The sequence below is a fragment of the Cytobacillus gottheilii genome (assembly GCF_018582665.1).
In the GTDB taxonomy this organism is placed as follows: Bacteria; Bacillota; Bacilli; order Bacillales; family Cytobacillaceae; genus Cytobacillus; species Cytobacillus gottheilii.
Genome location: NZ_CP071709.1, coordinates 866,028 through 923,698 on the forward strand (window position 1 = coordinate 866,028; position 57,671 = coordinate 923,698).

58 protein-coding genes and 2 riboswitches (2 of these 60 cut by a window edge) are annotated in these 57,671 nt (G+C 39.9%); of the genes, 42 read left to right on the forward strand and 16 right to left on the reverse strand.

Annotated features, from left to right (window positions below):
- Both J1899_RS04165 and J1899_RS04170 read right to left on the reverse strand, forming a co-directional pair.
- Positions 1–293: the 5' portion of an MFS transporter gene (locus tag J1899_RS04165; RefSeq protein WP_214478746.1), read on the reverse strand. It extends 898 nt beyond the left edge of the window; only the first 293 of its 1,191 coding nucleotides appear in the window; its start codon is at positions 291–293; its stop codon lies beyond the left edge, outside the window.
- An 11-nt stretch (positions 294–304) separates the two neighbouring features.
- The gene (locus J1899_RS04170) at positions 305–721 is read right to left on the reverse strand and encodes a MarR family winged helix-turn-helix transcriptional regulator (protein WP_214477804.1); all 417 of its coding nucleotides are present in this window, start codon (positions 719–721) and stop codon (positions 305–307) included.
- 141 nt (positions 722–862) lie between these two features.
- On the opposite strand from J1899_RS04170, the gene J1899_RS04175 reads away from it, so the two are divergent.
- Together J1899_RS04175 and J1899_RS04180 are read left to right on the forward strand one after the other, a co-directional pair.
- Entirely contained in the window at positions 863–1,960 is a 1,098-nt protein-coding gene (locus J1899_RS04175; protein WP_214477805.1) for a carbohydrate kinase, read from the forward strand.
- 15 nt (positions 1,961–1,975) lie between these two features.
- Complete coding sequence (locus tag J1899_RS04180; RefSeq protein WP_214477806.1) at positions 1,976–2,887, forward strand: pseudouridine-5'-phosphate glycosidase; 912 nt, start codon at positions 1,976–1,978, stop codon at positions 2,885–2,887.
- Positions 2,888–3,139: 252 nt separating this feature from the next.
- Here J1899_RS04180 and J1899_RS04185 read toward each other — a convergent pair whose 3' ends face one another.
- Together J1899_RS04185 and J1899_RS04190 are read right to left on the reverse strand one after the other, a co-directional pair.
- On the reverse strand, positions 3,140–3,760 hold the full coding sequence (locus tag J1899_RS04185) for a class D sortase (protein ID WP_246586579.1): 621 nt from the start codon (positions 3,758–3,760) through the stop codon (positions 3,140–3,142).
- Entirely contained in the window at positions 3,757–4,089 is a 333-nt protein-coding gene (locus tag J1899_RS04190) for a helix-turn-helix domain-containing protein (protein ID WP_214477807.1), read from the reverse strand. Before J1899_RS04190 ends, J1899_RS04185 begins: the two co-directional genes overlap by 4 nt.
- A 328-nt stretch (positions 4,090–4,417) precedes the next feature.
- Here J1899_RS04190 and J1899_RS04195 point away from each other — a divergent pair, with 328 nt between their 5' ends.
- The 8 genes from J1899_RS04195 (at position 4,418) to sinI (ending at position 9,120) form a co-directional block, all read left to right on the forward strand.
- Entirely contained in the window at positions 4,418–5,176 is a 759-nt protein-coding gene (locus tag J1899_RS04195) for a SipW-dependent-type signal peptide-containing protein (protein ID WP_214477808.1), read from the forward strand.
- The gene (sipW, locus tag J1899_RS04200) at positions 5,177–5,758 is read left to right on the forward strand and encodes a signal peptidase I SipW (protein ID WP_214477809.1); all 582 of its coding nucleotides are present in this window, start codon (positions 5,177–5,179) and stop codon (positions 5,756–5,758) included.
- Positions 5,759–5,845: 87 nt separating this feature from the next.
- Positions 5,846–6,448, forward strand: a complete 603-nt coding sequence (locus tag J1899_RS04205) for a CalY family protein (protein ID WP_214477810.1) — start codon at positions 5,846–5,848, stop codon at positions 6,446–6,448.
- Positions 6,449–6,513: 65 nt separating this feature from the next.
- Positions 6,514–7,488: a TasA family protein gene (locus tag J1899_RS04210; protein WP_214477811.1), complete on the forward strand. Its 975-nt coding sequence runs from the start codon at positions 6,514–6,516 to the stop codon at positions 7,486–7,488.
- 27 nt (positions 7,489–7,515) lie between these two features.
- Positions 7,516–8,079 (forward strand): TasA family protein, encoded by a 564-nt coding sequence (locus tag J1899_RS04215; RefSeq protein ID WP_214477812.1) that lies wholly within the window; start codon positions 7,516–7,518, stop codon positions 8,077–8,079.
- A 24-nt stretch (positions 8,080–8,103) separates the two neighbouring features.
- Positions 8,104–8,406 (forward strand): DUF5658 family protein, encoded by a 303-nt coding sequence (locus J1899_RS04220; protein WP_214477813.1) that lies wholly within the window; start codon positions 8,104–8,106, stop codon positions 8,404–8,406.
- 55 nt (positions 8,407–8,461) lie between these two features.
- Positions 8,462–8,701: a hypothetical protein gene (locus J1899_RS04225; RefSeq protein WP_214477814.1), complete on the forward strand. Its 240-nt coding sequence runs from the start codon at positions 8,462–8,464 to the stop codon at positions 8,699–8,701.
- A gap of 102 nt (positions 8,702–8,803) precedes the next feature.
- A riboswitch (cyclic di-GMP riboswitch) is annotated at positions 8,804–8,943 on the forward strand.
- 39 nt (positions 8,944–8,982) lie between these two features.
- A complete protein-coding gene (sinI, locus tag J1899_RS04230) occupies positions 8,983–9,120 on the forward strand; it encodes a DNA-binding anti-repressor SinI (RefSeq protein ID WP_156495883.1) in 138 nt (45 codons plus the stop codon).
- Positions 9,121–9,248: 128 nt separating this feature from the next.
- On the opposite strand, the gene J1899_RS04235 is transcribed toward sinI, so the two are convergent.
- Positions 9,249–9,572, reverse strand: a complete 324-nt coding sequence (locus tag J1899_RS04235) for a helix-turn-helix domain-containing protein (protein ID WP_066449553.1) — start codon at positions 9,570–9,572, stop codon at positions 9,249–9,251.
- A gap of 171 nt (positions 9,573–9,743) precedes the next feature.
- Entirely contained in the window at positions 9,744–10,811 is a 1,068-nt protein-coding gene (mnmH, locus tag J1899_RS04240) for a tRNA 2-selenouridine(34) synthase MnmH (RefSeq protein WP_214477815.1), read from the reverse strand.
- A 203-nt stretch (positions 10,812–11,014) separates the two neighbouring features.
- Here mnmH and treR point away from each other — a divergent pair, with 203 nt between their 5' ends.
- Both treR and J1899_RS04250 read left to right on the forward strand, forming a co-directional pair.
- Positions 11,015–11,734: a trehalose operon repressor gene (treR, locus tag J1899_RS04245; RefSeq protein ID WP_214477816.1), complete on the forward strand. Its 720-nt coding sequence runs from the start codon at positions 11,015–11,017 to the stop codon at positions 11,732–11,734.
- Between the two features lie 77 nt (positions 11,735–11,811).
- A complete protein-coding gene (locus J1899_RS04250; RefSeq protein ID WP_066449542.1) occupies positions 11,812–12,324 on the forward strand; it encodes a type 1 glutamine amidotransferase domain-containing protein in 513 nt (170 codons plus the stop codon).
- 27 nt (positions 12,325–12,351) lie between these two features.
- On the opposite strand, the gene J1899_RS04255 is transcribed toward J1899_RS04250, so the two are convergent.
- Positions 12,352–12,576, reverse strand: a complete 225-nt coding sequence (locus J1899_RS04255) for a DUF1128 domain-containing protein (protein WP_066449539.1) — start codon at positions 12,574–12,576, stop codon at positions 12,352–12,354.
- A gap of 189 nt (positions 12,577–12,765) precedes the next feature.
- Here J1899_RS04255 and J1899_RS04260 point away from each other — a divergent pair, with 189 nt between their 5' ends.
- Complete coding sequence (locus J1899_RS04260) at positions 12,766–13,137, forward strand: YtxH domain-containing protein (protein ID WP_214477817.1); 372 nt, start codon at positions 12,766–12,768, stop codon at positions 13,135–13,137.
- Positions 13,113–13,937: a YihY/virulence factor BrkB family protein gene (locus J1899_RS04265; protein ID WP_214477818.1), complete on the forward strand. Its 825-nt coding sequence runs from the start codon at positions 13,113–13,115 to the stop codon at positions 13,935–13,937. Before J1899_RS04260 ends, J1899_RS04265 begins: the two co-directional genes overlap by 25 nt.
- 734 nt (positions 13,938–14,671) lie before the next feature.
- On the opposite strand, the gene J1899_RS04270 is transcribed toward J1899_RS04265, so the two are convergent.
- Positions 14,672–16,594, reverse strand: coding sequence for a heavy metal translocating P-type ATPase (locus tag J1899_RS04270; RefSeq protein ID WP_214477819.1), 1,923 nt, complete (start codon positions 16,592–16,594; stop codon positions 14,672–14,674).
- A 195-nt stretch (positions 16,595–16,789) separates the two neighbouring features.
- Positions 16,790–18,013 (reverse strand): MFS transporter, encoded by a 1,224-nt coding sequence (locus J1899_RS04275; RefSeq protein WP_214478748.1) that lies wholly within the window; start codon positions 18,011–18,013, stop codon positions 16,790–16,792.
- A 322-nt stretch (positions 18,014–18,335) separates the two neighbouring features.
- Here J1899_RS04275 and cax point away from each other — a divergent pair, with 322 nt between their 5' ends.
- Positions 18,336–19,391 (forward strand): calcium/proton exchanger, encoded by a 1,056-nt coding sequence (cax, locus tag J1899_RS04280; protein ID WP_066449528.1) that lies wholly within the window; start codon positions 18,336–18,338, stop codon positions 19,389–19,391.
- 400 nt (positions 19,392–19,791) lie between these two features.
- The gene (locus J1899_RS04285) at positions 19,792–20,634 is read left to right on the forward strand and encodes a YfkD famly protein (protein WP_214477820.1); all 843 of its coding nucleotides are present in this window, start codon (positions 19,792–19,794) and stop codon (positions 20,632–20,634) included.
- Positions 20,635–20,663: 29 nt separating this feature from the next.
- On the opposite strand, the gene yfkAB is transcribed toward J1899_RS04285, so the two are convergent.
- Positions 20,664–21,803, reverse strand: a complete 1,140-nt coding sequence (yfkAB, locus tag J1899_RS04290; RefSeq protein WP_214477821.1) for a radical SAM/CxCxxxxC motif protein YfkAB — start codon at positions 21,801–21,803, stop codon at positions 20,664–20,666.
- A 154-nt stretch (positions 21,804–21,957) separates the two neighbouring features.
- Between yfkAB and J1899_RS04295 the strand changes: the two genes are divergently transcribed.
- The 3 genes from J1899_RS04295 to J1899_RS04305 all read left to right on the forward strand — a co-directional run bounded on the left by J1899_RS04295 (position 21,958) and on the right by J1899_RS04305 (position 24,543).
- Positions 21,958–22,500, forward strand: a complete 543-nt coding sequence (locus J1899_RS04295; RefSeq protein ID WP_066449523.1) for a hypothetical protein — start codon at positions 21,958–21,960, stop codon at positions 22,498–22,500.
- Between the two features lie 87 nt (positions 22,501–22,587).
- Entirely contained in the window at positions 22,588–24,273 is a 1,686-nt protein-coding gene (gene ggt, locus J1899_RS04300) for a gamma-glutamyltransferase (protein WP_214477822.1), read from the forward strand.
- Positions 24,274–24,357: 84 nt separating this feature from the next.
- The gene (locus J1899_RS04305) at positions 24,358–24,543 is read left to right on the forward strand and encodes an SE1561 family protein (RefSeq protein WP_080848407.1); all 186 of its coding nucleotides are present in this window, start codon (positions 24,358–24,360) and stop codon (positions 24,541–24,543) included.
- Between the two features lie 305 nt (positions 24,544–24,848).
- On the opposite strand, the gene J1899_RS04310 is transcribed toward J1899_RS04305, so the two are convergent.
- On the reverse strand, positions 24,849–26,069 hold the full coding sequence (locus J1899_RS04310; protein WP_214477823.1) for a TolB family protein: 1,221 nt from the start codon (positions 26,067–26,069) through the stop codon (positions 24,849–24,851).
- A 179-nt stretch (positions 26,070–26,248) separates the two neighbouring features.
- On the opposite strand from J1899_RS04310, the gene J1899_RS04315 reads away from it, so the two are divergent.
- The 5 genes from J1899_RS04315 to J1899_RS04335 all read left to right on the forward strand — a co-directional run bounded on the left by J1899_RS04315 (position 26,249) and on the right by J1899_RS04335 (position 33,584).
- Complete coding sequence (locus J1899_RS04315; protein WP_214477824.1) at positions 26,249–27,796, forward strand: fumarate hydratase; 1,548 nt, start codon at positions 26,249–26,251, stop codon at positions 27,794–27,796.
- Positions 27,797–28,383: 587 nt separating this feature from the next.
- Positions 28,384–29,175 (forward strand): delta-lactam-biosynthetic de-N-acetylase, encoded by a 792-nt coding sequence (gene pdaA, locus J1899_RS04320; RefSeq protein WP_214477825.1) that lies wholly within the window; start codon positions 28,384–28,386, stop codon positions 29,173–29,175.
- Positions 29,176–29,261: 86 nt separating this feature from the next.
- Positions 29,262–30,122 (forward strand): DNA-3-methyladenine glycosylase family protein, encoded by an 861-nt coding sequence (locus tag J1899_RS04325; protein WP_214477826.1) that lies wholly within the window; start codon positions 29,262–29,264, stop codon positions 30,120–30,122.
- Between the two features lie 15 nt (positions 30,123–30,137).
- On the forward strand, positions 30,138–31,517 hold the full coding sequence (rlmD, locus tag J1899_RS04330) for a 23S rRNA (uracil(1939)-C(5))-methyltransferase RlmD (RefSeq protein WP_214477827.1): 1,380 nt from the start codon (positions 30,138–30,140) through the stop codon (positions 31,515–31,517).
- A 537-nt stretch (positions 31,518–32,054) separates the two neighbouring features.
- Positions 32,055–33,584 carry a Na+/H+ antiporter NhaC family protein gene (locus tag J1899_RS04335; protein WP_214477828.1) on the forward strand — a complete coding sequence of 510 codons (1,530 nt, stop codon included), beginning with the start codon at positions 32,055–32,057 and terminating at the stop codon, positions 33,582–33,584.
- A gap of 186 nt (positions 33,585–33,770) precedes the next feature.
- On the opposite strand, the gene J1899_RS04340 is transcribed toward J1899_RS04335, so the two are convergent.
- A complete protein-coding gene (locus J1899_RS04340) occupies positions 33,771–35,129 on the reverse strand; it encodes an IS1182 family transposase (protein ID WP_214475360.1) in 1,359 nt (452 codons plus the stop codon).
- A gap of 294 nt (positions 35,130–35,423) precedes the next feature.
- On the opposite strand from J1899_RS04340, the gene nhaC reads away from it, so the two are divergent.
- The 3 genes from nhaC (at position 35,424) to J1899_RS04355 (ending at position 38,946) form a co-directional block, all read left to right on the forward strand.
- Entirely contained in the window at positions 35,424–36,845 is a 1,422-nt protein-coding gene (gene nhaC, locus J1899_RS04345) for a Na+/H+ antiporter NhaC (protein ID WP_214477829.1), read from the forward strand.
- Positions 36,845–37,711, forward strand: coding sequence for an MBL fold metallo-hydrolase (locus J1899_RS04350; protein WP_214477830.1), 867 nt, complete (start codon positions 36,845–36,847; stop codon positions 37,709–37,711). Before nhaC ends, J1899_RS04350 begins: the two co-directional genes overlap by 1 nt.
- Before the next feature lie 251 nt (positions 37,712–37,962).
- On the forward strand, positions 37,963–38,946 hold the full coding sequence (locus J1899_RS04355; RefSeq protein ID WP_214478749.1) for a tRNA dihydrouridine synthase: 984 nt from the start codon (positions 37,963–37,965) through the stop codon (positions 38,944–38,946).
- 105 nt (positions 38,947–39,051) lie between these two features.
- On the opposite strand, the gene J1899_RS04360 is transcribed toward J1899_RS04355, so the two are convergent.
- Both J1899_RS04360 and J1899_RS22705 read right to left on the reverse strand, forming a co-directional pair.
- Positions 39,052–39,276 carry a DUF2188 domain-containing protein gene (locus J1899_RS04360; RefSeq protein WP_214477831.1) on the reverse strand — a complete coding sequence of 75 codons (225 nt, stop codon included), beginning with the start codon at positions 39,274–39,276 and terminating at the stop codon, positions 39,052–39,054.
- Between the two features lie 128 nt (positions 39,277–39,404).
- On the reverse strand, positions 39,405–39,527 hold the full coding sequence (locus tag J1899_RS22705) for a hypothetical protein (protein ID WP_281420633.1): 123 nt from the start codon (positions 39,525–39,527) through the stop codon (positions 39,405–39,407).
- Between the two features lie 300 nt (positions 39,528–39,827).
- Here J1899_RS22705 and J1899_RS04365 point away from each other — a divergent pair, with 300 nt between their 5' ends.
- From J1899_RS04365 to J1899_RS04380, 4 genes are all read left to right on the forward strand, one after another.
- A complete protein-coding gene (locus tag J1899_RS04365) occupies positions 39,828–41,885 on the forward strand; it encodes a catalase (RefSeq protein ID WP_214477832.1) in 2,058 nt (685 codons plus the stop codon).
- 145 nt (positions 41,886–42,030) lie between these two features.
- A riboswitch (cyclic di-GMP riboswitch) is annotated at positions 42,031–42,115 on the forward strand.
- 80 nt (positions 42,116–42,195) lie between these two features.
- A complete protein-coding gene (locus J1899_RS04370; protein ID WP_214477833.1) occupies positions 42,196–43,611 on the forward strand; it encodes a DUF5667 domain-containing protein in 1,416 nt (471 codons plus the stop codon).
- 285 nt (positions 43,612–43,896) lie between these two features.
- On the forward strand, positions 43,897–44,496 hold the full coding sequence (locus J1899_RS04375; RefSeq protein ID WP_214477834.1) for a dienelactone hydrolase family protein: 600 nt from the start codon (positions 43,897–43,899) through the stop codon (positions 44,494–44,496).
- Between the two features lie 379 nt (positions 44,497–44,875).
- Entirely contained in the window at positions 44,876–45,067 is a 192-nt protein-coding gene (locus J1899_RS04380) for a hypothetical protein (protein ID WP_214477835.1), read from the forward strand.
- Positions 45,068–45,122: 55 nt separating this feature from the next.
- On the opposite strand, the gene J1899_RS04385 is transcribed toward J1899_RS04380, so the two are convergent.
- Positions 45,123–46,106, reverse strand: a complete 984-nt coding sequence (locus J1899_RS04385; protein WP_214477836.1) for an exonuclease domain-containing protein — start codon at positions 46,104–46,106, stop codon at positions 45,123–45,125.
- Positions 46,107–46,385: 279 nt separating this feature from the next.
- Between J1899_RS04385 and nirB the strand changes: the two genes are divergently transcribed.
- The 11 genes from nirB to J1899_RS04440 all read left to right on the forward strand — a co-directional run bounded on the left by nirB (position 46,386) and on the right by J1899_RS04440 (position 56,548).
- Positions 46,386–48,800, forward strand: a complete 2,415-nt coding sequence (nirB, locus tag J1899_RS04390) for a nitrite reductase large subunit NirB (RefSeq protein WP_214477837.1) — start codon at positions 46,386–46,388, stop codon at positions 48,798–48,800.
- A gap of 13 nt (positions 48,801–48,813) precedes the next feature.
- A complete protein-coding gene (gene nirD, locus J1899_RS04395) occupies positions 48,814–49,125 on the forward strand; it encodes a nitrite reductase small subunit NirD (protein WP_214477838.1) in 312 nt (103 codons plus the stop codon).
- A 15-nt stretch (positions 49,126–49,140) separates the two neighbouring features.
- Positions 49,141–50,592, forward strand: a complete 1,452-nt coding sequence (cobA, locus tag J1899_RS04400) for a uroporphyrinogen-III C-methyltransferase (RefSeq protein WP_246586581.1) — start codon at positions 49,141–49,143, stop codon at positions 50,590–50,592.
- Positions 50,593–50,597: 5 nt separating this feature from the next.
- On the forward strand, positions 50,598–51,317 hold the full coding sequence (locus J1899_RS04405) for a sirohydrochlorin chelatase (RefSeq protein ID WP_246586675.1): 720 nt from the start codon (positions 50,598–50,600) through the stop codon (positions 51,315–51,317).
- The gene (locus tag J1899_RS04410; RefSeq protein ID WP_214477840.1) at positions 51,317–51,949 is read left to right on the forward strand and encodes an NAD(P)-dependent oxidoreductase; all 633 of its coding nucleotides are present in this window, start codon (positions 51,317–51,319) and stop codon (positions 51,947–51,949) included. Before J1899_RS04405 ends, J1899_RS04410 begins: the two co-directional genes overlap by 1 nt.
- A 72-nt stretch (positions 51,950–52,021) precedes the next feature.
- The gene (locus J1899_RS04415; protein WP_214477841.1) at positions 52,022–52,471 is read left to right on the forward strand and encodes a DUF2262 domain-containing protein; all 450 of its coding nucleotides are present in this window, start codon (positions 52,022–52,024) and stop codon (positions 52,469–52,471) included.
- 21 nt (positions 52,472–52,492) lie between these two features.
- Complete coding sequence (locus tag J1899_RS04420) at positions 52,493–52,978, forward strand: DUF6985 domain-containing protein (protein ID WP_214477842.1); 486 nt, start codon at positions 52,493–52,495, stop codon at positions 52,976–52,978.
- A gap of 87 nt (positions 52,979–53,065) precedes the next feature.
- Positions 53,066–53,938 (forward strand): AraC family transcriptional regulator, encoded by an 873-nt coding sequence (locus J1899_RS04425; RefSeq protein ID WP_214477843.1) that lies wholly within the window; start codon positions 53,066–53,068, stop codon positions 53,936–53,938.
- A gap of 284 nt (positions 53,939–54,222) precedes the next feature.
- Positions 54,223–54,699: a DUF2975 domain-containing protein gene (locus J1899_RS04430; RefSeq protein ID WP_214477844.1), complete on the forward strand. Its 477-nt coding sequence runs from the start codon at positions 54,223–54,225 to the stop codon at positions 54,697–54,699.
- 244 nt (positions 54,700–54,943) lie between these two features.
- On the forward strand, positions 54,944–55,822 hold the full coding sequence (locus J1899_RS04435) for a YitT family protein (RefSeq protein ID WP_425514994.1): 879 nt from the start codon (positions 54,944–54,946) through the stop codon (positions 55,820–55,822).
- A 126-nt stretch (positions 55,823–55,948) separates the two neighbouring features.
- Positions 55,949–56,548, forward strand: coding sequence for a histidine phosphatase family protein (locus J1899_RS04440; protein ID WP_214477846.1), 600 nt, complete (start codon positions 55,949–55,951; stop codon positions 56,546–56,548).
- 170 nt (positions 56,549–56,718) lie between these two features.
- On the opposite strand, the gene J1899_RS04445 is transcribed toward J1899_RS04440, so the two are convergent.
- Positions 56,719–57,671, reverse strand: partial view of a GIY-YIG nuclease family protein gene (locus tag J1899_RS04445; RefSeq protein ID WP_214477847.1) — the 3' portion only. It continues 130 nt past the right edge of the window; the window shows 953 of its 1,083 coding nt (coding positions 131–1,083); its start codon lies beyond the right edge, outside the window — the gene reads right to left on this strand; its stop codon occupies positions 56,719–56,721.

The following is a 57,671-nucleotide window of genomic DNA, read 5'->3' on the forward strand; positions in this document are numbered from 1 at the left end:
ATGGAATCAGCTAATAAGTATAGAAAAGAACTAATAAAGAAAATACATAAAGATATCAATAACAGCTTTTTGCGGCCGATCCCATTAATCCATTTCCCAGTGAATGGTCTGCAGAGTACAGCAGAAATTAAAAAACAGGCTGTCACCAGCCCAACATCTGCCTCTGTTCCGTGCAAGTCATCTAACACATAAAGCGGCAGTGCTGTCAGCAATATATAAAATCCGATAAATAGAAAAAAACTAATAAATGAAATACCTAAAAAATCTTTTGTCCATAATGGTTTTTTCATGATTTCCTCCTTCTTTATAGTAAAGTACTGTTCATTTTATGGATGATGTTCAGTACGGTTAGAAACTCATCTTCATTTAAATGAGATAGGACCTGTTTCTCGCAGGATTTAATCTCCTCCAGCCAGATAGGAAATTTATCAACCGCCTCAGCTGAAAGCGTGATTCTTTTTTCGCGTTTATCACTTCCTTGTGTTTTTTCAATAAATCCAGCCTTTTCTAATCGTGCCACAGCTCTTGTAATAGACGGAGCCTCAATAGCTAAATAAGCTGCAATTTCTTTTTGTGTTTGGGGTCCTTTTGTGTGCAGGAGATAAATAATACTCCACTGGGAAGAATACAGACCGAGAGGAACTAGCTTTTCGTTTAGAAGCTTTGAGAAATGACGTGAAAATTGATTTATGCCATGAAAAAATTCACTGCTGTTATCCAACCTATTCACCCTTTATAAAAATAGTTACCTAGGTAACTATACACATATTGTTCACAAATGTCTATAGAGATTTGGCTTGCACTAATACTAGACATATGTTTATAATTAAGACAAAAGTTTATAAGTGTTGGAGGTGAAATCATGAATGAAAAAGAATCTCTTATTTTACAGCTTATAAAAGAAGATCCATTTATGACTCAAAATGAAATTGCCGAGAAGACTGGGTTATCGCGTTCAGCTGCAGCCGGTTATATCTCTTCTTTAGTGAAGCAGGGGAAACTGCTGGGGAGAGCATATGTCCTGCCAGAGAAAAGAAATATTCTTTGTGTCGGCGGAGCCAATGTGGACAGAAAAATACAAGTAATTGAAAATCTGCAATACGGCACATCCAATCCGGCAGAAAGTGCACAGTCATGCGGCGGGGTAGCTAGAAATATCGCTGAAAACCTGGGCAGATTAGGCTCTGACGTCTCCTTGCTGACAGTGGTAGGCGGCGATCATGAAGGAAGTTGGCTATTGGATTCATCCAAAAGTTTCGTAGATATCACCCCATCACATGTTTTCACAGATCGCACTACAGGGACGTATACAGCTGTTTTGGATGAAAGAGGAGAAATGAGTATTGCTCTGGCCGATATGTCTATTTACGATGAAATTAATTATGATTTTATTGATAAAAGATGGGGCTACTTTGCATCTGCCGAAATGGTCATCCTTGATACGAATTTTTCAAAAGAGGTATTAGAGAAAATTATCAGACGCTGTGAGGAAAAAGAAATTCGTCTTTGCATTACTCCTGTTTCGGCTCCAAAAGTGAAAAAACTGCCGGCAAACTTAAAGGGAGTAACATGGCTGATTGCCAATAAAGATGAGGCAGAAGCTTTATCTGGAATGAAGATTGAGAATGAAGGCGACTTTTTTAAATCAGCTGAGATGCTGATTAAAAAGGGCGTTGAAAAAGTGGTCATCACGCGTGGAGATAAAGGGCTAATCTTTTTTACAAATGAAGGTGATGCTGGAGTCCTGCTGCCGCCTCACGTAAAAGTGGCCGATGTAACAGGAGCTGGTGATTCATTGGTGGCAGGCATTATGTTTGCTGATTTAAAAGGGTTAAATACGGAGAATGCATGCAAGATCGGAATTGCCTGCTCCATGCTGACACTGCAATCACAAGAAACGGTAAATCCTGAATTGAATCATTCACGACTGCAAGATACATTTAAACAAAATTTTAACTAAGGAGCATCATACACTATGCTAGAAAAATACTTGGATTACTCAGCAGAAGTACTTGAAGCAAAAAAAGCGGGAAAAGCAATTGTTGCATTAGAATCTACAATTATCTCTCACGGCATGCCATATCCGCAAAACGTAGAAACAGCAAAAGAAGTTGAGGACATTATCCGCCAAGGCGGAGCTGTACCAGCAACAATTGCCATTTTAGATGGAAAAATTAAGATCGGTATTTCAGACGAAGAACTAGAATTTTTGGCAACAAGCAACGACATCGAAAAAGCAAGCCGAAGAGATCTGCCGTATCTCATCGCTACAAAGAAAAATGGTGCAACTACAGTAGCTGCGACAATGATTTGTGCGGAGCTTGCTGGCATTGAAGTGTTCGTAACAGGCGGAATTGGCGGAGTTCACCGTGAAGCAGAAACAACAATGGATATATCTGCTGACCTGCAGGAGCTTGCTAAAACAAATGTTGCGGTAGTTTGTGCAGGAGCTAAATCTATTTTAGACATCGGGCTAACAATGGAATACTTAGAAACAAACGGCGTTCCAGTAGTTGGATACGAAACAGACAAATTGCCTGCATTCTACACACGTTCAAGCGAATTTGATGTCAATTTCCGAGTGGATGATGCAAGCACAGCAGCTGACCTAATCCGCACGAAATGGGAACTAGGCTTAAACGGGGGCGTTGTAATCGCAAACCCAATTCCTGAAGAGCACGCACTAGAAGAGGCGTTCATTACAAACGTAATCGAAACGGCTTTAAAAGAAGCAAAAGAAAACAATATTGCAGGTAAAAACGTAACACCATTCCTTCTTGGAAAAGTAAAAGAGCTGACAGAAGGGACAAGCCTGACAGCTAATATTGCATTAGTAAAGCATAATGCTGTTGTTGGAGCTGGAATTGCTGTAAAACTTCAAAAGTAAGATCGGTTAGGGATCGCCATTGAGTCGTTTGGACTTGATGGCGGTTTTTTGTTTGGGGGCTGAGGAATAAGGTTTGAGGTTGCAGCTGGCGTTTAGCGGATAAAACGGTGTTTTTGGCGGATAAATAGACTTATTTTGAATAATTGCAGCGTAAAAAAGCCGGAAAAAGACACTTTTTCCCTTCAACACGCATAGATCTGAAGAAATTTTGCGAGCTTAAACACAAAAGACACGGCAAGCATTCCGTGCAAGTTACACTTGAGTTATTTCAACTAATTCTGCCTCCAGAATATACCGATAAGGCGCATCGCCAATAAAGGTGAATGGATAACAAGTAGAAATCGTTAATAGTTCCTCTGGAGCTGTAGAGCGTATAACAGTTGTGTCATCTGCGTCCACGATATAACTTTTCTTAATTTTGTAAGTAAACTCCCCATAAGGCATAGTCACATGAACAAGGTCTCCAATCTGCACATCACCAAGCCGGCGAAACACGGTATCACGGTGGCCGGAAAGCAGTATTTGATCAGCCTGCCCAGGTAAAACGGTGCTGCTAAAGTGACCCACGCCTTTTTCAAGCTCATCCTCATCTGTTCCTTCTATAATAGGAAGTTCACCATCGATGGTTGGAAGCTGAAGAATTCCGATTGATTCCCCAATTTGAAAAGAAGGAATCTCGATTGGCGTTTGTTCAGAAACAGAAGAAAAGTCACTCTCCGAACTCTTTCCGATATTCTGATACGCCTGCTCAAGAGATTCTGCTGTTTTTGCCTCAGTTTCTGCAATTGCAGAAATTCCTTTATATAATAATCCTCCTCCCACAATCATCAGAATACTGGCACTAACGAGCAACAGAATGGAACCGCCCTTCACTCCAACTCCTCCTTTTGCGAGTTCTTGAACTTCATAAAAGATAGGTAATAAGCAAAATCATCTTTTGTAATTCCATTTTCAATAGCTTCTTTAATTAAAAGAATCCATTCTTCATCCAGATTAGATAAATCTTTTTCCTTATCTAATAAGTCTTCAACAGTGGTATCAAGCGTGTCCGCCAGACGTTCTAGAATTTGCAGAGAAGGATTTTTCTGAATGCCCCGCTCAATATAGCTTAAATACGATTTTGACACTCCTGCGAGTTCCGCTAACTCATTTAAAGAATATCCCTTTTTTCCTCTTAAATATTTCACCTTTATTCCGATCATAAATGACTCCTTTTTCATAGATAAGCTTATCAGCACGTTTTTATATCTGTAAGAAACCAGAGGAAATTTATATTTAAAAAACAAATTAACATATTCATTATAACGAACAAATTGTTCTGTAAAAAATACGAAATAATGAGAAAACTGAAGATAAAGTAAGAAAACGCAGGAAAAACGTTCGTTAAAACGAAAATTTGGCGATTTTTAGTATTTTTCAAACTAGTAAAATTGAAATATACTCAGTTTGTAGGTTCGATAAAACGAACGGAAGATAGAGCAAATAATGAACAATTTCCTGTTGGGGGGGATTCCAATAAGAAAGAAACGCTTGAGAAAGTTCAAAAAGAAAAACAAGAAGTTAATCAATGGAATAAAAATAACTGCAATTTGGTATTTGTTTTTCGGAATGGCAGCCTATCTAACAGGAAATACAAATGCATATTTTACTGATGCCAGCAAGGTAAACGGCCAAATCAGTGCCGGAATATGGCTTCCTTCATTGAAAGTTACTGAAACAGGTTACTCTGATGATGGGAAAGGCATTTACGCTAAAGTTGAAAACACTGGAGCTGCAATGGAATCACCTGGTTCATATCAAATTTTAAAAGAGAATGAAGCCGTGTACGAAGGTTCAATTGACGTATTAAGTGAAGGTGGAGCAACCACCATTTCCTTTGAAGCCAGTGAAAGCGGTAGCTATCAATTTAGAATATCTGCCTCTGGGTCAGAAGATAGTTTATCAGAGATATTAGAAATAACGATAGAAGAGCAAGAAGAAGAACCTAAAGAAGTGATTGATGAAAAAGGTAAAGAGCCGCCAGCTGAACAGGGGAAAGATGAGCAGGAAAACAGTCAAGATCCTGAGCAGTCTGAACCGCCGGCGAACAAAGAAGATCCTAAACAATCCGAACCTCCGGCACCTCCAGCAGATAAGGGCGGTAAAGGGGAAGGGAAAGAGATCCCGCCTCCTGCAGATGAAACCATCGAGCAGGAAACAAAGCAGCCAAGCGAACCAGTTCAGCCACCAGTGGAAGAACCACCGAGTGAACAAAATTCTGAAAAAACAATAGAACAGGCTGGTGATTAGATGAAAAAAGCTAAAAAAATAATTAGCAATGTGATCACAGGAGTATTGTTTGTGAACTTAATACTAATGGCATTTCTCGTGATCTCCTCCAAAGCATCAGGAGGGGAACCACAGGCCTTTGGATATCAGCTGAAATCAGTACTATCAGGCTCTATGGAACCAACATTTCAAACAGGTTCTATTATAGCAGTCAAACCTGTAGATGCTGAACAAGCAAAAAAGCTTAAGAAGGATGATGTCATCACGTATGTAACTAGTGATGAAATTTTAGTCACACACAGAATTATCGGAGTCACTGAAAGCGGCGACCAGGTTATGTATGAAACAAAAGGGGATAACAACCAGACTGCAGATTTGGAATCTGTCTTATCAGACAATATCAGGGCCGTTTACTCCGGTTTTACGATTCCTTTTGTAGGTTACTTTATAGACTTTGCACAATCGAAAGAAGGAAGTGCAATCTTACTCATTGGTCCTGGAGTTCTCTTGCTTGCTTATGCAGCATTCAGCATATATCAAGGCTTAAGAGAATTAGAGCCAAAAGCAAAAAAAGAAGAAGAAACAACAGAAAAAACAGCTTAATACAATTGGTTGAACCTCTTGATATTACAAGAGTCAATATAAAACAAAATATTACATACCCAAAAAGGGTCAGGGAGGAAATTAGAAATGAGCATTAAGAAAAAATTAGGTTTAGGTATTGCATCAGCTGCACTTGGAATGTCATTAGTTGGCGGGGGGACGTTTGCATACTTTAATGATGTAGAAGAAACTAAAAGTACATTTGCTGCTGGGACATTGGATTTAGGTGTTGATCCTACAACCATCATTGATGTTACTAATATTAAGCCTGGTGATTGGATGAATCGTACATTTGAACTTCAAAATAATGGTTCACTAGATATCTCAGAAGTAATTCTTTCTACAGATTACACAGTGACAGATGTTGAAGGTGACAATACTGATGATTTTGGAAAGCATATTCGAGTGAACTTTTTAGAAAATGAGGATAAGAGCGGTCTTTTCACACCTAATGATATTATTTATTCGACAACTCTCCATGACTTAAAAGGTACTGCACCGGATGCAGTGCAGAAGAAGATTTGGTCATTCTTCGGAGAACGAAGTGGTTTAGCTGCTGGAACTTCAGACAATATGTATGTTCAATTTGAATTCGTTGACAATGATGCTGATCAAAATGAGTTCCAAGGAGATTCTTTAGAACTTAAATGGACTTTTGATGCTAAGCAAACTGAAGGCGAAAGAAGATAATAGCAACACAAAAAGGCGGGAATTTATTCCCGCCTTTTGTCAAATCAAATGAGTGAGGTAATGCCATGAATAATCAAGGTTTGCTGGCAAAACCAAAGATCGTTTTCATCCTATTTATATTTGTGCTTTCATTGGGCATTGGCGGGCTTCCTGTTCATGCAGAAGATCGAGAGGTTGATATTCAGACTAATCCTCATGGATATCTTTTTCAAGTTGACAATTTAAAACCTGGAGATTGGATGCCGCGAAATATTACTGTAAAGAATAATGGCTTAATGGACTTTAAGTATATCGCTAGAATTGGAGATAAAAAGTCTGTAAAGGGTTTATTGGAAGAGCTGGAGTTCATGGTGAAAAAGGAAAATGATCTTTTATATGATGGAAAGCTGAAAGATTTTACGGGCTTTTCTCCAAGGGAACTGACAAAGGGATCAGAAGAAACATTATTCCTTCAAGTAAAAGTGCCCGAAACGTTAGGAAACAGTTTTCAAGGCAGCTCAGCTGAAGTTGAAATTATCTTTTTAGCAGAGAGAATTGGAGATTCAACCCCAACTGATCCAGGAGAAGACCCAGATCCAACCGACCCAGGAGAGGACCCAGATCCGACTGATCCAGGAGAAGATCCAGATCCGACTGATCCAGGAGAGGACCCAGATCCAACCGACCCAGGAGAGGATCCAGATCCGACTGATCCAGGAGAAGACCCAGATCCAACCGATCCAGGAGAGGATCCAGCCCCAACTGATCCGGGAGAAAATCCAGATCCAACGAACCCTGGAGAGAACCCAGATCTGACTGATCCAGGCGAAAATCCAAATCCAACGAACCCAAATCCTGCCGATCCAGTTAACAATCCAAATCCAACAGTACCTGAAGATGAACAACCGGCGCAAGATATTGTTGTAAGTCCAGAAGTGGTAAATACACTTCCAAATACGGCAACGAATCATTACAACATACTCATAGCAGGTCTGATTGCAACTATTGGGGGAGGTTTCCTTTTACTTATTTATATTAGAAAAATTCGCAATGCAGGTTAGACGCGAAATGATAAGGGGGAAAGAGACTTGAATATAAAAAAGAAACTAGCTGCTGGTGTCTTATCATCTGCATTAGGATTTAGCCTGGTTGCAGGAGGAACATTTGCTTACTTTAGCGATCAGGAAACTGCAGAGAGCTCTTTTGCTGCCGGTACATTAGATTTAGAGATTAACAAAGAAAATATTATCAAAATTGATAATCTCAAACCAGGTGATTATGCATTTCGTGCTTTTGAATTGAAAAATGCGGGTTCATTAAACATAAAAGATATTCTTCTGCAGTCTGAATACGAAGTATACGATAAAAAGGGCGATAACAATGGGAAAGATTTTGGTGAGCATATTATCGTTCAATATTTATATAATGTATCAGGCGGAGAACAAGTGATATTTACAGAGAGCTTAGCCAACTTAACGAATAATCCAGTTCAAGTTTTGGAAAATATGCCAGCAGGTGCAAGAAACGCAACTAAATTCACAGTCCAGTTTAAATTTATTGATAATGGGCAGGATCAAAATATATACCAAGGAGATGCCCTAGAGCTTAAATGGACATTTAAGGCAAACCAAGAAGCTGGATCATCTAGGTAATTTTATAGAAATTACGGTGATTAGATGAAAGTCATACTGTATTATCTTGCGCTTTTAAATTTACTCGACGGTGCGGTAACCTATCTTGGCCTTCACCACAACATCATCACAGAAGCCAACCCTTTAATGGATGCCATTTATGAGGCAGGACCTCATTGGTTTCTTGTACTAAAGGTTGCCCTTTCGGTGATTTTGTATGGATTGAATTTCACTGGCGCTGTTCCGGATGGAAAAGGAATTAGAAGGCTGGCGCTGTTTGCTGTTATTTTGTATACAGCTGTTTGTGGATTGCATAGTTTATGGATTATTCCTTTTGTTTTAACATGAATGGTTTGCAGAATGAATAGGATGATAAAAGAATCCCCTGGAGATGAGGTGCTTTATGTATCAGAAAAATTGTGATCAATGCCAGCGTCCATCCTTCAGCAGCAGTGAACAAGGAGATTGGCTCTGTCCGGTTTGTGGAAATGCTCTGACCCACCAGCCATTTTTTAATGCTATGACACAGGAAAGAGTGAATGTTTCCTATAAGGTAAACACACAAAAAAAGCAAAAACAGATGGGCACTCTTTACCAGTCTTCTGCTTTGAAGGATGAAAAATCTATTAATCTGATCATTTAACTAGGACTATACTCTGAAAAAAATAGAAAAAAATAAAATAATGTACAAAAAGTGACAAACATTAACAAAAGGTTATAGTATGATAGATAGTGAGGAAATACTTTGAAGAAAAGGCAAACTTGCTGAAAGGCAAGGACGCAAAGTCACGGATCTAACGTATAATATTGGGCATCATTACCGATGTAAGGGAATTTTACTATCATACTGCCTAAAGAAGATACTATGATGGCCGGATTGCCTAGGATACGATTCGTATTTTGGGGGGAAAAAGAGTGATCGAGATGATGAGTAATAATCGTGAAGTCGTTGATGCTGAATGGATCCAGTTGATTACCGAAGCCAAGAATATGGGGCTGGAACAAGCGGAAATCAGAGCTTTTCTTCAATGTCATTTAGAAAAAGAAGCGGAGAAGGTTTAAAATGAGGGTAACTGTCGGAATAAATAAGGCGTGATACATAGTGTATCGCGCCTATTTTGTTGCCATTTTTACTGGCAGAGTCTGCTAGAAATATATCTCAATCAATGTTAGACCATGTCTGTAGCTGATTATTTATTTTGTGTAGTTCGCCATTTATTGAAATCGAGAAATTCACGAAACTGTTCCTTTGATACTCCTGATTCCATGGCTTCTTTTACAATTTTCATCCACTCAGAATCAAGCTCTTCTTTATTAATTTGCTCATGTATTAAATGATCAACTGGAACATCTAGTACACCAGCAACTTTTTCCAGAAACTGGATTGAAGGGTTCGTTTGGAGGTTTCTTTCCAGAGAACTCAAATAAGATTTTGCAACTCCTGCTTGTTCAGCAAGCTCAGATAAGGATAATTTTTTTTCCATTCGGAGCTGTTTGACTCGATCTCCAATCATTCAATCTCACACACCTTATCAACATTGGTAAGTTCATCATATCAGAAAATGCCTTACCAGTTCCATATTACGAACAATTTGTTCAATAATTTCTATATTATAGTATCATAAATTCCGTCAAAATTTCACAAAAATTTATTCTTTTTATTGTTGGGTTTTAGGCCTTTTATCCTAATTTGCCATTTTTTCTTTTTCTTCTTCATTTTTGTAAATATCTGCAATTTCTTGAACAGCTTTATCCATATGATCAGAGCAAATATAGAAGAATGGACCATCATATTCATTAAGTTTAAATGTATAACGAGGATCGTAATATGTTTCCAGCAGCAGCTGAATAAAGCGTCGATAATCTTTATGCAAGAGCGCTTCTTCGATAAGAACGATGGCTTCTTTGTCTCTAAGCCTTTTTTTGACTAAGATAAAGGATTCCTCTAATTTAACATTAAACCATTTTTCATGTATATATGGTTTCACATATTCGTTGAACAAACGGTTCACTCGCTGTTCCATTGAACAATCCAATTGAATGTGAATGCCTTCTTTTTTTAGATGAATTAATTCCTCAGGCTGGACAGCTTTTCCGATTCTTTTGCTTTCAGCCTCCATAATGACAAAAGGTGACTCCTGTATGGTATGCAATGTTTGAAAAAGCAATGCATCGAACATCTTTTGATTATGTGGATTTTCCTGGCCAAAACTGCCAAAGATTGAGCCTCGATGACGCGCGATAAGCTCTAAATCAATGACGGGCATGCCTTGCTCACTTAGTCTGTTTAGTACTTCTGTTTTGCCGCTGCCTGTTAAACCGTGTAAAACAATGGCTTTTTTCTGCATCATACTCGGCAGTTTTTCTAAAATATATTGACGATAAGCGCGATATCCTCCAATCAAACGAGGCATGGGGAGCCCGGCAAATTGCAGAAAAGTTGCGACTGATTTACTGCGAGTGCCGCCGCGCCAGCAGTAGATCACAGGTTCATTGCCGTTATCTTTTATGGATTTGACTTGTTTTAATAGCTCAGGAATTTTAGGAGAAACGATTTCCATTGCGCGCCAGCGTGCTGCATCACCGCTGGTCTGTTTATACAATGTGCCGATTTCTGCCCGTTCTTCATCAGTAAATAAAGGGATATTAACGGATCCTGGTATGTTAAAATCACGGAATTCAATTGGAGAGCGGACATCGACCGGAACGGCTCTGTCTAATTTCAGTAATTGTTCAACACTCATTTCTTTCATTTTCATTGCCTCCAATAGGTTTCTAGTGCACAATATGAATGTGGTGTTAGCTGTAGAAATATAAGATACTTACGGATACTATAGCAGGGAAACAGGGAGACTGAAAATAGGAAGACGTTTCGAAGCTGTGCATCTGGCTCTTATTCATAGGTTGTAGCTAACCTTTTACATTCTGATTATACTCTTTTATTGTGGTGATTCTTGTGAAAAATAAATATTTAATGATTTATGAAGATCTGGTAGAGAAAATTCATCAGGAAGAATATCCTGTTCATTCCATATTACCGTCTGAAAATGATCTGACTGATTTATATTCTACTTCAAGAGAGACGATCCGCAAGGCTTTGAATTTGCTTGCACAAAATGGCTATATCCAAAAAATTCGCGGAAAAGGCTCTATAGTACTTGATTTAAAAAAGTTGCAGTTTCCGATTTCTGGGTTAGTCAGTTTTAAAGAGCTGACAGGTACGATGGGTCAGCAGGCAGAAACCATTGTGGCTGAATTTTCTTTAAAGAAGCCGGACAGCAATATTATGAAGCAGCTTCAAATTGAAAAAGATGATAAGGTATGGAAAGTGCATCGCATTCGAAAGATTGAAGGCGAAAAGATTATTCTTGATAAAGACTACATAATTGAAAGTCAGATCCCCGGTTTAACTGAAGAGATTTGTAAGCGGTCCATTTTTGAATATATTGAAAAGGTGCTTGGCCGCAAGATTGGTTTTGCGAAGAAGGAATTCACTGTTGAGGAGCCGACTGCAGAGGATTATAAGCTGCTTGATATGGAAGGCTTTCATGCCATTGTGGTTGTGAAGAATTATATTTATCTGGATGATGCAGCACTTTTTCAATATACAGAATCAAGACATCGTCCGGATAAGTTCAGGTTTGTTGATTTTGCCCGCAGAATGGGGAATGCATAGTCTATGTTTAACGTACTTTTTTCAGGGAATTCTCTTAATGTGCAAAAAATGAGAGAACTGATAGGAGATGATCTAACATGGGTAAAAAAATTGCATGCTTAATCACAAATATGTTTGAGGACTCTGAATATACAGAGCCTGCGAAGAGCTTTAAAGAAGCTGGACATGAAGTGGTGACAATTGAAAAGGAACAAGGCAAATCCGTTAAAGGAAAGCAGGGAGAAGCTACCGTTTCTATTGATAAAGGCATTGATGACGTGAAGCCAGAAGATTTCGATGCATTATTTTTACCAGGCGGTTTTTCACCTGATCAGCTTCGTGCAGATGATCGCTTTGTTCAATTTACAAAAGCATTTATGGATGAGAAAAAGCCTGTTTTTGCGATTTGTCATGGACCGCAGCTTCTTATTACAGCAAAGGCATTAGAAGGCCGGGATGCAACTGGGTTTAAATCCATTAAAGTGGACATGGAATATGCAGGTGCAAAATACGCAGACAAAGAAGTAGTCGTTTGTCAAAATCAGCTTGTTACAAGCAGACAGCCTGATGACATTCCTGCCTTTACGCGTGAGTCATTGAATCTTTTATAATAAAAAAACAGCCTCCGGGCTGTTTTTTTACATTTTACGCAAATTTCCTAATTCTTCTGCAAGTGCCTGCATTTCATTTGGGCTGAAAGAATCCTTTTTCATAATATGGTCATAAAGGTAGCGCAAATCCTCATACATCTCTTCATCGAAATGAGATGGCTTAATAGCACCCATATTTAACACTTTGAGCTTATCCTTAATTTTTTCAATCATATATTCGACATTTTCAGTTGATTTCTCTGATAAATTCATCCGACATCCCCCTCTTATTAAGCTTGTCAATTCATCTTTCCATGTTCCCAGATAAAAGTCAAACATTATTCTTTTGCAGTCATGCTATATAAGTTGCATGAACCAGGAGAAATAGAAGAAAATGAAATAGAGGAATCTAGTTCTAAATTCCAGAATTCAATTCGTATACATGAAAAGGAGAATGATCAGATGGGGAAATCATTGTTTTGGAAAGGAATTTTTTATGGAGCCATTGCTGGAGGAGCTTTAACCATGCTTGATAAAAGCACGCGTGAGTCTACAGCAGCATTTTGTAAAAAAACGGCAAGCAGCACGGCGTATTATGTGAAAAATCCAAATGAAACATTCAACAATGTAAAAGAGTTTTCAGCAAGAGTGAAAATTGCTGCTCAGCAGGTAAGTGAAGATGTTGCTTTCATCGCAGAAACGGTAGAAGAATTACGAGAGGCTGCTCCTCAGGTGACAACGCTTGTGGAAAATACCAAAAGCGCTTTTAAAGGGGAGAAAGGTCTTCACATTGAAAACGAGGTGAATGAATGGGACAAGCTTACGGAGGTTTAATTAAAAACCTTTGGAATCGTGTGCATAACGATGATGTATTTGGTCTTGCTGCTCAATTAGCTTATTTCTTTTTGCTATCATTATTTCCTTTGCTGTTATTCCTGGTCACATTAGTGCCGTATCTGCCAATTACACTGGAAGATATTTTAAGTGTTGTCCGCGATTACGCTCCTGGAGATACGATGGCTTTAATTGAAAACAATGTGAATCAGTTATCCGAGAAAAACGGAAAGCTTCTTTCATTCGGGATTATCGCTACGATCTGGTCTGCTTCAAATGGGATTAACGCGGTTGTGAGGGCTTTTAACAAAGCATATGATGTGCAGGAAAGCAGGTCTTTTCTGGTCTCAAGGGGCATGTCCATTCTTATGACTTTTGGGATGATTTTAGTGTTTGTCGTTGCACTGCTTTTACCAGTGTTTGGCAGGCAAATCGGCGAGTTTTTATTTAATGTCTTTGGGCTGTCTGACTTTTTCTTAACTGTTTGGAATATGCTGAGGTGGCTTGTCAGTCCAGTAATCTTGTTTATTATCTTTGTCGGGCTCTACTGGTTTGCTCCGAATAAAAAACTAACATGCATCAGTGTCATTCCAGGTGCCATTTTTGCTACACTTGGCTGGATCATAACATCACTGGCATTTTCTTACTATGTAAGCAATTTTGGCAACTATTCGGCGACATACGGAAGTATTGGGGCGATCATCGTGCTGATGGTCTGGTTTTACTTATCCGGCATCATCATTCTGATCGGCGGAGAAATCAACGCCATCTATATGAAAAATAAAAAACAGGATTGTTAAAACTTCCCTAATATATAAAAGAGGACTGTTGTGTAAAATAACATGGCAAGACCACACCTAACGCCAAGGAGGACTTCACATGACAAAACATACGAAAAAAGACGGCGGCACAAAACAAAAAGGCAAAAACAAACCAAAACATAAAACATCCGGATCTGCCAACGGCCAAAACGGATATCATTAAACGAAAAGCGGAAGTGGCTTGACCAGCCCCGACAAGCATAAGGCGAGCCAGCCAGAAGGTCGTTCTTTGACCTTTTGGCTGGATTGACTTATGACCTCGAGGGGCTAGCCACTGTAGCTGGACAATAGAAAAGCGGAAGGCGCTTGCTCAGGGGCGACAAGCTTAAGGCGAGATGGCATAAAGGTTGTTCTTTAACCTTTAGGGCAGGTCGACTTAAGACCTCGAGCCCCTAGCGCCTGCAGCTAGACAATAGAAAAGCGGAAGTGGCTTGACCAGCCCCGACAAGCATAAGGCGAGCCAGCCGGAAGGTCGTACTTTGACCTTTTGGCTGGATTGACTTATGACCTCGAGGGGCTAGCCGCTGCAGCTGGACAAACGAAAAGCGGAAGGCGCTTGCTCAGGGGCGACAAGCTTAAGGCGAGATGGCATAAAGGTTTGGTCTTTAACCTTTAGGACAGGTAGACTTAAGACCTCGAGGGGTTAGCCACTGCAGCTTTATCAAAGCAAAACAAAAGTCCGAGAATAGACTTCTCGGACTTTTTTATACGCATTAAGAACGCAGCAAGCGCAAACTATTTAAAATGACAAGAATTGTTGAACCTTCATGTCCAATAACTCCATAAGGAAGATCAAGAACCTGCAAAAAGTTAGAGGATATTAAAACCATGATGACAGTGATGGAAAAGATAATATTCTGCTTCACAATCGCATTCATTCTCCGGGACAAGGAAATGGCTTCCGCTATTTTCGGCAATTCATTTTTCATTAATACCACATCTGCCGTTTCTAGAGCGACATCTGTACCTTCGCCCATGGCAATTCCAACGTTTGCTGATGCAAGTGCAGGTGCATCGTTAATTCCGTCTCCAACCATTGCAACATTACCGTACTTTTCTTTTAATGCTTTGAGCTGATCAACTTTTGTTTCCGGCAGGCACTCGGCAATGAATTCGTCGACATGGCTTTCAGCGGCAATTGCGGCAGCTGTTTCTTTGCTGTCACCTGTTAACATAATTGTATAAATGCCTTGCTTCTTCAGCAGTTCAATCGCAGCCTTTGTTTCTTGACGAACAACATCCTTCAAGGCAATAATGGCAGCCAGTTCTTCGCCGCGCGTTACATACACAACCGTTTTTCCGCTTTGAGCCAATGCTTCGGCCTTTAATTTAAATTCTTCCGTTTGATTACTTGGTGTAAAGTTCGCCTTCCCAATCGTCCACTCTTCATCTGCAATGACTGCTTTTACACCCCAGCCAGGAACATCCTCGATATAATTCGGTTCCGATAAAGGCTGATTTAATTGTTCTGTCGCATAATTCACGATCGCTTGTGCGAGCGGGTGTGTAGAATGCCGTTCGATTGAAGCGGTAATTGACAACACTTCTTCAGCGGAAACATCGGAAACCGCAACAAAATCAGTCACTTCCGGTTTTCCTTTTGTCAGCGTTCCAGTTTTGTCAAAAGCGATGGCATGCAAGTGGCTTAAATTTTCAAGATGAACGCCGCCTTTAAACAAGATGCCATGACGGGCACCGTTTGAGATTGCCGCTAATGTCGCAGGCATAATCGATGCCACCAATGCACATGGAGAAGCAACAACCAGAAGGATCATTGCTCTGTAAAATGTCTCAGTCCATGACCAGCCTAACAGAAAATGCGGCAATACCATCATCAGGGCAACAACAGACAGAACAACCTTTACATACCGCCCCTCAAATCTTTCAATAAAAAGCTGTGATGGAGATTTTTCACTTTGGGCGGATTGCACTAATTTAATAATTTTTTGAAAGAGAGTATCATTGCTTAGTTTTGTGATTTCTACAGTAATCGATCCGTTTAGGTTAACGGTTCCAGCAAAGATTTCATCCTCCGTGCCTTTAGAGACGGGCATGGACTCACCAGTAATCGCTGCTTCATCAATGGTCGTTTGACCTTTTACAATTTTGCCATCAGAAGGGACTCGTTCGCCAGGCTTTACAAGAATATGGTCACCAATGATCAGCTCTGATACATGCACCTTTTTCTCTTGTCCAGCGGAGAGAAGTAATGCTTCTTCAGGCTGCAGATCCATCAATGCAGAGATTTCTTTATGACTTTTGTTCATCGTATATGTTTCTAAGGCACCGCTTAATGCAAAAATAAAAATTAAAATAGCTCCTTCTGTCCAATAGCCGATGATTGCAGAGCCGATGGCTGCAAAGATCATCAGCATTTCTACATTCAATTCTTTGTTTTCAATAGTATCTTCAATACCTTCTTTTGCCTTGGCAAAGCCGCCGATCACAAATGCAGCCAAATACACAGCAACAGATGCAGACTGGAAGCCTTCACGATCTAAAAGCCAGCCTGCTAGAATAAGGACACCGCTAAAAAGAGCGGCAATAAGTTCTGCATGAGTTTTTATCGCTGCAAATGGGTTTCCTGTTTCAGCTACTGGCTGTGTTTGGTAAACGGGTTTGGTTTCAGTATTCATTTGGAGTTCCTCCTTGTTTAGTTAGTTTGTACACACGATCTCAAATGAGAAGAATAATCAACATCAATACCCCAATAAAACGACGAAAGCTGCCACCATAGAGGTGACAGCATTCAAGACAATTTTATATGTGGTTGCTTTGTATATTCCTATCATAACTTATCTAATAGAAGTTGCATAGCAAAAAGTTTCCAATTAGGCATGCTCTGCAACACTGCTTGGTTTCCCGCCAAATAAGGCGATACTCAAGAAGATGAGAAGCAGCATAATGCTTATGATGTGGAAGAAGCTTAAAGCCTGGAAATACTCAATGAAAATTCCTCCTAAAAATGGCCCGGACAGGCTTCCCATGCTAAAAGCAACGCCGCAGAGCAGATTGCCCGTCGGCAGCAGATTGCGCGGTACAAGATCAGTCATATAACTTATCCCAAGTGAAAAAGTCGATCCGACTGCCATGCCTGCAACAAACAAACATACCGCAAGTGCTGTTGCTGAACTCTCAAGTAAGCTTGCTGTTACAAAGGCAAGTGAACCAAAAAGAAGAACACTCAATAATATTTTTCTTCTTCCGTATTTATCGCTTAACATGCCAAGCGGCAGCTGAAAAACGATTGCTCCCACTGCAAAAGATGTTAACAGCAATGATACACTTGAAACCTCTAAGCCGATTCTTAATCCATAGACCGGAAAGCTTCCATTCAGAGAAGCTTCTAAAAATCCATAGCCTAGTGGAGGGAGAAAGGCAACCCATGCGTATTTAGATGCCGCTTTAAACCGTTTCATCGTTTCTTTGAAAGAATTCACTTGAACTGTTTGCTCAGGAAAATCATTTTTTAATGTGAATAAAAACAACCATGCTATAAAACATAATATAGATGAAATTATAAATGGCAATGCTTCATTAACCTCAACAAGCGGTGTCATCAAAGGTCCGACAGCAAAGCCTAAACCAAAAAACAATCCATATAAAGAGATGTTACGCCCTCTTTTATGATCAGGTGAAAAGCTGGTAATCCATGTCTGAGTTCCAAAATGCAAGGCATGATCGCCTATTCCAACCAATAATCGCAGAACAAACCAAAACCAAAACGTTTTCCAGAATGGGAAAAGCAGCAGTGACACGACAACGAGCAAGCCTCCCAGAATGATTACCGGTTTATAGCCATATTTACGCAGTGGATATTCCATAAACGGAGAAATCAGCAGAATTCCAATATAAAGTCCAGTTGCGTTTAAGCCATTTAAACTTGAAGAAACTCCGTCCGCTTCAAAAATAACCGCAATTAAAGGCAGCAGCATCCCCTGACTGAACCCTGAAATCGCCACAATGCTTACTAAGATCCAAAAGCGCATATTTTCTCTATTTTTCATTACCCATACCTCAGTTTGTAAAAATTTAGTCTCCCTAAAAGATGGTATATGGAATTCAGAAGATTGGCAAGGAAAAGATGTCCAATGGTCAAGGGAGAACGAGCTTAGAAAGCGAGATGTGTAAAGAAGAGTAGGAAAGATTGAAAAAATTTTTGAATTGATCGAGAAACTGTCCTTAATTAACAGAAAGAAAAAGGGAAATGATCGAAACAAACACAAACTGAATCCTTCAAAAAGGTTTTTTCGTGAATTAAAGCGGAGGACAGTTCAAAAAAATTTGGTTATACATCCACTTTTTGCACAGAATAACTTTTAGAAATGGAAGATAGATTCCTCTCTACACCAAGCTGCATAAAGGGAGTTGACCGGGATGAATAAAATATTTTTAGTGCTTGTTTTTGCGGGTGTTCCGCTTTCAGTCATTGGAACATTATTGCATTGGTCTAATATTATCCTGTTTGTGATTTATTGCTTAACGATTATAGCGCTGGCGGGTTTTATGGGAAGAGCAACGGAGAGTTTGGCGATTGTAGCAGGCCCAAGAATCGGCGGGCTGCTGAACGCAACATTTGGCAATGCGGTTGAATTGATTATCTCTGTATTTGCTCTAAAAGAAGGGCTTGTTGGGGTTGTTCTTGCCTCTTTAACAGGCTCTGTCATAGGCAATCTGCTGCTCGTGGCTGGTTTATCCTTTTTTGTGGGAGGATTAAAGTTTAAGCGGCAGACTTATAATGTTTTTGATGCAAGACATAACTCGGGTCTGCTAATGTTTGGTGTCATCGTGGCATTTGTGATTCCGGAAGTTTTCTCCATGACAATGGATGAAACGAAAACCATTAGTTTTAGCATCGGAATTTCAATTATATTAATTGTTCTTTATCTGGCGGCTCTATTTTTTAAACTTGTAACACATCGAGGTGTTTATCAAACAACTAATGAGAATGAGCAGCATGCTCATGAAGAACCAGAATGGGGAAAAGGAAAGGCTATTACTGTATTAGCCATCAGCACGGTTGCTGTTGCTTATGTTTCAGAGAATCTTGTTCACACATTTGAAACTGTTGGTGAAGTGTTTGGCTGGACTGAGCTCTTTATTGGGGTGGTCATTGTTGCAATCGTCGGAAATGCTGCCGAGCATGCATCGGCCATCATTATGGCTTATAAAAATAAAATGGACATTGCAGTCGAAATTGCGGTGGGATCAACCTTGCAGGTGGCTATGTTTGTTGCACCAGTTCTTGTGTTAATTTCATTATTTTTTGCGGAACCAATGTCGCTTGTTTTCACATTGCCAGAATTAATTTCTATGGTGACAGCGGTTCTCTTAATGATTGTGATCTCAAATGATGGCGAATCCAATTGGTTTGAAGGTGCGACGTTATTAGCCGCCTATTTGATTATGGGGATAGGATTCTATTTATTATAAAAGATGAAAACAGCTCTCAGGGGAAAGAGCCGTTTTCATCTTTACGGAAAGCAGTAGCTTTCTTCACTATAGGGTAGTCTTATAAGTATTTTTAAATCATGATTGTTTAGGTAAGCTTTATCTCTTCGCTAATCGGCATGCATCACCATCTTCCTGTTTAGGATGATTTCTCTTCCTGCTTGCAAGTCAATTATGCTCTAGCCTCCTTTATAAGCGAATGGGATTTAGCTGCCCTCCTTTGTTGTATTAATGGTATTATGACATATATTTTGATATTTGTAAATATTCTGATTTTTAAAATGGTGTTACATTTTTATTTCTTATGGATGGATAGAATGGCCTCAGGACGAAAAAACTAACAGTAAATCATAATGGCTAAATATGAAAGGAGTTCTTCAGCATGAAAAAAAGAATGCTACCCATTGTATCTGCTCTATTAATCATATTGTCCTTACAGACATCTGTTATGGCTGAAAAAACAGAAGAAAAAGCTGAAAAAGCAGAAGAAAAAATAGAAAAGGAAGAAACAAAAGCCATCAATATTCCAAGCTCGGTTCTTAATATTACAAAGGAAAATACGTATCCGAATCCAGATCAGGATATGCCCACTCTTCAGCCTAGCGAGCTTACACAGCAGCTGATCGATTCTACAAAGGTGAAAATTGAGAATCCGGATTTAATCCGGATGTTAAATGAAACAACAGTCAATAGCACGCCTTTTGCGTTTGGCTATAAAGCTATTGTGTATTTAGGGCAATGGCCGCTGAATTATGAATCAACAGAAACTGCGCCAAACTGGGAATATCAAAAAATTAATACGAACTATTTTGATAACCGCGGAGGAAAAGCTCCTTATCAGATTCACTATGTTCAAGAAGCTCAGAAAGTGGTAAAAGGCGGATTAACCGCTAAAATTCCCAATTCAGAAGATGTTAAGAAAATGATGCTCTTAAAGGCAACCGAGAAAACAGGATTGTCTCTAGCATTTGAAACGATCATTGGAGGCGGAACGAAAAAGGATAATGTGTATAATATCCCTCCTAAACGCCTTGGCTATTTATATGGCTATGCTCCTGCCATCAATGAAAAAGGAAAAGTGACATATGGCGAAGTTTTTCTAATGCTGAAAGGAAGCAAAAAGGTCATTGTCGTGAAAAATGTAACTTCGCAGGGAATTGGCGCATGGATCCCTGTACAGGATCATATGTCCTTTGGGTTTATGGTATCTGAAAGACCTCGCTAAACAAAAAAACGCCCTAGGGCGTTTTTTTATCATAATTTTTCGGCTGAAGAGAAGGAAAGGTTCGCTTTCCGGTTTTGAAAATCAACACCTGGGTAGTATTTATCCTTTACAAGTACGTTTGGACCAAGACATTTTACTTGCGGGCAATGGCAGCTTAATGATTTTGCAAGATTGGTTTGGCTCCACTTTTTAAACACATCCGGCAGGGAATCTGTCTGCACATTTCCAAGCGGAGGTGTATCGCCAAAGTCAGTTACAATGACTTCGCCAGTGAAAATATTGACGTTTAAACGGGAGCGGCCATCCGGATCATTGCGGACAGTTACCTTGTCAGTGTCGTTTAAGTGCTGCAATAAAGCAAGATCTTCAGCGTTTGTCTGGCAGGCATAAAACGGGAGTGTACCAAAAAGCATCCATACAGATGGATTTCGTATGTCTAACAAATGATGAATAGCAGAGCGAATTTCATTCAAAGAAAGAACTTCCAATGATGAAGCGAAATCGGATGGGTACATAGGATGCACCTCGTGCCGCTGACATTTCATTTCTTCCGTAATCTGCTTATGAATATTCTCTAAGTGAGGCAGTGTTCTTTTGTTAAGCATTGTTTCTGCAGATACCATCACACCAGCTTTGACAAGCTCAGCGCTATTATCGATCATGCGTTTAAACAATGCCTGGCGCTGGCTGATGGTAGGTTTTCGTTCCATCATGGCAAAGCCGCCTTCAATAAAATCCTCTTCAGTTCCCCAGTTGTGCGAAATATGAAGCACATCCAAGTAAGGCAAAATCGCATCATATTTACTAAGCTCGATTGTTAAGTTCGAGTTGATCTGTGTGCGCACTCCGCGTTCTCTTGCATAACGAAGCAATGGCACTACATAATTTTCCACTGATTTTTTTGAAAGCATCGGCTCGCCGCCGGTAATCGAAAGAGAGCGCAGATGTGGTATTTCCTCTAGGCGATTCAAGAATAATTCAATCGGCAGCGCGCTAGGATCCTTCGGCTGCAATGTATAGCCGACCGCACAATGCTCACATCTCATATTGCATAGCACTGTAGTTGTAAATTCTACGTTTGATAGCGTCATTCCGCCAAATTCTTCTATATCCATATAAGCTTCCCAAGGATCAAAATTCGGTGTAATCGGGGCTAATGGCAAAGTCATTACGTTAACTCCTTTAAAAAAAATAATACTCCCTAAATGCGGGGAGAAATCTCTAGTCATTATTAATCGAACACAGCGTTCTGTCAACTAGGCGTTTAATTCCCCTTTTATATGGGAAAAGACAAGCATCATATATTTTTGAGGAGGATCAACAATGGGTAATCAAACTTATTCAGACCAAGAACAGAACAGCAAATTATTAAAAGGCATTCTAATCGGTGGCATGATTGGCGGAGCATTGGCATTGCTTGATTCAACAACTAGAACTAAGGTGAAGAATACAGCGATGGGCATTAAAGAAACATCCAGCAAAATGATTACAGAAGTGAAGGAAAACCCTGGCGAGGTAAAAGATCAAATGGTCAGCCAATTTAAAAATGCATCTAACACATTAAAAGAAGCGATCAGTGATGCACAAAAGCTATATCAGCGTGTGAATGAAGATATCTTCAGCAACATGGATGTGGTTAAAGAGGTTTCCAACGATGCATTAGAAGTTGCAAAGGATGCTAAAGGTGATATTAAGGATATCGGTTCAAAAGTAAAACAAGCCGGTTCAGAGGTAATGGATCAGCCCGTTTCCACAGGCGGCACTCAAGAAAAATCTGAATTCTATGGCAGCCAGGCAGGTACAGCGTTTCCAGTAAACAATGAGGATCTCACAACAGATCCACAAGAAAATAAGTATTCAAAATAAACGTATGATTATGTAGTTCGCTTCATGCAAACCTCTGCTCCGGCAGAGGTTTTTATGATCAAAGAAGTGTGAAGGGAGACCCCAAAGATGAGCAGAAGAGCAAAGTCATTAACGAGAGAAATGCAGAAAACCTCCCATGAAAGGGAGACAGATACCGGCACAAAAGGAATGGTTGTGACAGCGCATCCAATCGCTAGCGATATTGGCAGAGACGTGTTGGCAAAAGGCGGAAATGCGGTGGACGCTGCTGTGGCGATTCAGTTTGCATTGAATGTCGTTGAACCGATGATGACAGGAATCGGCGGCAGCGGCTTCTTTATGGTCTATCAAAAGAAAGAGGATACAGTGCAAATTTTTAACGGCCATTCAAGAGCTCCAAAAGCAGCTTATGCGAACATGTTTTTAGATGAAAATGAAGAGGTTATTCCATTTAAAGAAAGGTCAACACATGCATCAGCAGTTGGCATTCCCGGCATCCTCAGTGCACTTGATGCTGCCTTAAAAAAATATGGATCGATGCCTCTTGCTGATTTAATTCAGCCATCTATTGATGTGGCTGAAGAAGGGGTGGAAGTCAATTGGGTGTTAAGCAATGCGCTTGAACAGCATGGCCACCGTTTAGGTGAACATGCAAAATCATTCTTCTTCCCTGAAGGAGTTGCCCTCGGTGAAGGTGATCTTCTTGTCAAAGAGAAGCTGGCAAACACTTTTCGCCTGCTCCAGGAAAAAGGCATCAAAGCCTTTTATGAAGGGGAGATTGCTGAAACGATTGTAGCTGAGCTGAAAGAGCAAGGCGGATTAATGGAGCTTGAGGATTTAAAGGAATATTCCGCTGCAGTAGATGAGCCTGTCTGGGGCGAATACAGAGGCCATAAAATTGCCAGTGCAGCACCGCCAACAGCAGGAGGCGTCACTATGCTGCAGATTTTGAAGTTTCTCGATACGTTTGATTTATCCAAATATGACATCAAATCAAAAGAAAAATATTATTTATTTTTAGAAGCCATGCGTCTGGCTTTTGCCGATAAAGTAGCTTTTTCAGGTGATCCAGAATTCGCTGAACTTCCGACAGAAGGTTTGCTGGATGATCAATATATAAAAGAACGACTGCAATATATCAATTTTAAAAGAAGGAACGATGCCATCGATTTCGGAAATCCTTGGAAGCTTGAAGATGATCAGAAGCCTCCTGTGAAACAGCCGGATGATATGGAAAAAAGCGAAACCACTCATTTTACCGTTGTCGACCAGTGGGGCAATATCGCAAGCTGTACTTCAACGGTCGAGCATCCATTTGGATCAGGAATCATGGTCAGCGATTATGGTTTTATACTAAATAACGAGCTGACTGACTTTGATGCTAATCCAGGCGGTACTAACGAACCTGGACCAGGGAAGCGTCCTGTCAGCTGTAAATGCCCAACCATTCTATTTAAGGATGGTAAACCTGTCTTGACCCTAGGTTCACCAGGTGGTCCAACCATCATTGCGTCTGTGTTCCAAACGATTGTTCATTATCTTGATTTTGGTGTGAGTATTAAAGATGCCATTGACGAGCCGCGGATTTTTGTCACCACCGGCCCATTAGTCGAATGGGAAGGAGAGATGGATCAGAATGCCAAAGGTGAGCTTGAGGCAATGGGCTTTGATTTTGGAGACGAGCCAAGCTCAATAGGCAATGTCCAGGCTATTGTGATTGATGGTGAAAATGGTCTTTTACATGGAGCCGCAGATTTCAGCCGGGAAGGAAAAGCAGCCGGCTTAAACGATTAATTGGCGGGCATAATAAAGGGGATATCCATTTGCGTCACAGCTTCTTTTCCTGTACGATTGTTCTGAGATGAAAGGAGAGAGCCCATGGGTAGCCAGATTCAAGACAAAAATTCACAAGTAGTATTTCTGAAACAGCGCCTTAATATGTTCTTAGACGTATTAGATGCCATCGAGCCTGAAAATACAGAACTAGAAGATATTGACCGCTTAATTGATATGATTGACGATTTAGAATCCAAATGCCGTGAATTTAAGCATCGCGATATGTAATGGAGAAGGGCTGACCGTGTTTCGTGCGCGGGCGGCCCTTTTTGGCTGTTTTGTTGCTGCTGGAAGTTTGTTTTAGTTTCGGCGTTTGGCGGATAAATGGCCGTTTTTGGCGGATAAATTGAAATAACGGCGGATAAAAATTTTTTACGGCGGATATATCATTTTAATGGCGGATATTTTGTATGGACGGCGGATATCTTGGTTTGAACGTGCCAATCCTTTTTAAAATTAGAGCTTTTATGGTGATAAATTGCCCTTTAAGAGGACAGGATGCCTCCTTGGACCACATTTTATGAAAAACCTTTCTAATTTCCTCGTTTCTTATAAAATACTGGCGCCTCTTCAATGTTTTTCAGCCAAACATACTCTTCTCCGTTTACTCCATCCCTTACCCACACATCACCAGGACGGTACACATCACTACTCCGCTTCCAAGTAAGCATATCTCCAACCACCTGCGGATCCAGGTCAAGTTCCCCCTTCATAGGAAAAGAAATTTGCTTTTGGATGCTTGAATGAATATCAATCACATATAAAGCAGTGTACATAGTCGGCACCGGTCCTTCGTTCCACTCCAGATTTTCTTTCGCCCGTGCCACAATTACCTCATTTTGAGAGAACCATTCTAAATCCAAATCAACAAACCCTTCTGGTGTATAAACTTTTTCACTCTTAATAGCAGGCATGTCGGCTATGGCTGTTTTTTTATCCTTTACAAAAAATCGTCCTTCGCCAGATATATAGGCTAATTGATTGGATGCTGGGGCCCATTTAATCCAATTTTTATCCCGTAACATATTACCGATCTTTTGAAATTGTTTCCCTTTACTTGAAAGAACGCATAACGCATTGCTGTCCATAGCAGAAGAAGCATTTGGAATAGCGAGCATACTAACCCAGTTACCATCTGAACTCCATTTAAAATAGTCGATATATATGGCAAAAAAATCTTTCTCATTCTTAATGGTGTGAAATGAATGAATCTTATCTTTGGAGAGATTTGCATCTGCTTCGACTTTATATAACCGGATGGGTCCCCAGCCAGTGGGAAGCAAAGCTGCCTCAGTTGAAACAATTAATTCTTTTCCATTTGGAAACCAATCGAATTTAGTCACACCTAATGAGACATTATTAAAACCACTTGGACGGCCATTTCGCACCTTAGTAATATTCAATACACCGCCATCCAAATAAGCCAGCTGATTTCGTACAGGTGACCATTTAAAGCTAAAAGTATTAACATGAGGATAATGCTGAAAACTCTCTTTTTTCTCCATATCATAAATAAAAAGCTCTGACTTCTCGCCGCTCTCATCTCCATCTGTATAAGCAATAAAGCGGCCATCATAAGACCATTTTGGGGAACGAACATAAGCATCCTTGGTCAGCTGCACTTCTTTTTCTCCCTGCTTAATCCATAACTGATGATCCCGAATAAATGCAGCTGTAAGCGGGCTCTCCGCACTAGCAATTCCCACCTGAGTGCATAAGAAAATCATTAAGAATAATAACACCCTAATTTTCATAAACAACCCTCCTTACCCAATAAGATGTCCTAAACTATCCAGGCAATGTAGTCAAAATGGCAGATATTCGTAAGCGTATTCAATCCCTTGCACACATAGGAGAACAGGGTATAATAAAAGAGAAAATATTTAGAATTGTAATGGGCAAAACAGGGGAGAAGAGAGAGGGGAAGGCAATAATGAATCTTGAAAAATTACAGCAAAGCATGTATGACTTAGTGGTCGAAACGTCAACAAAGCTGCCAAACGATGTTCGCCGTGCGATTCGAGCTGGAAAAGAAAGAGAAAGCGCTGGAACAAGATCTGCAATGAGCCTGGACACGATCACAAACAATATCAAAATGGCGGACGATAATATCTCGCCAATCTGCCAGGATACCGGACTTCCAACCTTTAAAATCAAAACACCAGTTGGCGTCAATCAGCTTGTGATTAAAGAAGCAATTACGAACGCTGTTGCACTGGCAACGAAAAACGGCAAGCTGCGTCCAAACTCTGTTGATTCCTTAACAGGTGAAAATAGCGGGGACAACCTTGGCGGAGGGACACCTGTTATTAAATTTGAACAATGGGAAAAAGACTATATTGATGCCCGCCTTATTTTAAAAGGAGGCGGCTGTGAAAATAAAAATATCCAGTACAGCCTTCCATGTGAGCTGGACGGCCTGGGCCGTGCTGGCCGTGATTTAGACGGCATCCGCAAATGCATCATGCACTCTGTGTACCAAGCACAAGGACAAGGGTGCAGCGCTGGCTTTATTGGTGTTGGCATCGGTGGAGACCGTTCATCTGGATATGATCTAGCAAAAGAACAGCTTTTTCGTTCTGTTGAAGATGTCAATCAAAACGAAGATCTGCGCAAGCTTGAGGAGTATGTACTTGAAAATGCCAACAAGCTTGGCATCGGCACAATGGGCTTTGGAGGAGAAATCACGCTGCTAGGCTGTAAAGTCGGCGTCATGAACCGTATTCCTGCCAGCTTCTTCGTGTCTGTTGCTTATAACTGCTGGGCATTCCGCCGTCTCGGAATCACAATTGATGCAGCAACTGGCGAAATCCAAGATTGGATGTATCAGGACGGAGAACAGATTGATTTTGGAAAAACGGATGCAGAGCAGGAAGTAGCTGCGACTTCAGAGGATAATGCGGTGATTGAACTGCAGGCACCGATTACTGAAGAGAAAATCCGCAGCTTAAAGGTCGGAGATGTCGTCAAAATTAACGGCATGATGTATACCGGCCGCGATGCGATTCACCATCATTTAATGGAGCATGACGCACCGGTTGATCTTAACGGACAAATCATCTACCACTGCGGACCTGTTATGATGAAAGATGAAGAAGGCAAATGGCATGTTAAGGCTGCCGGACCAACAACAAGCATCCGTGAAGAACCTTACCAAGGCGATATCATGAAAAAATTCGGCATCCGCGCTGTCATCGGAAAAGGCGGAATGGGACCAAAAACACTTGCGGCGCTTGAAGAACATGGCGGAGTTTACTTAAATGCAATCGGCGGTGCTGCACAATACTATGCAGACTGTATCAAGTCGGTCGAAGGCGTTGACATCATGAACTTTGGAATTCCAGAAGCGATGTGGCACCTAAAAGTAGAAGGCTTCACAGCCGTTGTCACAATGGACTCTCACGGCAACAGCCTTCATAAAGATGTAGACAAGTCATCCCTTGAAAAACTGGCACAGTTTAAAGAACCTGTTTTTAAATAAAGTTGTGATCCCCTGCAGGCATTGGTTTGCGGGGGATTTTTAAGTGTGAGTGGGGGAGAATAAATTAAACGATGATGTCGTGAATAGCAGAGAAATACACCACTGTAATCCAGATTGTCGTGGAAAGCCAAGAAACCCCCCCCTATAATACATAAAAAGGTAAATGGTGTCGTGAAAAGCAGAGAAACACCTCTCTATAATCCAAAAAGAGGTAAACAGTGTCGCGAAAAGCAGAGAAACACCCTTCTATAATCCAGAAAAAGGTAAACAGTGTCGCGAAAAGCAGAGAAACACCCCTCGATAATCCAGAAAAAGGTAACTAGTGTCGCGAAAAGCAGAGAAACACCCCTTTATAATCCAGAAAAAGGTAAACAATGTCGCGAAAAGCCAAGAACCCACCTCTATAATCTATATAAACTCCCTATTACAGCTAAATCCCATCACAAAGTCACAAATGCACTTAACTACTCTCTTCAACAATTACTCAAAAGCCAACCCAAAATCTACCACCCACATAAGGATACAATTGTCATTAATGTTTCCAGCATTTAAACAGAAACTAAGAAAAAATCCTGGAGGAGACAAAGATGTTAAAAAGGAGTATCATTTTCACCTTCATTCTACTATTGGGTGCAACTACAGCCAGCGCACAAACATCAAATAAAGCGATCCATTGGGGCTTCAAAAAAGCTTCAAACGAAGTGCCGGCAGAAGCGGGTAAACCGCTTGATGATCTTTTAGAGAAATACGATGCTTTTTATAAGGGTGACACAACGAAAAAGGATATATACTTAACCTTTGATAACGGGTATGAAAATGGCTATACAGCACAAGTTCTTGATGTGCTGAAAAAAGAAAAAGTGCCCGGAGCGTTTTTTATTACAGGACACTACTTAAACACGGCTCCAGATCTGGTAAAAAGAATGGCTGCTGAAGGCCATACGATTGGGAACCATTCTTGGCATCATCCTGATATGACAACTGTCGATCAAGAGCGCTTTACCCGCGAATTAGAAAAAGTCAGAGCAGAAACCGAAAGGCTTACCGGAATTAAAACAATGAACTACTTACGTCCGCCACGAGGCATTTTAAGCGAAAGAACACTAGACCTGGCCAAAAAACAGGGCTACACACATGTTTTATGGTCATTAGCTTTTATTGACTGGAAGACGGATCAGCAAAAAGGTGCGCAATACGCGTACGACAATATCATGAAACAAATCCATCCAGGCTGTATTCTCCTGCTCCATACCGTTTCAAAGGACAATGCCGAAGCACTGGAAAAAGCGATTCAAGATTTAAAGAAACGCGGCTATACATTTAAAAGTATTGACGATTTAATGTGGTCGCGAGAAATCAACAACCCAATGCTATACTGAATAATAAAAGATCGAATCCAGCTCTGCTTCTGACTGGATTCGATCTTTTTGTTATAATGCAGGTAAAAGAACAAGGACGGGGAAATATGGATATACTGACAGTAGAAGGACCATATAATTTCGATTTAGTTCTAAGCAGATTAGCGCTTGATCCGCTGCATGTTGTTGATATGGAAAAAAGATTTGTAAAAGTCCCTCTTTTAATCGACAAAACACCAGTTGTCGCAAAAGTCCAAGCGTTTGGAACAACAGATGAACCAAAATTCAAAATTTCAGGAATTGAAGAACCTTATCAAAAACAAGCCCAACAGCGAATTGCAGCTATTTTTCAATGGAATATTAAGCTTGCTCCAATCCATGATTTTTTCATCAAAACAGACTTGAAAGAGATTTTTACAGATCACCGTGGAACACCGCTGTTCCTAGAGTTCGATCCATACAGTTCACTTATGAAACTCATCATTCATCAGCAGGTTAACCTAAAATTCGCCTACACATTAACCGAAAGATTTGTACGCACATTTGGCTTTGAAAAAGATGGTGTGCCTTTTTATCCGCTCCCCGAAACGGTGGCCCAGCTTTCAATTGAAGAGCTGCGGGAACTCCAGTTTAGTGGAAGAAAAGCAGAGTATGTGATCGGTATTGGAAAGGCCGCAACCGAAGGATATTTACAATATGAAGAGTTAAAGAACATGTCTGATGAGGAAATTTATGATACACTAATCAAATTGCGGGGAGTTGGTCCGTGGACCGTTCAGAATTTCCTGATGTTTGGACTCGGCAGACCGAACCTTTTCCCCACGGCAGATATTGGCATACAAAATGCCCTCAAAAAATTATATGATTTACCAGTAAAGCCAACCCAGGAAGAAATGCAAATATACGCCCAGCATTGGGAGCCATACTTAAGCTATGCTTCACTCTATTTATGGAGAAGCATCGAATAAATTGGAGTGATATCAATGACTCAAAACCAAACAGCTCAGTTAAAATTAGGACAAACCTTTCCGCTGACAATTAAACGACTTGGCATCAATGGAGAAGGAGTCGGCTACTTTAAAAAACAAGTTGTCTTCGTTCCAGGCGCTCTTCCAGGCGAAGAAGTTGTCGTTGAAGCGACAAAGGTACATCCGAAATTTTCAGAAGGTAAAATAAAAAAAGTACGCAAAAAGTCTCAGCATCGCGTTGTGCCGCCTTGTCCGGTCTATGACCAGTGTGGAGGATGCCAGCTGCAGCATCTGGAATACACCCAGCAGCTCAAGGAAAAACGCGATATCGTCATTCAATCATTAGAACGCCATTCAAGATTGAAGGTTGAAGATTTAAATATAAAACAAACCATTGGCATGGACAATCCATGGAGCTACCGGAATAAAAGCTCATTCCAAGTAGGAACACAAAACGGCAAAGTGCTTGCAGGACTATACGGACTGAACTCCCACAAACTCATCAACATCGAGCAATGTGCCGTTCAGCATCCGCAAACAAATGCTGCAGTCGAAACAGTCAAACAAGTGCTTCAGGATCTGCAAATCCCGATTTACCATGAAAAAACAAGAAAAGGAATCGTCCGCACAATTGTCGCCCGTGTCGGCATTCAAACAGGCGAACTGCAAATCGTCCTGATCACAGCTAAAAAAGAACTGCCCAAAAAGGCATTAATAATAGAAAAAATTAAAAGCAGACTGCCAGAAGTCAAATCCATCATTCAAAACATTAACGGCCAAAAAACGTCGCTAATCTTTGGGGAAGAAACGTTCAACCTCGACGGCAGTGATTTCATTCAAGAAACATTAGGCGATCTGCAATTTGAATTATCAGCAAGAACCTTCTTCCAGCTGAACCCTGAGCAAACCGTAAAGCTTTATGATGAAGTCAAAAAAGCGGCCGCACTAACGGGTAAAGAAAAAGTCGCTGATGCATATTGTGGTGTTGGAACAATCGGTTTATGGGTTGCTGACGGAGCGTCAGAAATCCGCGGGATGGATATCATTCCAGAATCCATTCAAGATGCGAAGAAAAATGCGAAACGTCATGGCATCAAGCATGCAAAATACGTTACCGGCAAAGCGGAAGAACTGCTTCCAAAATGGGTAAAAGAAGGCTGGAAACCAGATGTCATCATCGTAGATCCGCCAAGAACAGGACTGGACCGCGCGCTAATCCAGACCATTCTTACCGTGAAACCAAAGAAAGTGGTTTATGTTTCATGTAATCCATCTACACTTGCGAAGGATATTGATGTATTAAGCAAGAAGTATAAGATTGAAATGATTCAGCCGGTGGATATGTTTCCGCAGACTTCTCATGTTGAGGTAGTGACGGAGTTAAAATTAAAATAAAAATCAGGCAAGAGTCTAGTGGCTCTTGCCTTTATCTATTTCAGGAATGCTAACTCCAAATGCAAAATTTCTCAATTCAAGTATTAAAAATCCTCACTCAATCCACATTAAATGAAATAGTTAACGATACTCCTTTTTTAGATTTAAAGGACAAAGCCATACCCCCAATCATATAAGGCCACTTTATTGAACTAATTCTACAGCCCCAAACCTCATCTTCCGATTCTTCCGCTGAATTTACTCTAGTAGTTTTTATAATTTGTTTTTTTAAAAGTTAGATTAACAAAAATGATGTATATTCTCTTGTAAGATATGAAATAAGTGATATTCAATTAGTGCATTTTATGTATGAAAATTCATTTTAATAAGATGCTGTAAGCGTATGAGAGTTGATTAAAATTTTTATATTTATTCAAAATAGCTTATTGCATTCCACCTTTATATCCCATATAATCTAACTTTAAAGTGGTTTTATAAATTTAACCATTTTATATTTATACATAAATTATGTATATTTATTAATGAGGAGGAATATTTATGGAACACATGGGCTGGATATCAATACTTCCCCCAATTATTGCAATCATTCTTGCCATCATAACAAAGAACGTTGTAGTGTCTCTGTTTTCTGGTGCTTTTATTGGGGTACTCATTCTAGTCGGAGGGAATCCTCTTGAGGCAACGACAGTGACGATCGGAAACTACTTATTTACTCTTGCCGCGGATGGCTACAATGCAGCTATTATTGTTTTATTATTTTTTATTGGCGGATTTGTAGGACTTATGGAAAAGTCGGGCGGTGGAGCCGCTCTTGCAGCGAATACGATTAAATTTATTAATACGAAGGCAAAAGCACAGATTTCGGCTTGGTTCGGAGGAATTATCATCTTCTTCTCCGATTTGGGTACGCCACTTATTGTTGGACCAGTTTTTGAAAAGATCTTTGATAAGGCAAAGATTTCTAGAGAGAAGCTAGCGTGGATTATTGATTCAACGTCTTCACCAGTCGCTGTGTTAATTCCTTTTATTGGATGGGGCGTATACATTATGGGTCTTATTCAAAAGGAATATGAAGCATTAAATATTACGACATCTGAATTTACCACTCTCGTCCAGGTTATACCTTTTCAGTTTTATGCAATATTGGCAGTAGCACTTGTGCCGTTAATTGCTCTTACGAAGTTAGATTTTGGGCCAATGGCAAAAGCTGAGCGCAGAGTTCAAACTTCGGGAGAATTGTACTGGCCAACTTCTAAGCCATTAAGAAGAGCTGAGAATGCTGAAGAAGGAACGGAACACCGGCATGCGATATTAATTTGGCTGCCATTGTTAGTGTTATTTGTTACTCTATTCGCTTTACTGATTTCATATGGGTTCCCATTTGAGCCAGTGGCTGGAAATGATTTTAGGGTTGCTTTAACTACTGCCTATTTATTTGCTGCTATTACGATTATTATCTTAATGCTTGTATATAAGTTGAAGAAATTCAGTGACATTTTTAATATCTATACAACAGGGATGCAAAAGATGGTTTATGTTGCCGTTACGTTAATCCTGGCTTGGTCGCTTGGTCAGGTAATGAAGGAAATGGGTACGGCTAACTTTATTGTTGAAGCTATGAATGGAAATGTGCCTGCATTTATTATCCCAGCCGTTCTATTTTTAGTCGGTGTTTTAATGTCACTTGCATCAGGATCTTCATGGGGGACATATGCTATTATGCTTCCAATCGCTATCCCGATGGCTGTGGCACTTGACGCACATTTATTAGTTTGCATCGGTGCTGTTCTTTCAGGCGGAATCATGGGAGACCATAGTTCACCAATATCAGATACAACGATTTTATCGTCGACTGGAGCTGGTGCAGACCATATCGATCATGTGAAAACACAATTGCCTTATGCACTTCTTAATGCTTCAATTGCGTTTGTTGGCTATATTGTTGCTGGGATCACAGGTAGTGCATTTACTTTAGTATTAGTGTTTGCCTTACTCATTTTATCTATTTTTGTTTTATCTAAGATTCATAGAAAGAAGTATGAGCAATCTGAGGGAATTGGAATATAATTATTACGATTTATTTTAAAAAATTTTGCAGCAGATAGCAGAATAGTTTAAGGATCAATCATATGATTGGTCCTTTCAGATTGTAGACAAAAGGGGTTCGGAATGGTCTCATTCCGAACCCCTTTTGAAGTTTTTTTCTATTTTTATTCCTTTAGAGGACAGAATGCAGCTATCCTATCCTCAGATTTATACTGTTTTTGGGTCCTGCCACGTCCAGTTGGCTATTTTCTTTAAATTCATGGACGCGAAAGTAAGCATCGCTTGCATCGACAATTTTTTAAGTCCCCTTAACGTTGTCCAACGCATTCCATGCTTTTCTTTTGCATCAGCGAAAACACGTTCAATCGTTTCCTTTCGCTTTGCGTATATTGGTTTTACATCTTTGTGATGGCGAAGATGTTCCGCTTCCTCCACATATTCCTGCCAAATATGCCGGGTCACCACTTTTTGGTGATTCTTACTCTGTGTACATTGGTGCAATAATGAACAAGTGGCACAAGTCTGTTTCAATGATTTGTATTCACGGTAGCCTTCCTTGGTGGTAGTTGAATAGTTCAAAATTTTGCCCGCTGGGCAAATATAACAATCAAAATGTTCATCATAAACATATTCGTGCTTTCGGAAGAATCCATCCTTTGTACGTGGTCGTGTATAAGGGAGTGCAGGTGTTATTTCATGTTCAATTAAGTACTTCGTGATGGCAGGTGTTTTATAAGCTGCGTCTGCGGCAACGGCTTCAGGTTTTCCAACTCTATCAATCACTCGTTCAACTAAAGGCTCAAGGATTCCACTATCATGAATGTTTCCTGGTGTAACTATATTTCCTAAGATAAATCCGTTGCGATCAGAGGCGGCATGAAACGAATAAGCAAACTGTTTAGTGCGTTCGTCTTTGACGTAGTAGCCACTTTCTGGGTCTGTGGTACTTTCTTTGATCTCTTTTGTTTCCTCTTTTTCAAATTTATCAGGTGGAAATGGCTTCTTCCCATGATCTTCACGGTCATCGTTGATTTCTGTTTGAAGCTGTTCTTGATATGCGCGTGTTTCCTTACGCACAACTTTCTTCGCAAATTTATGTTTATTCGCGCTTGCTTTTACGTGTGTCGAGTCAATAAAAACATGTTCAGCGCTAATTAATTTCTTTTCCGTGGCCGTTTTTAAGATTCGATAGAAGATCTGTTCAAATAGATCAGTATCTTTAAAACGACGCTCATAGTTTTTACCGAAGGTAGAGAAGTGAGGAACTTTATCATAAAATCCATATCCTAAAAACCAGCGATAAGCCATGTTTGTTTTTAGTTCCTCAATGGTTTGGCGCATGGACCGAATACCGAAGGTATATTGAATAAAAGTAAGCTTTATTAAAATTACCGGGTCAATGCTTGGACGACCTACTTCTGAATATGTATCTTTTACTAAATCATAAATGAAGGAGAAGTCAATTGCAGCCTCCATTTTTCGTACTAAATGGTTTTCAGGTACCAGTTGATCTAACGCAACCATTTCAAGCTGATCACGTTGAATTGAATTATGTTTGGAAAGCATCTTCATCACCTCTAACCTTATTCTCCTTTTATTCTAAAACAAAAAAGACTGTAGGCAAACTCGATTTTCATCGAGTTTGTCTACAGTCTGTAAGGATCAATCATATGATTGGTCCTTTTTTGTGTGAGTAAAAGTTTATCAGTCCTAAACCATATTCATTTGACTAACGAAATAAAATAACTTATGATTATCACAATCAATCACTTAAAAGCATAAAAGCTTTAAAGTGATAAAGTATTTATAAAACTATTAACGTATATAATAGTAGAGTTCATATGATTGGCGGGGGAAAAGGTGAAAAAGAATCTAACTATGTGGAAATCGATTGTTCCTTTATTAGGATTAATCATAGCTGCGGCTTGTTCCATTTTTATATGGGATGCCGGAATGAATTTTCCATTAATCATTGGGGTGATTTTAGCTTCTGCTGTTGCGATTAGCTGCGGATGGAACTGGAGTCAGGTGCAGCAGATGATGGTGAATGGAGTAACAAGGGCTCTGCCAGCTGTGTTTATTTTATTGGTCATCGGCACAATTATTGGATCCTGGATTGCAAGTGGAGTGATTCCGACTATGATTTATTACGGAATTTCTTTAATAAATCCGACCTGGTTTGTTCCGGTTGTTGCTCTCATTACGGGGATTGTTTCTATTACTCTGGGAACTTCCTTTACATCGATCGCAACGGTTGGATTAGCATTTATGGCAATTGGTGAGGGGTTAGGATTTCCGCCGGCTCTAGTTGCAGGTGCCGTTATATCAGGTGCATATTTAGGGGATAAGCTTTCTCCTTTATCAGATACAACCAATGTTGCTGCGGCATTGGTTGATACAGATTTATTCAGTCATATTAAGCACATGCTTTGGGATACGATACCTGCATTTTTAATATCGCTTATTTTGTTTGGGGTATTGGGCAGTTTGGAGTTGGCGAACAGCACAAGCATGGGATCTGAAACCATCGATACAATCATGTCAGGTCTAGAGAATGCTTTTGTGATTCATCCATTATTATTGCTGCTGCCAATTATAACAATCGTTTTGATGCTAAAGCGTGTTCCGGCATTGCCGGCCTTAATGGGTGTCGGCTTATTAGGTGCAGTAATAGCTGTTGTGGTACAAGGAACTTCAGTAAGTTCAATCGTTCAATTTATGACGAGCGGTTTTAAAATAACAACAGGTATCGGAGAGATTGATTCATTATTAAATCGCGGCGGACTATCTTCCATGCTTGGAACTGTTGGGATGCTAATGATTGCTACTGCTCTCGGGGGTATTCTAGAAGAAACGGGAACATTTGAAGTTTTAACAGGTAAGATGATGAAGAAAGTAAAGAGTGCTGGAGCGCTGATCAGTTCTACACTGTTATCCACATTTATTGTTGCATTGGCAAGCGGTGCGCAGTTTTTAGCGATTATATTGCCCGCGAGAACTTTTGTTCAAAAGTATAAAGATATGAACATTGATACGAAAAATCTCTCGAGAACAGTAGAGTCAATGGGGACTGTCGGAATTAATCTTGTGCCTTGGAGTGTTCCTGCTGTATTTGCATCGGGCGTTTTAGGAGTTAGTGCGTGGGAGTTCATTCCATATGCGTTCTTTATTTATCTTGTTCCATTAGTTAACCTGCTTTTTGGTTTTACAGGATGGACAATTGCCAGAAAAGATTACACTAAAGAAGAAGAACTGGTGCATTCAGAAAGGGAAGTTGTCTAGTGAGTGAGGTACTTTTAAGTGTGGCTGGAACTGCACAAGATGGCGGTTTGCCACAAGCGAATTGTTTCTGTAAAAATTGTAAGAGGGCATTAAAAGACTCGAAGTTTAAAAGAACGGCTGCCTCCTTGGCTATTATTTTACCAGAGGAGAAAAAATGGCATCTGATTGAGGCTACTCCTGATCTGCGGGAACAAATGGCACGCTTGCAAATGAGATATGGGCTGGAATCACAGCTGATGAGCAGTATTTTTCTATCGCATGCCCATATTGGTCACTATCCAGGCTTAATGTTCCTAGGAAAAGAAGCGATTAATTCCCGCCAATTGCCAGTAATGGCAGGAGCGAAGATGAAAAAGCTGCTTGAAAATCATGCACCGTGGAGCCAGTTAACAACGCTTGAAAACATCACTGTTCAAGAACTAAAAGACAGACAGCCTGTTTGTGTCTCTTCAGAAGTCACGGTAACTCCAGTATTAGTTCCGCATCGGAATGAGTTTTCTGAGACATTTGCTTTTTGGATTAGTGGTCCCAATAAAAAAGTTTTGTTTATTCCTGATATTGATCGCTGGTATGAATGGGATCTTGATATTCGCGAAGCGGCTAAAGAGGCGGATATTTGTTTTCTTGATGGCACGTTTTATTCTAAAGAGGAAATAGCAAACATTGGTCGCGATTATCGGCAGATCCCCCATCCGCTCATAACAGAGACGATGGAGCTGCTCGAAGATTTAGCTGGGGAAACGGACATTTATTTTACACATCTTAACCATTCAAACCCCGTATTAAATGAAGATGGTTTGCTAAGAAAGCAAATCGAAGCAAAAGGATTTTTTATTGCGGACGAAGAGATGGAAATTAGGATTTAACAGCATGGAGATGTTCAATAATTTTCTGCAGCAAATATTGAAAAATTAGGGTATGTAACCACTGAATTTTAATATCACTACTAGTTAATCTAAGACCTGGAAGATTCCTTCCGGGTCTTTTCCATGAACACATACCTTGTTTTGTTTGGCTTTTCATTGTACTTTATATATTGATGCAAAAAAAATTAAGGTGTTCTATATATATTTTACTTTTATAGTCTTTATATTTTTTGAACGAAAGGATTTTTATGATGATAGATAATTTCTGGCGTGATCTACCACGTCCATTTTTTATACTGGCACCAATGGAGGATGTAACAGATGTGGTGTTCCGCCATGTCGTGAGTGAAGCAGCCAGACCAGATGTATTCTTTACGGAGTTTGCCAATACGGAGAGTTATTGCCACCCAGAGGGGAACGCAAGTGTGCGCGGGCGTTTGACTTTTACAGAGGACGAGCAGCCGATTGTCGCTCATATATGGGGAGATAAGCCTGAGTATTTTCGCCAGATGAGTATTGGGATGGCGAAACAAGGCTTCAAAGGGATTGATATTAATATGGGCTGTCCTGTGCCGAATGTGGCTGATAATGGGAAGGGCAGCGGTCTGATTTGCCGCCCTGAAGTTGCTGCAGAGATTATAGAAGCAGCAAAAGCAGGAGGATTGCCTGTAAGTGTGAAAACAAGACTTGGTTTTACGGAGGTTGATGAGTGGCGCGATTGGCTTACACACATATTGAAACAAGACATCGCGAATCTTTCCATCCACCTGCGTACAAGAGATGAAATGAGCAAAGTGCCTGCTCATTGGGAACTGATTCCCGAAATTAAGAAACTTCGTGACGAAATCGCTCCAGACACACTTTTAACAATCAATGGAGATATCCTTGACAGACAAATGGGCATGGAACTTGTTGAGCAATATGGTGTCGATGGAGTGATGATCGGACGCGGTATTTTCAGCAATCCTTTTGCTTTTGAAAAAGAGAAAAGAGAGCATAGCAGCAAGGAATTGCTTGATCTGTTAAGACTGCATCTGGATCTTCATGATAAACATTCGGCAGAAGAACAGCGTCCATACAAGCCTCTTCCTCGCTTTTTTAAGATATATGTAAAAGGATTCAGAGGGGCAAGTGAACTGAGGAATCAGCTGATGAGTACGAAGTCAACGGATGAAGTGCGTGCTTTGTTGGATGAGTTTGAGGCGAAGAATGCTGACGAGAGTGGAGATAAATAGTATATAACAAGATATAAATAAGCTGCTTCCTGTTAATAAAGTTCATAATATAAATTTTATAAAAGGGCTAGCTCTCTTAAAAAAAGCTAGCCCTTAAATTACTTATTAACCCTTTGGTGGGAAATTATCATTTCCATAGCTATTCTTTTCGCGAATTCTACCAGCTGAATTGTGGATAAGTAGTTCTGATTTATTATTTTTTGCGATGCCTTTAGCAATCGAAATTGCTTCGGCTTGTGTGGATGTAATTCTAGTAGCCTTTAAGTTTCCTGCTCCTTTTACTTGCCATCCACCATTTTTATGTGGAGTTACATGTTGGTTTTTACCCATTATACATCTTACCTTTCAAATTTATTGAGAATATAAATTCTTTTATTTGATTAGGAAGTGCGTTATTATAACAGTACGTATAATACTTTTTGGGCTCTTATTTGTTCGGCAAAACAAATAAGAGCTTTTTATTTTAGCTTTCTTTGAAGCTCTTTTTCTAATTTTTTTACTTCTGATTTAACTTCTCGTTCAATTTTCCTCTGCGCTTGTCTTATCTGGCTTTGAATTCTAATCTTACTAACTCGACGCATTTTCTTTCCTCCTTTCTATCAGATTAATTGTTGGCCTCCCTTCTCTATTAAATTATATCTTCTAATCCCACTTTAATCAATATGTAGTTTATGTTTTTGTATAAAATACTACATATAGTGTTTTGGAGATTGTGTTTTTTGGATATATTTTGCATTTATTAACATTAAGTTAATAGGAAGTTATAAACTCTATATGTGATATATCAGATCAAATTAAACTAAATCCCCATAGTAATACCCAGGATAAATCCGCATATATATTAATGGGTTACCCCCTAAACTCCAAAAGCAGGTGAGAACATGGAGAAACCACCGGAAAACAATAGTAGAGAAGAGCAAAATAAGAAAAATGAACAGCTGGAGCAATATCTAATTAAAAATGCAGACAATCCGATTACAACAAATGAAGGTTTAAAGGTTGCCAATAATGAAAATACCTTAAAAGCGGGAGATCGCGGTCCGGTATTAATGGAGGATTTTCATTTTTTCCAAAAGCAAATGCATTTTGATACGGAACGAATTCCGGAGAGAGTCGTACATGCTCGAGGATTTGGTGTGCATGGTGAATTTGAAGCGTATAAATCGATGAAAAAGTATACTAGAGCTGGATTCCTGCAGGAGAAAGGGCTTAAGACGCCTGTATTTGTGCGGTTTTCTACTGTGCAGGGCGGCAAGGGGTCTATGGATACTGCGCGGGATATACGCGGGTTTGCTGTGAAATTTTATACAGATGAAGGAAATTATGATTTGCTGGGTCTGCAGTTTCCGATTTTTGTGATACATGATGCGTTTAAGTTTGTGGATTCACAGCATGCTCTGAAACCAGAACCGCATAATGATATGCCAACAGCTTCTGCCGCACATGATAACTTTTGGGATTTTGTCGCCAATAATCAGGAATCGGCTCATTTTGTGATGTGGGCGATGTCTGATCGGGCAGTCCCTAGAAGCTATCGAATGATGGAAGGGTTTGGGATTAATATTTTCCGTTTTGTGAATGAAGAGGGGAAGTCGCACTTTGTCCGCTTTCATTGGAAGCCTATGCTTGGTGTGCACTCGCTCCTTAATGAAGAGTCCCTGATTATTGGCGGAGTAGATCCGGATTATCATAGACGCGATCTGAGTGAAGCGATTGAGCGTGGTGCTTATCCTGTCTATGAACTTGGTGTGCAGATGATTGCTGAGGAAGATGAGTTTAAGTTTGATTTCGATGTAATTGATCCTACCAAGGTTTGGCCAGAGGAGATCATTCCTGTTGAAAAAATCGGGAAGATGACTTTGAATCGAAATGTTGATAATTTTTTCGCCGAAACAGAACAGGTTGCTTTTGATGTGACGAATCTAGTTCCTGGCATCAATTTTAGCAATGATCCTATTTTGCAGGGAAGAACCTTTACTTATAAAATAACCCAGCAGCACAGACTTGGCGGATCGAATTATCCTGATCTGCCAATCAATAAATCGATCTGTCCGTTTCATAACAATCAGCGAGACAGCTTTAACAGATATCGTATTGATGTCGATCAAGTAAACTATTTTAGAAACTCTATTGCCAATAACACGCCTGGGCCAACTCCGCCAGAGGAAGGCGGGTTTGTTCATTATCCGGAACAGGTTGAAGGGAAAAAGGTCAAAGCGAGCAGTGAGACTTTCAAGGATTTCTTCTCTCATGCGCGACTATTCTGGAATAGCATGTCAAGCGTTGAAAAGCAGCATATCATCGAGGCATTCAGTTTTGAGCTTGCGAAAGTGAAGAATGAGTCTGTTCGCCAGCAGGTTGTTGATATGTATGTGAACGTCGATAAGGAAATGGCGACAAAGATTGCCGAAAATATTGGCGCAAATCCTCCAGAAGGAGAGAATGTTCCGGTTACCTTGGCTTCGCCTGCACTTAGCCAGGAGAATACACCGCATTATCCTTATACATTAAAAGTGGGTGTCATCATTGCCAATGGCTTTGACGGGGAAGAAGTAAAAAATACGCTTGAAACACTTAATCAAAATGGAGTTTTTGTTGTTTTGATTAGTGAGAAGCTTGGCACTGTTACAGGAGCTGAAGGTACAGTTCTGAAGGTGGATCAAATCTTTGTTTCTACTCATCATACGCTATATGACTCTCTGTATATAGTTGGCGGGGAAAGTGATAATCAAACATCCTTTGATATTAATACTCTAGATTTTATAAACGGAATATACAAATATTATAAGCCAATTGGTGTGGCGACAACGGGACAGTCCTATATTCAGCCTTCTGAATACAATAATTTAGATGGTGTCGTGTTTGCTGCCGAAAATCAAGATTTTGATGAGGAGTTTGTTTCGGCGATTACAGTTAGGCGTTTTTGGGATCGAAAGTAGGATCATTAATTTAATTTTGCAATATCCCATTTCAATAAAGAGATGGGATTATTTTTATTTGGGAAAATTTTCTCTCTAGTAATTTCACCAATAATTGAATATATTTATTTTAAATGACGTGAACGAAATATTTAGTTGTTCCTCATTTGAAAAAAGGCAAATCTACTGAAAAGTAGAGACGCAAAGTCACAGATCTACGGTAGAGATACTAAGATGGCTGGGCTGCCAAATGAAGAATGGAGAAACAACTCAGTTTCATAGAGTTAATTCAAGATTCTTCCTTTACAAAATGGTGTGGAGGGATTTTTTTATGTCGAAAAATTTATTCTCAGTCAGAAATGTTCTTGCAGCGGGTGCTTTTGCTTCCGTTCTTGTTTTAGGAACGGGGCAGGCATTTGCGGAAGAAAATCAGCAGCCTGCAGAGGAAACAGTACAGCAGGATCAAACAGTCGAAACAGAAACAGTACCAACTTCAGATGAAACAACTTCAGAGGATGAAACAACTTCAGAGGATGAAACCATTAAAGATGAAACAACAGAAACTGAAAGCACAAACGAAGTAACAGAGGGCGATCCTTTGGAAGAAACACAAGCAGAAGAAACATCTGAAGAAGAAGAGCCATCTCTTTTGCCTGGTGACTTTTTCTACTTCACTAAAAAGCTAATGGAAAATGTTCAGCTGGCATTAACTTTTGATGAAGTAAAAGAGTCTGAACTGCTGGTAGAATTTGCAGAAGAGCGTATTAAAGAAGTGGAAGCATTACTTGCTGCAGGGGAAGAGGACTTGGCAAATGAGGTTCTTGAACAAGCGATTAAACAACAAGAATTAGCACTGGAAAAATACGAACAATATGCTGAAGAAACAGATGCTGCAGATGGGGAAACAGCAGAAACTCCAGAGGAAGAATCAGCAGAGTCAGGAGAAGGTGAACTGGCAGAGGAACAAGAAGTAGAAGTGGATCCAGTTCGTGCCGCTATTGAAGAAAAGTTTGCTGCCAACCTGCTAGCTTTACAATCTGTTTTAAACAAAGTTGAAAATCCAACAGCAAAAGAAGCTTTAGAGAAGAATATTGTAAAAGCTCAAGAGCACTTTGAGAAAAAGGTTAATAAAAAATTAGCGAAGCTAGAAGAAAAAGAACAAAAGGCGGATAAGAAGCGAACGAAGCTTGAGGATCAGTTAGCATCAGGTGAAATAGATGAAGAAACATACAACGAAGAGCTTGCTGAAATAAATGAAGAGTTAACAGAAGAAAAAGCTGAGACTGTGGAAGAAATCAATGAAGAGGCAGAAGAAGCAGTGAAAAAAATTAATGAAGCTGCAGTCGTAGAAACTGAAGATAAAGATCAGAACAAAGAAGACAAATCTGATTCTAAAGCGAGTAAAAAGTCTGAAGAGAAAAAGCCCGAGGCTTTAAAGAAAGAAGAAGAAGCAAAGAAAAAGGCTGAGGAAAAACAGCGTCAAAAAGAAATAAAGGCTCAACAACAAGCACAAAAGCAAGCGGAAAAACAACGTGCGGAAGCTCAAAAACAAGCTGAAAAAGAACAGGAACAATTAAAGAAACAGGAACAGAAAGCGAAAGAAGAGGCTAAAAAGGCTGAGGAAAAGCAGCGTGAACAAGCCCAAAAGCAAGCTGAAAAAGAACAAGAGAAATTAAAGAAACAAGAAGAGAAAGCAAATAAAGAGAAGAAAGCTGAAGAAAAGGCTAACGAAAATAAGAAGGAATAGTAAACAAGGTGTTTCATGAATATGGAATTTACAAGGAGAAAGAGAACAGTATAGAACAGGAGCCGTTTGGTTCCTGTTTTTCTATATAAAAAATTTAATAATAGAACAGAAGGAAAATATGGTACTTTTATATTGAACATGCAAAGAATGGCTTAATAGAAAATGACGGGCAGCTAAACTTTATGTGATTCTCCCGCTTTGTAAAAAATTGGCCACATGTTGTTTGTGAAGAACATTTCCGATTTTGTCATGTAAACTTATAAATTTTCGATAGAGGTGTCATCAGTGTTCCAGATAAAAAAACAATCTGATACGGTAGTCATTGTGCTTCATGAAATCTATGGGATCAATCAGCATATCAAGGATGTTTGTCAATCGTTATCAGAACATGGACTTGATATCATATGTCCAAATTTTCTCGAACAAGAAGTTCCTTTTAAATATGATCAAGAAGAAATGGCTTATCAAAGTTTTATTAACAAAATCGATATGCAAGCTACTTTAAAAATCGTGAAGAATATAGCAGATGAAGTGAAGGGTCAATATAGAATAATATTTTTGCTTGGTTTTAGTATTGGAGCGACAATTGCCTGGTTATGCAGTACTGAAAAACACATAGATGGAATTGTTGGATATTATGGTTCACGGATAAGAAAGTATCCGGAAGTGTCTCCGGTATGCCCTTCCATGCTCTTTTTCCCGGAAAGAGAAACTTCGTTTAATGTAGATGAATTAATTGATATTTTGAATAAAAGAGATAACGTTAAGATCCATAAAATGAATGGCCTCCATGGATTTAGTGATCCGTATTCTCAAAAATACAATAAAGAATCAGCACAGAGAGCAGAAGGAGAAATGATTCGCTTCCTTAAGAAACAGGTTTAAGGAAAGCCTAGTTTCCAATTAACTTAGAAGTTAAGGAGTGTATTTATGCAAAAAAGCAGTTCTATTAAATATTCTGTACTAGTTTCTTTTGAAAAATCTATATAACAGTTTTTTCTTCAATTGTTAAATAGCCTCACAATATAAAAGGAGTGTTGAAAAGAAAACATTTCAACGGATAAATATAACTTTTATTGTGAATAACTGAACATGATACAGTTGTATAAATTTAATGAAACAGAGTAATTTTAAGAAAATAAAAGAATTTGGAATAAAAAGAGTTATTATCAAGGATGATTAACGCTTACATGAGTGAAAATCGACTTTGAGGATTTCAGTTTTCTCCTTTAGAATAGGGTTACGAACAAAAGGAGGCTATAAAATGAAAACATTATTTAAAATGTTATCAGATTATGGGAAGTTTAACTATGAGCAAATCAAGGAAAGCATTCCAGAGCCAAACGAAGAGTCACGTTATGTTGTTTACTACGGATCACTGATGGAACCATCAACAACTACAAAGACAAATAATATAAAGCATTATCCTAAATTTGAAAAGCCGATTACGCTGTAATCGGCTTTTTCTTTTGCAGTTTCGGTATGCTTGTGAAACAAGAAAATCCGGGGCGTCACTGTGACTGCTTAAAACTCAAACTCATCCGCCCAGCTATCAGTTTTCGGAAGTGTTCTTCATTGATTATTTTAATCGGCAGACCTTCTGCCTGGAGTGCAGCCGCCTTTTTTTCCTTCGAGCTCACACCAGCACTGCCAACCAGTGCTTTATCCTGTGTGCCGACAACAAGATAACTGGTTTGTTTTGTTACACCGCTTTTAAGCAATCCGCCATGATCCACAACCTGCTGCATGGCTTCCGCACGATCCATCCCAGCTAATTCACCTGTAAATACAATATGTTTTCCGTAAAGAGGATGCTGTTCATCAAACTCTGTTTTGCTTGTTGTAATAGAAGAAATCACTGGAGCACTGGCAAACCGTTTCTTTGCTGGTACCGCTGTTTTTTTACCGAAAGTAGTTTGGTGCTTTAATTCTGAAAAGGACTTTAACGAAACAGAACGATAGGTGCTTAAAAATGTTTCCAGTGATTTACGTCTTTTTGCTTTGACACAGTTGATGACAAGCTGTGCACATGTAATTGCATCTGATAAAGCATGATGATGCTGATCTAATTGGACGCCAAAACGTTCAGCTCGATCCTTGAGAGAGCCGCTGACTCTTTCACGGCCAAGTGCACATGAGCTGATGGGAATACTGCATGCATAAGTGAATTCAGGGATATCCAGTTTGTATGTGAGCAAGCAGTTTTTCAGCACACTCATATCAAACTGAGCATTATGAGCAATTATGAGATGCTCTCCTTGAAAATATTGCTGAATCTCCTTCCACACTTCATCAAATGTAGGTGCATTTCTAACATCATCTTCAGTAATTCCATGCACCCGCACCATCCCAGGATCCATGAACAATGTTGGAGGCTGAATAAGATAATATTTTTCGTCTATAATTGAGTTGTTTTGAACAAATGCCATTCCGATTGAACAGGCGCTGTCCAGACGGTTATTGGCAATTTCAAAGTCAATCGCAATAAAATCCATCGTTTTTCTCCCTTCATACAGAGATTGTTTATTCATAGTTTAATAGAAAAAGCAGGGAAAATCCAAGTGGAGGGTTTTACCTGTGAAACAAGAAAATTCGGGGCGTCACTGTGACCGTGTCCAAATTGTGAACCAAAAACCAATAAAATTAAATATTGTGAAGTTCTTCACACAATAAATTCTAGTTATCTTGTATAATAAACCTATAAACAATATACCTAAAGAAGAAACCTATCGCATGTATATGTGAAACATTGAGCAAACTTAGGAGGTTATAAAATGAAAAAACAATTAGTAATGATCGGGAACGGCATGGCGGGCGTAAGAGCAATCGAAGAAATTCTTAAATTAAATAAAGAAGAATTTGAAATGACGATCTTTGGAAAAGAGCCATATCCTAACTATAACCGCATCCAGTTATCACATGTGCTGCAGGGTGATACAACAGTGGAAGAGATCATCATGAATGATTGGGATTGGTATAAGGAGAATCATATTCAGCTATTTACAAACGAAAGCATTGTGAAAATCAATCCTGAAAACAAAACAGTGGAGAGCAGCAATGGGCGTATCACTGCATATGACAAGTTAATTATAGCGACAGGTTCGAGTCCGTTTATTCTGCCAGTAAAGGGTGCAGAAAAACAGGGCGTAACTGGTTTTCGTGATATACATGATTGTGAAGTAATGATCAAGACGGCAGAGTCTTATAAAAAAGCGGTTGTCATTGGCGGAGGTCTGCTAGGACTTGAAGCAGCACGCGGTCTAATTGATCTTGGCATGACGGTTGATGTGGTTCACTTAATGCCGCATCTAATGGAAAGGCAGCTTGATCCAACAGCATCACAAATGCTGCAGAGAGAACTTGAAAGCCAGGGAATGAACTTCCTGATGGAAAAACAGACAGAAGAAATCCTCGGTGAGGACCGGGTAACTGGCATTCGTTTCACAGATGGAAGCGAAACGGCTGCTGATTTAGTCGTCATGGCTGTTGGAATTAAACCGAATATTGAGGTTGCAGCGGCATGTGGCCTGGAAGTGAATCGCGGAATTGTCGTCAACGACTATATTGAAACAAGTATTCCTGATATTTATGCAGTCGGCGAATGTGCAGAGCACCGGGAAGTCACATATGGTCTTGTAGCTCCATTATATGAGCAAGCAAAAGTGCTTGCAGAAACAATCGTTGGCAAACGCGAAAGTACTTATGAAGGTTCAATTACGGGCACACAATTAAAGGTCTCTGGTGTGGACTTATATTCTGCCGGAGAAATAATGGATGACCCATCTGTAAAAGCGATCAAAGTTCACAATGAATTTGATGGCATTTATAAGAAAATTCTTGTCCGTGACAACAAGATTGCAGGAATTGTTCTTTATGGTAATACAAAGGACAGCAGCAAGCTATTCCGGATGATGATGGGCAAAGAAGAAATTACCGACCTTACAGACATCTCTCTTCTGCAGAAAGCAGGAGAGGAAGGAGCCGAGGATATCGGTTCGATCCCGGCTGATGAAGTGGTTTGCGGCTGTAATGGTGTGACAAAAGGGACCATCGTTAAAGCCATCCAAACACAAGGCTTAACAACATTAAACCAAGTTTCCGGTTGCACAAATGCCGGCAGATCCTGCGGACGCTGTAAACCGCTTGTGAATGACATTTTAATGCATACACTTGGCGACAGCTTTGATGCTTCTCTTGCAAAAGATTCGCTTTGCGGCTGTACAGCACTCAGCCGGGATGAAGTCGTAGAAGAAATTCGCACAAAAGGCTTAACAGCAGTAAAAGAAGTGATGAACGTTCTCGAATGGAAGCAGGAGGAAGGCTGCAGCAAATGCCGCCCAGCGATCAATTACTTCCTGGGCATGGTTCATATGGATGCTTACGAGGATGACCGCGATTCTCGACTTGTAAATGAAAAAATGCATGCAAACATTCAAAAGGATGGCACATACTCTGTTGTACCACGGATGTATGGCGGCGTGACAAATGCAAAAGATTTAATGAAAATTGCCCAAATCGCTGAAAAATATAATGTTCCACTTGTGAAGTTAACAGGAGGACAGAGAATCGGCCTGTTTGGCGTAAAACGTGAGGACCTGACAGCTGTATGGCAGGAGCTTGATATGCCATCTGGATATGCGTACGGAAAAACATTAAGAACAGTTAAAACCTGTGTTGGCTCCCAATTCTGCCGCTTTGGCACACAGGATTCCATGTCACTCGGAATGGAGCTTGAGAAGAAATTTGAACGGCTTGATACACCTCATAAAGTGAAGATGGGCGTATCTGCCTGCCCGAGAAACTGTGCAGAATCAGGCATTAAAGACTTAGGATATGTAGGAATTGACGGCGGCTGGGAGATCTATGTTGGTGGAAACGGCGGTACAGATCTGCGTGCAGGCGATCTAGCGTGGACCGTCACAACAGAAGCAGAGGTAATGGAATACTCCAGCGCATTTTTGCAGTATTACCGTGAAACAGCAAACTATCTGGAACGGACTTCCACATGGCTTGAAAGACTTGGCTTAGATCATGTAAAAGCTCACTTGGCTGATAAAAACATACGAGAAAAGCTGAATGATCGTCTTGACCAAACATTACAGCGCTACAATGAGCCGTGGAAGCAAGCGATAGAAGATCAAAAAGTAAATGAAAAATATTACTCTACTAAAGAAGTAGAACTAGTTTAAGGAGGCTGATCAAATGAGAAGAATTGAAGTTTATCCATATTCAAAGTTATACGAACAAATGGGGCAGCCGGTAACGGTTGGCGATTCCAATATCGCATTATTCAAACTTTCAAATGGAGAAGTGCATGCAATAGAAAATAGGAGCCCCCATCCAAAAGGCGGTATTTTATCTGAGGGGCTTGTGAGCGGGCATTATGTTTTCTGTCCGCTCTATGATTGGAAAATCTCGCTGCTGGACGGACTTGTGCAAAGTCCAGATACCGGAAGCGTAAAAAAGTATGAAGTAAAAGTAGAGGGTGACAAGGTATATATTTTGCTAGATTAATGGAAAGGGTGAAGCATGATGAACAAAGGGAAGGTATTTTTAGTCGGAGCAGGACCGGGGGATCTGAAACTCATTACAGTAAAAGGGATGGAAGCCATCACCAAGGCTGATGTCATTCTCTATGATCGATTGCTGAACCCGCAATTATTAATGGAAGCTAAGGAAAATTGTGAATTTATTTATAGCGGTAAGCTGCCGGATCGCCATATTTTACGGCAGGAAACCATTAATAGCCTGCTGGTTGAAAAAGCGCTGGAAGGAAAAACAGTCGTCCGCTTAAAAGGAGGCGACCCTTCCGTCTTCGGGAGAGTTGGCGAAGAAGCGGAAGAACTTGCTATTAATGAAATAGAATATGAAATTGTTCCCGGAATCACTTCCGGGATAGCGGCAGCCGCTTATGCGGGCATCCCTGTTACACACCGTGCGTATGCAGGATCTTTCGCTGTTGTGACTGCGCATGATCAATCAGCTGACGGCAAGCCAAGCATCAATTGGGCTGGCCTGGCACAGGGGGTGGATACGATCGCCTTTTATATGGGCATTAAAAACCTTCCTTTCATTTGCGAAAATTTAACAGCATACGGGAAGTCGCCTGATACACCTGTTATCTTAATTCAGTGGGGCACGTATGGAAGACAAAAGACGCTAGAAGGCACACTTGCGACCATTGCAGAGCTTGCAAAAGAACAGCAATTCTTAAATCCAGCGATAACACTAGTTGGTGAGATTGTGAAACTAAGAGAAAAATTGAACTGGTTTGAAAAGAAACCGATGTACGGAAGACAGATTCTGCTTGCCCGCTCAGGGGTGACAGAAAGCCGAATTGCTAATAAGCTTCGCGATCTTGGTGCCGATGTAATCGAATTTCCGAAAATGAAAGCAAAAAAAGAAAGAGTGGAACTGCCAAATCTCAGCGAGTACAGTAACATTTTGTTTACCTCTCCAGAAAGTGTGGATGATTTCTTTGCCCTTTTAAAAGAGGAAAAACTGGACATTCGTTCTGTCCCAAGGAATGTGTATGGCGCCTCAAGCAAGTCGATCGCAAAGCTTGCGCAGTTCGGAATTATGGCATCAAATATGCCTGAAGATGTAAATCAAAATCAACTGTTAGTCATTGGCGAGAAAAACATAGAGCCGGTATATGAAAATGCACATTACTTTTATACACATGAAATGATCATAGACGAGAGCTATTTCCCGATATATAACCGCCTGTTTGAGGACGCAGCGATAGAAAGTGTCATCATCCCGAGCGGCAGGGCATTTACAACAATGATGACAGCGGCGAAGAAAATGAACATGGAACCAGCCTCCTTTTTAAAAGGGAAAATGCTATACTGTATGGGAAAAAAGAGCAGCAATGCAACCTCGGAATTAACGAATGAACATATTACAATTCCCGAAAAGCCGACAGCTGATGAGCTGCTCCATATGATGATTTCTCAGGGCAAGGAGCTGACACGTTGAAAGCAGTGTTGTATATCGGGCATGGCAGCCGAAACTCCAGCAGCAATGAAGAATTCCATGCCTTTATTCAGGAAGTTAAACCGCATATTAATGCAGCGATACAGGAGGTAGGATTTCTTGAAAATGCGTCACCCTCCATTTCAGAAGCAGTTGCAGCATGTGTTGAAAAAGGTGCTTCGGAACTCTTTGTTATGCCTGTTTTACTTTTAGCTGGTATTCACGGTAAAGAGGATATTCCTAAAGAAATTGCAAAAATGAAGGAACGCTACCCACATATGTTATTTCGGTATGGAAGAGAACTAGGGGCTGATCCTCTCGCTGCTAAAATTTTGGCAGAGCGTGTGCAAGAAAAGAATTTTAGTGAACATAACAGCAAAAAAGCGTTACTGCTGGTCGGACATGGAAGCAGGATAAAGGAAAGCGAAAGGCAACTATCTGAGCTTAGTAATCTATTGAAAGCAGAATTAAATAGCCAGCATGTTTTTCCCTGTTTTTTAAAAGAAAGCAGTCCAGGCTACCAGGAAGAACTGCATAATGTTGTGGAGTCAGGGTATGAAACGATATACACAATTCCGCATTTGCTTTTTACCGGTATTTTCACAAAAAGAATCAAAGAACTGGCAGAAGGCGCTTCTGCTGATGTCATTCACTGTGAGCCGCTTGGATTTCATCCAAGACTGGCAGAATTACTTGTAAAAAGAACGAAAGGGGAGTTCGGAAACTGATGCTGTATCCAATGATGATGAACTTAAAAGGAAAGAGTGCAGCCGTCATCGGCGGCGGGGGTATTGCCGAACGAAAAGCAGCAGGACTTTTAGAAGCAGGTGCAGCGGTGACAATCATCAGCCCCCGAGTGACAGCTGGTTTGGGTAAATTAATTTCCGAAGAAGAATGCATCTGGAAAGAAAAATGCTTCGAAAACGATGATGCAGCAGGTTTTTTCATAATCATTGCCGCTACAGACAATCCAATGGTGAATCGAGAGGTGAAACAGGCCGCATCTGACAATCAGCTTGTGTTAATGATAGACGACCCCTATCTGTCTGATTTCCAAGTCCCTGCAATGGTTAGACGCGGAAAATTGACCCTAACAGTTTCGACTGATGGAGCAAGTCCCAAGCTCGCAAAAAAGATAAAAAAACAGCTTTCCCAAACGTATGACGAAAGATATGAAAACTATCTCGAGTTTCTGCAACAGTCAAGGCGATTTATTCTGGAGAATGTTCGAGACCCAGCATGGAAAAACCGCTTGCTGGAGCAGATGATCAGTGAGGAATTTTTACATGAAACTGACAGAAAGGCAGCATTTCAAAAACTATATGAGAGCTATTTAAAAGAGTCTAAACAATGTGATTAGGCTCTTTTTCATTGCCAAAATGATGGAAATCAGTCCTTCACATACAATAAAATAAAAAGAAGGAGTGATAACGTGGAGAGGAAGTTAGAAATCCCAGTAATAGGTATGTTTACATACAGCCAAGAATTTAAGAGCTATGAACATCATTTGAGTCCCATCCATTGGTCCATCTCAACAGAAGCTGACATAGGTGAAAATATAAAAATAGCAGAAAAACTGTTTACTAATTTAGAAGCTTTTAACCAAAAAGCAAAGCAAAAAATCGCGGAAGAGCTCATTGATTTAAAAAACGAGCACTGGTTTGAATATGATGAAAACGATGAAAATCTGGATTGGAATGCTGTGGATGCGGGTGTATATGATACTTCAATAGTTGAGTTTGCTGAAGCCATCACTCTGCTAGATATTGAGATTAATCAGAACGGTATTTATTGCGAATATGAAGATGGTGAATTATTCGGAGGTCATCGTATTCATGCTCATTTTGATAAAAAGGGAGTATTTTTGAAGGCAGATATTTGATGAGGCTGGGAGATGATAAATGTGATTGAGAATTTGATTAAAGATGAACATGGTATCTACGGAAATATGCATTGCAAATGGTTAGAACAGCAGTTAGAGGTCATGATTGAAAAGGGTGTAAGCATTGAATATGCCAGCCTTTGTGCTGACTCCTTAAATTCTGTCGATGATAACCTTTTGAATGATGTTTGCAGAGCGGCGATTGCTTATGCTGATGATTTCTGCGAAATGGTTGGGCAGGAACCGCCAAAGGTTAATACGATCAGAGAGATCCTGCAGTACATTGAATTTGACACTCTCCAGATTGATGAACCAGAAGATGAAAGCACCCCCGTGGTCCACCTAGGTGGAGGCTGTGACTGGGAACCGGAGCATGGAATAGAATTGATTATCCGTAATGGTGAATTAATCTATTTAGGAGCTTACAATGGAGAATGGGCATGGGGTAATCCAGAACACTATGAGGAAGATTATAACTATGCATATATAATCAAGGATAAAAAATAAAGAATAAATCCGACAGAAAACGTTTCTGATCCATCGGGTATCCGATTTTAATCGTTTTTATAATGAATATAGGAAGGGGGAGAAGATATGCTGAAAAGAATGAATGAGGCATTGGATTATATAGAAGCTCACTTGAATGATGAGATTGATTATACCGAAGTAGAAAAAATAACAGGAACCTCCATTTATCATTTTCGAAGAATGTTTTCCTTTCTAGCTGGGATGTCATTAGGAGAGTATGTCCGTAACCGCAAGCTATCTAACGCTACTTTTGATCTGCAGCATGAAGGAAAAAGCGTCACAGAAACAGCCTTCAAATATGGATATGAATCTGTGGATGGATTTTCGCGTGCGTTCAGGGATTGGTCTGGAATCAGTCCCTCTGAAGTCAAAAAAACAAACATGCTTAAAGCATTTCCTAAGCTCTCCTTCCAACTAACGATTCAGGGAGGAAACAATATGGATTACCGAATACAGCAAAAAGAAGCTTTTAAAATTGCGGGCGTGAAAAAGAGAGTTCCGATTCAATTCCAAGGAGAAAATCAGGAAATCATAAAACTTGCTCAAAGCATTACACCTCAGCAAAGAGAACAAATGCGCAGCCTGTCAAACCTAGAGCCGCATCAAGTCGTAAATGCATCCTATCATTTTGATGCTGAGCGCATGGAGGAAAAGGGAAGCCTTGATCATATGATTGGTGTTTTAACAGACAGTCAATCGGATTTTGATGAGTTAGATGTAATTGAGGTGCCAAAACTAACTTGGGCTATATTTTCATCAGAAGGTGAGTTCCCAAAAACTATGCAAGAAACCTGGGGGAAAATAGCAGCAGAATGGCTTCCTTCTTCAGATTACGAATTAGTAGAAGCACCAGAGATCTCTTTTACAGGTGACTTATCGGATCGAAGCAATGTTTATAGTGAGATTTGGATTGCGGTGAAGAGGAGAAATAGTGTCTGATGCAGAGAACAATGTAGGGCGAGGAAACTGGTGAGTATCCTTCCCGGCAGCTCCAAGTATGAAGGCTAAAGGGGAGGAAATACCAACCTAAATAAAAAGAAGCAGGAACCGCATAGGTCCTGCTTCTTTTAGCATAACCGCGCATAATTATTACATCAACAAAAAAGATCCAAATATTTATAGTAAATGATCAAAAGGAAAATAACGTTTATTAACAAATATTTATTGAAAAACAATAAATCCTTTTGTAAAATAGAATTAAAAGGAAGTGATGGGGGTATTTTATGAAACAAGGTAAGATCTTTTTGTTAAAGGCAGCCGTTTATGTTATGGGAATCGTTATCCTGTGTTTATGTGTTTTTGCTTTACCAACACTTGCTCATGAGGCAGCAGCTATGAATCCAGAGTTTGCTTACTTGCAGTATCCGGTGTTGATTGGTTTGTACCTTACAGCTATCCCCTTTTTTTATGCGCTCTATCAGGCATTAAAACTGCTGAATAATTTAATTAACAATCTTGGTTTTTCAAAAACAGCTGTACATTCATTAGGCATGATAAAACACTGTGCAGGTTCAATTATCATCATTTATGTAATAGGAATGCTCTTTCTTGTGACGCAAAATGCACTGCATCCAGGTGTGGCATTAATAGGACTAGCCATTCTCTTTTTAACAATAATGATTCTCCTTTTTTCAGCAGTTCTTCAGGATCTTTTAAAAAAGGTAATGAGCTTAAAATCGGAAAATGAGTTGATTATTTGATAAAGATTTTTCGAGTTTGCTTGTATGTTTAAAGAGGATCCTTATAAAGGATGCTTTTTTTTTCTAAATAAATAACACAAGATAAACATACATCGGCTTTGAATGCTTCCCATCACTTTTTCTTCAAATAGAAACTTGCCTTCTCATAAGTGCGCCTTTTTATTTCTCACAATCAAAACAGCTAGCAATACTAAATAAAAATGTGTAAAGTAAAAAGAGAATGAAAAGAAGAAAGGATAATTCAATGAGCAAAAAAATCACTACAGAGAAGAAAAGTAATATGTTTAAGAAAATATTAAGAGGATTAGCCGTTATTATCGGGGGCTTTATTACGGCATACGGGCTAGAGGCCATCTTGATACCAAACTCAGTGTCTGACGGTGGTATTACAGGTCTTAGTATCGTTGGATCACAGGTGTTTGGCCTTCCATTAGGCGTTTTAATCGCAGTATTAAATATTCCATTTGTCTTTCTGGGCTACAAACAAATCGGTAAAAGCTTTGCCATTTATTCGGTTATTGGGATTGCGTCATTGGCATTCAGTACTGTTCTGATGCACCATATCTCACCGATCATCGAAGGAGATACACTGCTCGTAACGGTAATTGGCGGTATTGTGATTGGTTTTGGAATGGGATTGGCATTAAGAAATGGGGGAGCATTGGATGGCATTGATATGCTGGCTGTTTTGCTGTCCAGGAAATTGCCGTTTGGTACAAGTGACCTTATTTTATTCTTAAATATGTTTGTTTTTATTGTTGTTTCATTCGTCTTTGGTCTTCAAGGTGCTTTCCTTTCCGCCATCGCTTATTACATAGCTTCTAAAGTTATTCACGCTGTTGAAGAAGGATTGAGCGGTTCTAAAACGTATAAAATTCTTACAAGCAAACCAGAAATCATGGTTGAAACGATTCGCGACCGTTTAGGCCGCAGTGCTACTTATAATGAAGTGCAGGGCGGTTATACAAATGAGAAATTTAAAGAAATTACGTGTATTGTGAACCGCTTAGAAGATAGTAAAATGAAAGAAATCATCAATGAAATCGATCCAAATTCCTTCGTAGCTGTATACGATGTGGCCGAAGTAAAGGGCGGTAACTTTAAGAAGCGTGATATTCATTAATGCAGTTTGCTGATACATAATTGCAGAAATTGAGGCTGAATCCTATTTGGATTTGGTCTTTTTTAGAAGATGCGTGTAAAGGACTAAATGGAGTTTATGAAAAAACTGAATGAGGAGGCGTACCGTGTGGAATTATTATTGATTAGGCATGGCCAATCAGAAGCAGATATACTTGATGTTCACGAAGGAAGAGCAGATTTCCCTTTAACTGAAATAGGGGAAGAACAAGCACAAAAAATGGCTCAGTTTGTGAGAGAACATTATAAACCGGAGATCATTCTTGCCAGTCCATTGAAGAGAGCGAAAAAAACTGCTGGTATTCTGCAAGAGGCAATCAGCTGTGAATTAATTGAAGAGGAGGATCTAATGGAGCTTCATAATGGAGTATTAGCAGGACTCCCGAGAAAAGAAGCAATAATCAAATATCCTTTGCCAAAAGGAGGTCGACCTCTTCATGTGCCGATTCCGGAAGGAGAATCGGAATTGGACTTCCGTTTAAGAGTCGAAAGGATATTTCATAAGATCATTCATGATTATCAGCAACACGGAAGGATCGCTGTCGTATCACATGGAGGCTTTATTTCTAATTTCTTCAAGGCGTTTTTAAATCTGCCAATTAATAGTGAGGCTATATTTTATACCGGTGATACAGGCATGCACCTTGTAGAGATCAGCGAAAGAGGAAGAATCATTAAGTTTCTTAATAAGCAGGATCATCTAGTATAATTAAGTGAATTGGGGTAAAGCATTGACACTTTGCTCACTGACTGCAATGTAATGGTGCGAGACTCCTGCTAAGGAGGGTAGGGAGATGGACCAAATTAGGCCCCTCTCCCGTACGCCGGAAAGCGAGTACCAATGCAGTGGAAATCACTTATTACTGCAATAAAAATAAACTAGATCACTTCCGTTGTCTTGGAATCCAGCAAATCATTAACGGCCTGTTCAATGCCAGTATCCTTTCCGCCATACAGCTTCTGCTCAGGGATAATGACATATTCACAGGCATTGCTATTCAAATAACTGTAGATAATCTGCGCTTCATCCAGCTCATCCTGATTGATTTCCGTCGGTGGCAGTGATCCTGTTTTTAAATAAGGCTGAAGATGGGTCAGGATCAACTGTTTAAGATGTTCCTCTCTTAAGTCATATCTCTGTTTGTACAGCACTTTATTTCTCCTGATTAAAAACAGTTTCATCTTGTTTTCTTCTAAGTACTCCATTACGAGAATATAGTTGTTTTCGCTTGTGAATTGGAGAACCTGTCCTTTTTTATATAGAATCTCTGCAGATTTCAGCCATGTTTTAATCTCTGCAGCCATTTCAAAGTGAAAGTCTCCCGCCGCTTCAATCATCTTTTCTTCCATCTCATGAAGGATCTTCGTATCTGCTCCATGAAGTAAATCTATGATTTTATCTAGAATCCTCCGGTATTCCTCCATTGCTGAGCTTTTAAAACAAATCCCTATACACTTGCCAATTGTATAGTTAAAGCAGGGTGTACGATGATTCATTGGGTGATTACAATCCATTTTATAAAATAGCTTCATCCCGTTTAATGCATTTTCTATCGTTCTTTGGCCGGTATAAGGTCCAAAGTAAAGGGAGCCATCGTCAATTTTTTTTGTGTTTGTCAGCTTAATAGACGGGGAGTGTGTATCCCGTTGAATTTTTAGATAAGAGTAAGATTTAGGTGTTTTCATCTTTCTGTTATAGCTTGGCTTTAGTTCCTTAATTAGTTCACACTCAAGCATGAAAGCCTCGAATTCAGTATCCGTTAAGATATAGTCAAAGTCTGTTAAGTGGTCAACTAATCTCTCAACTTTTTTTGTATGATTCTTAGAGTGAT

Coding starts and splice junctions, on each gene's coding strand:
- J1899_RS04175 (WP_214477805.1), top strand. CDS start 863: ATGAATGAAAAAGAATCTCTTATTTTACAGCTTATAAAAGAAGATCCA.
- J1899_RS04180 (WP_214477806.1), top strand. CDS start 1,976: ATGCTAGAAAAATACTTGGATTACTCAGCAGAAGTACTTGAAGCAAAA.
- J1899_RS04190 (WP_214477807.1), bottom strand. CDS start 4,089: ATGATCGGAATAAAGGTGAAATATTTAAGAGGAAAAAAGGGATATTCT.
- sipW (WP_214477809.1), top strand. CDS start 5,177: ATGAAAAAAGCTAAAAAAATAATTAGCAATGTGATCACAGGAGTATTG.
- J1899_RS04205 (WP_214477810.1), top strand. CDS start 5,846: ATGAGCATTAAGAAAAAATTAGGTTTAGGTATTGCATCAGCTGCACTT.
- J1899_RS04210 (WP_214477811.1), top strand. CDS start 6,514: ATGAATAATCAAGGTTTGCTGGCAAAACCAAAGATCGTTTTCATCCTA.
- J1899_RS04220 (WP_214477813.1), top strand. CDS start 8,104: ATGAAAGTCATACTGTATTATCTTGCGCTTTTAAATTTACTCGACGGT.
- J1899_RS04225 (WP_214477814.1), top strand. CDS start 8,462: ATGTATCAGAAAAATTGTGATCAATGCCAGCGTCCATCCTTCAGCAGC.
- sinI (WP_156495883.1), top strand. CDS start 8,983: ATGATGAGTAATAATCGTGAAGTCGTTGATGCTGAATGGATCCAGTTG.
- J1899_RS04235 (WP_066449553.1), bottom strand. CDS start 9,572: ATGATTGGAGATCGAGTCAAACAGCTCCGAATGGAAAAAAAATTATCC.
- mnmH (WP_214477815.1), bottom strand. CDS start 10,811: ATGAAAGAAATGAGTGTTGAACAATTACTGAAATTAGACAGAGCCGTT.
- J1899_RS04250 (WP_066449542.1), top strand. CDS start 11,812: ATGGGTAAAAAAATTGCATGCTTAATCACAAATATGTTTGAGGACTCT.
- J1899_RS04255 (WP_066449539.1), bottom strand. CDS start 12,576: ATGAATTTATCAGAGAAATCAACTGAAAATGTCGAATATATGATTGAA.
- J1899_RS04260 (WP_214477817.1), top strand. CDS start 12,766: ATGGGGAAATCATTGTTTTGGAAAGGAATTTTTTATGGAGCCATTGCT.
- J1899_RS04265 (WP_214477818.1), top strand. CDS start 13,113: ATGGGACAAGCTTACGGAGGTTTAATTAAAAACCTTTGGAATCGTGTG.
- J1899_RS04270 (WP_214477819.1), bottom strand. CDS start 16,594: ATGAATACTGAAACCAAACCCGTTTACCAAACACAGCCAGTAGCTGAA.
- cax (WP_066449528.1), top strand. CDS start 18,336: ATGAATAAAATATTTTTAGTGCTTGTTTTTGCGGGTGTTCCGCTTTCA.
- J1899_RS04285 (WP_214477820.1), top strand. CDS start 19,792: ATGAAAAAAAGAATGCTACCCATTGTATCTGCTCTATTAATCATATTG.
- yfkAB (WP_214477821.1), bottom strand. CDS start 21,803: ATGACTTTGCCATTAGCCCCGATTACACCGAATTTTGATCCTTGGGAA.
- J1899_RS04295 (WP_066449523.1), top strand. CDS start 21,958: ATGGGTAATCAAACTTATTCAGACCAAGAACAGAACAGCAAATTATTA.
- ggt (WP_214477822.1), top strand. CDS start 22,588: ATGAGCAGAAGAGCAAAGTCATTAACGAGAGAAATGCAGAAAACCTCC.
- J1899_RS04305 (WP_080848407.1), top strand. CDS start 24,358: ATGGGTAGCCAGATTCAAGACAAAAATTCACAAGTAGTATTTCTGAAA.
- J1899_RS04310 (WP_214477823.1), bottom strand. CDS start 26,069: ATGAAAATTAGGGTGTTATTATTCTTAATGATTTTCTTATGCACTCAG.
- J1899_RS04315 (WP_214477824.1), top strand. CDS start 26,249: ATGAATCTTGAAAAATTACAGCAAAGCATGTATGACTTAGTGGTCGAA.
- pdaA (WP_214477825.1), top strand. CDS start 28,384: ATGTTAAAAAGGAGTATCATTTTCACCTTCATTCTACTATTGGGTGCA.
- J1899_RS04325 (WP_214477826.1), top strand. CDS start 29,262: ATGGATATACTGACAGTAGAAGGACCATATAATTTCGATTTAGTTCTA.
- rlmD (WP_214477827.1), top strand. CDS start 30,138: ATGACTCAAAACCAAACAGCTCAGTTAAAATTAGGACAAACCTTTCCG.
- J1899_RS04335 (WP_214477828.1), top strand. CDS start 32,055: ATGGAACACATGGGCTGGATATCAATACTTCCCCCAATTATTGCAATC.
- J1899_RS04340 (WP_214475360.1), bottom strand. CDS start 35,129: ATGCTTTCCAAACATAATTCAATTCAACGTGATCAGCTTGAAATGGTT.
- J1899_RS04355 (WP_214478749.1), top strand. CDS start 37,963: ATGATAGATAATTTCTGGCGTGATCTACCACGTCCATTTTTTATACTG.
- J1899_RS04360 (WP_214477831.1), bottom strand. CDS start 39,276: ATGGGTAAAAACCAACATGTAACTCCACATAAAAATGGTGGATGGCAA.
- J1899_RS22705 (WP_281420633.1), bottom strand. CDS start 39,527: ATGCGTCGAGTTAGTAAGATTAGAATTCAAAGCCAGATAAGACAAGCG.
- J1899_RS04365 (WP_214477832.1), top strand. CDS start 39,828: ATGGAGAAACCACCGGAAAACAATAGTAGAGAAGAGCAAAATAAGAAA.
- J1899_RS04370 (WP_214477833.1), top strand. CDS start 42,196: ATGTCGAAAAATTTATTCTCAGTCAGAAATGTTCTTGCAGCGGGTGCT.
- J1899_RS04380 (WP_214477835.1), top strand. CDS start 44,876: ATGAAAACATTATTTAAAATGTTATCAGATTATGGGAAGTTTAACTAT.
- J1899_RS04385 (WP_214477836.1), bottom strand. CDS start 46,106: ATGGATTTTATTGCGATTGACTTTGAAATTGCCAATAACCGTCTGGAC.
- nirB (WP_214477837.1), top strand. CDS start 46,386: ATGAAAAAACAATTAGTAATGATCGGGAACGGCATGGCGGGCGTAAGA.
- nirD (WP_214477838.1), top strand. CDS start 48,814: ATGAGAAGAATTGAAGTTTATCCATATTCAAAGTTATACGAACAAATG.
- cobA (WP_246586581.1), top strand. CDS start 49,141: ATGATGAACAAAGGGAAGGTATTTTTAGTCGGAGCAGGACCGGGGGAT.
- J1899_RS04410 (WP_214477840.1), top strand. CDS start 51,317: ATGCTGTATCCAATGATGATGAACTTAAAAGGAAAGAGTGCAGCCGTC.
- J1899_RS04425 (WP_214477843.1), top strand. CDS start 53,066: ATGCTGAAAAGAATGAATGAGGCATTGGATTATATAGAAGCTCACTTG.
- J1899_RS04430 (WP_214477844.1), top strand. CDS start 54,223: ATGAAACAAGGTAAGATCTTTTTGTTAAAGGCAGCCGTTTATGTTATG.
- J1899_RS04435 (WP_425514994.1), top strand. CDS start 54,944: ATGAGCAAAAAAATCACTACAGAGAAGAAAAGTAATATGTTTAAGAAA.